Origin of the sequence: Pseudomonas sp. FG-3G (genome assembly GCF_901007645.1) — a bacterium.
GTDB classification, from domain to species: domain Bacteria; phylum Pseudomonadota; class Gammaproteobacteria; order Pseudomonadales; family Pseudomonadaceae; genus Aquipseudomonas; species Aquipseudomonas rhizophila.
In genome coordinates this window covers 165859-222863 of sequence record NZ_CAAKGZ010000024.1, presented here as the reverse complement: position 1 = coordinate 222863, position 57005 = coordinate 165859, and the positions used below count along the sequence as shown (strand labels likewise).

The 57005-nt window shown below is 59.0% G+C and carries 48 protein-coding genes (1 of these 48 running past the window's edge); 26 read left to right on the top strand and 22 right to left on the bottom strand.

Annotation, left to right across the window (positions count from 1 at the left end; genetic code table 11):
- Positions 1-220, bottom strand: the 5' end (the start) of a protein-coding gene (locus PSEUDOMOFG3G_RS17375) for a transglycosylase SLT domain-containing protein (protein WP_076385604.1). The gene continues 1709 nt to the left of window position 1, outside the view; the window shows 220 of its 1929 coding nt (coding positions 1-220); it begins with the start codon at positions 218-220; the stop codon falls past the left edge of the window.
- Between the two features lie 214 nt (positions 221-434).
- Here PSEUDOMOFG3G_RS17375 and PSEUDOMOFG3G_RS17370 point away from each other — a divergent pair, with 214 nt between their 5' ends.
- Complete coding sequence (locus PSEUDOMOFG3G_RS17370; RefSeq protein WP_076385602.1) at positions 435-2354, top strand: ATP-binding cassette domain-containing protein; 1920 nt, start codon at positions 435-437, stop codon at positions 2352-2354.
- Between the two features lie 169 nt (positions 2355-2523).
- On the opposite strand, the gene PSEUDOMOFG3G_RS17365 is transcribed toward PSEUDOMOFG3G_RS17370, so the two are convergent.
- Positions 2524-2964, bottom strand: coding sequence for a universal stress protein (locus PSEUDOMOFG3G_RS17365; protein WP_047227202.1), 441 nt, complete (start codon positions 2962-2964; stop codon positions 2524-2526).
- A gap of 108 nt (positions 2965-3072) precedes the next feature.
- On the opposite strand from PSEUDOMOFG3G_RS17365, the gene PSEUDOMOFG3G_RS17360 reads away from it, so the two are divergent.
- The 7 genes from PSEUDOMOFG3G_RS17360 to PSEUDOMOFG3G_RS17330 all read left to right on the top strand — a co-directional run bounded on the left by PSEUDOMOFG3G_RS17360 (position 3073) and on the right by PSEUDOMOFG3G_RS17330 (position 11539).
- Positions 3073-3510 carry a hypothetical protein gene (locus PSEUDOMOFG3G_RS17360; protein ID WP_076385600.1) on the top strand — a complete coding sequence of 146 codons (438 nt, stop codon included), beginning with the start codon at positions 3073-3075 and terminating at the stop codon, positions 3508-3510.
- A 491-nt stretch (positions 3511-4001) separates the two neighbouring features.
- Positions 4002-6149, top strand: coding sequence for a fatty acid oxidation complex subunit alpha FadB (fadB, locus tag PSEUDOMOFG3G_RS17355; protein WP_047227204.1), 2148 nt, complete (start codon positions 4002-4004; stop codon positions 6147-6149).
- A gap of 30 nt (positions 6150-6179) precedes the next feature.
- On the top strand, positions 6180-7355 hold the full coding sequence (gene fadA, locus PSEUDOMOFG3G_RS17350; RefSeq protein WP_025212747.1) for an acetyl-CoA C-acyltransferase FadA: 1176 nt from the start codon (positions 6180-6182) through the stop codon (positions 7353-7355).
- Between the two features lie 108 nt (positions 7356-7463).
- The gene (locus PSEUDOMOFG3G_RS17345; protein WP_047227205.1) at positions 7464-7700 is read left to right on the top strand and encodes a DUF1653 domain-containing protein; all 237 of its coding nucleotides are present in this window, start codon (positions 7464-7466) and stop codon (positions 7698-7700) included.
- A 115-nt stretch (positions 7701-7815) separates the two neighbouring features.
- Positions 7816-10428: a type I DNA topoisomerase gene (gene topA, locus PSEUDOMOFG3G_RS17340; RefSeq protein WP_047227206.1), complete on the top strand. Its 2613-nt coding sequence runs from the start codon at positions 7816-7818 to the stop codon at positions 10426-10428.
- Positions 10429-10674: 246 nt separating this feature from the next.
- The gene (locus PSEUDOMOFG3G_RS17335) at positions 10675-11199 is read left to right on the top strand and encodes a DUF6586 family protein (RefSeq protein ID WP_107322906.1); all 525 of its coding nucleotides are present in this window, start codon (positions 10675-10677) and stop codon (positions 11197-11199) included.
- Between the two features lie 106 nt (positions 11200-11305).
- Positions 11306-11539 (top strand): hypothetical protein, encoded by a 234-nt coding sequence (locus PSEUDOMOFG3G_RS17330; RefSeq protein ID WP_047227208.1) that lies wholly within the window; start codon positions 11306-11308, stop codon positions 11537-11539.
- Positions 11540-11610: 71 nt separating this feature from the next.
- Here the strand turns inward: PSEUDOMOFG3G_RS17330 and sulA are convergent, their stop codons facing one another.
- Both sulA and lexA read right to left on the bottom strand, forming a co-directional pair.
- Positions 11611-12084, bottom strand: coding sequence for an SOS-induced cell division inhibitor SulA (gene sulA, locus PSEUDOMOFG3G_RS17325; RefSeq protein ID WP_047227209.1), 474 nt, complete (start codon positions 12082-12084; stop codon positions 11611-11613).
- Between the two features lie 10 nt (positions 12085-12094).
- The gene (gene lexA, locus PSEUDOMOFG3G_RS17320) at positions 12095-12703 is read right to left on the bottom strand and encodes a transcriptional repressor LexA (RefSeq protein ID WP_047227210.1); all 609 of its coding nucleotides are present in this window, start codon (positions 12701-12703) and stop codon (positions 12095-12097) included.
- A 240-nt stretch (positions 12704-12943) separates the two neighbouring features.
- Here lexA and PSEUDOMOFG3G_RS17315 point away from each other — a divergent pair, with 240 nt between their 5' ends.
- The 4 genes from PSEUDOMOFG3G_RS17315 to PSEUDOMOFG3G_RS17300 all read left to right on the top strand — a co-directional run bounded on the left by PSEUDOMOFG3G_RS17315 (position 12944) and on the right by PSEUDOMOFG3G_RS17300 (position 18998).
- Entirely contained in the window at positions 12944-13651 is a 708-nt protein-coding gene (locus tag PSEUDOMOFG3G_RS17315; protein ID WP_047227211.1) for a TetR/AcrR family transcriptional regulator, read from the top strand.
- 183 nt (positions 13652-13834) lie between these two features.
- Positions 13835-14833: a beta-N-acetylhexosaminidase gene (gene nagZ / locus PSEUDOMOFG3G_RS17310; protein ID WP_171061395.1), complete on the top strand. Its 999-nt coding sequence runs from the start codon at positions 13835-13837 to the stop codon at positions 14831-14833.
- 11 nt (positions 14834-14844) lie between these two features.
- Entirely contained in the window at positions 14845-15585 is a 741-nt protein-coding gene (locus tag PSEUDOMOFG3G_RS17305; protein WP_047227213.1) for an S-methyl-5'-thioinosine phosphorylase, read from the top strand.
- A gap of 119 nt (positions 15586-15704) precedes the next feature.
- Positions 15705-18998 carry a DEAD/DEAH box helicase gene (locus tag PSEUDOMOFG3G_RS17300; protein WP_139050708.1) on the top strand — a complete coding sequence of 1098 codons (3294 nt, stop codon included), beginning with the start codon at positions 15705-15707 and terminating at the stop codon, positions 18996-18998.
- 484 nt (positions 18999-19482) lie between these two features.
- On the opposite strand, the gene PSEUDOMOFG3G_RS17295 is transcribed toward PSEUDOMOFG3G_RS17300, so the two are convergent.
- From PSEUDOMOFG3G_RS17295 to mfd, 3 genes are read right to left on the bottom strand one after another with little or no spacing between them, the layout of a single operon-like run.
- A complete protein-coding gene (locus PSEUDOMOFG3G_RS17295; RefSeq protein ID WP_139050707.1) occupies positions 19483-22176 on the bottom strand; it encodes a DEAD/DEAH box helicase in 2694 nt (897 codons plus the stop codon).
- An 11-nt stretch (positions 22177-22187) separates the two neighbouring features.
- A complete protein-coding gene (locus PSEUDOMOFG3G_RS17290) occupies positions 22188-22754 on the bottom strand; it encodes a CsiV family protein (RefSeq protein ID WP_139050706.1) in 567 nt (188 codons plus the stop codon).
- Between the two features lie 10 nt (positions 22755-22764).
- Positions 22765-26214, bottom strand: a complete 3450-nt coding sequence (gene mfd / locus PSEUDOMOFG3G_RS17285) for a transcription-repair coupling factor (protein WP_047227216.1) — start codon at positions 26212-26214, stop codon at positions 22765-22767.
- Positions 26215-26382: 168 nt separating this feature from the next.
- Here mfd and PSEUDOMOFG3G_RS17280 point away from each other — a divergent pair, with 168 nt between their 5' ends.
- On the top strand, positions 26383-27846 hold the full coding sequence (locus PSEUDOMOFG3G_RS17280; RefSeq protein ID WP_047227217.1) for a glyceraldehyde-3-phosphate dehydrogenase: 1464 nt from the start codon (positions 26383-26385) through the stop codon (positions 27844-27846).
- 154 nt (positions 27847-28000) lie between these two features.
- Here PSEUDOMOFG3G_RS17280 and PSEUDOMOFG3G_RS17275 read toward each other — a convergent pair whose 3' ends face one another.
- The gene (locus PSEUDOMOFG3G_RS17275; RefSeq protein WP_047227218.1) at positions 28001-29299 is read right to left on the bottom strand and encodes an MFS transporter; all 1299 of its coding nucleotides are present in this window, start codon (positions 29297-29299) and stop codon (positions 28001-28003) included.
- A 225-nt stretch (positions 29300-29524) separates the two neighbouring features.
- On the opposite strand from PSEUDOMOFG3G_RS17275, the gene PSEUDOMOFG3G_RS17270 reads away from it, so the two are divergent.
- Positions 29525-30523 (top strand): FAD:protein FMN transferase, encoded by a 999-nt coding sequence (locus tag PSEUDOMOFG3G_RS17270; RefSeq protein ID WP_257220828.1) that lies wholly within the window; start codon positions 29525-29527, stop codon positions 30521-30523.
- Between the two features lie 210 nt (positions 30524-30733).
- Positions 30734-32128 carry a Si-specific NAD(P)(+) transhydrogenase gene (gene sthA, locus PSEUDOMOFG3G_RS17265; RefSeq protein ID WP_047227219.1) on the top strand — a complete coding sequence of 465 codons (1395 nt, stop codon included), beginning with the start codon at positions 30734-30736 and terminating at the stop codon, positions 32126-32128.
- 42 nt (positions 32129-32170) lie between these two features.
- On the opposite strand, the gene PSEUDOMOFG3G_RS17260 is transcribed toward sthA, so the two are convergent.
- Both PSEUDOMOFG3G_RS17260 and PSEUDOMOFG3G_RS17255 read right to left on the bottom strand, forming a co-directional pair.
- Positions 32171-32893 (bottom strand): glycerophosphodiester phosphodiesterase family protein, encoded by a 723-nt coding sequence (locus PSEUDOMOFG3G_RS17260; RefSeq protein ID WP_047227220.1) that lies wholly within the window; start codon positions 32891-32893, stop codon positions 32171-32173.
- Positions 32890-33486 carry a PilZ domain-containing protein gene (locus tag PSEUDOMOFG3G_RS17255; protein ID WP_139050704.1) on the bottom strand — a complete coding sequence of 199 codons (597 nt, stop codon included), beginning with the start codon at positions 33484-33486 and terminating at the stop codon, positions 32890-32892. The genes PSEUDOMOFG3G_RS17260 and PSEUDOMOFG3G_RS17255 overlap by 4 nt, the downstream gene beginning before the upstream one ends.
- 94 nt (positions 33487-33580) lie before the next feature.
- Between PSEUDOMOFG3G_RS17255 and PSEUDOMOFG3G_RS17250 the strand changes: the two genes are divergently transcribed.
- The 3 genes from PSEUDOMOFG3G_RS17250 to PSEUDOMOFG3G_RS17240 all read left to right on the top strand — a co-directional run bounded on the left by PSEUDOMOFG3G_RS17250 (position 33581) and on the right by PSEUDOMOFG3G_RS17240 (position 36830).
- A complete protein-coding gene (locus tag PSEUDOMOFG3G_RS17250; protein WP_139050703.1) occupies positions 33581-34831 on the top strand; it encodes a lipoprotein-releasing ABC transporter permease subunit in 1251 nt (416 codons plus the stop codon).
- A 7-nt stretch (positions 34832-34838) separates the two neighbouring features.
- Positions 34839-35522, top strand: coding sequence for a lipoprotein-releasing ABC transporter ATP-binding protein LolD (lolD, locus tag PSEUDOMOFG3G_RS17245; protein ID WP_162843734.1), 684 nt, complete (start codon positions 34839-34841; stop codon positions 35520-35522).
- A 63-nt stretch (positions 35523-35585) separates the two neighbouring features.
- A complete protein-coding gene (locus PSEUDOMOFG3G_RS17240; RefSeq protein ID WP_047227223.1) occupies positions 35586-36830 on the top strand; it encodes a lipoprotein-releasing ABC transporter permease subunit in 1245 nt (414 codons plus the stop codon).
- Between the two features lie 184 nt (positions 36831-37014).
- On the opposite strand, the gene PSEUDOMOFG3G_RS17235 is transcribed toward PSEUDOMOFG3G_RS17240, so the two are convergent.
- Entirely contained in the window at positions 37015-38367 is a 1353-nt protein-coding gene (locus PSEUDOMOFG3G_RS17235; RefSeq protein WP_107322902.1) for a heavy metal sensor histidine kinase, read from the bottom strand.
- The gene (locus PSEUDOMOFG3G_RS17230; protein ID WP_047227225.1) at positions 38364-39044 is read right to left on the bottom strand and encodes a heavy metal response regulator transcription factor; all 681 of its coding nucleotides are present in this window, start codon (positions 39042-39044) and stop codon (positions 38364-38366) included. Before PSEUDOMOFG3G_RS17230 ends, PSEUDOMOFG3G_RS17235 begins: the two co-directional genes overlap by 4 nt.
- Before the next feature lie 151 nt (positions 39045-39195).
- On the opposite strand from PSEUDOMOFG3G_RS17230, the gene PSEUDOMOFG3G_RS17225 reads away from it, so the two are divergent.
- Complete coding sequence (locus PSEUDOMOFG3G_RS17225; protein ID WP_107322901.1) at positions 39196-39717, top strand: plastocyanin/azurin family copper-binding protein; 522 nt, start codon at positions 39196-39198, stop codon at positions 39715-39717.
- A 61-nt stretch (positions 39718-39778) separates the two neighbouring features.
- The gene (gene queF, locus PSEUDOMOFG3G_RS17220; RefSeq protein ID WP_139050702.1) at positions 39779-40609 is read left to right on the top strand and encodes an NADPH-dependent 7-cyano-7-deazaguanine reductase QueF; all 831 of its coding nucleotides are present in this window, start codon (positions 39779-39781) and stop codon (positions 40607-40609) included.
- Between the two features lie 168 nt (positions 40610-40777).
- Here the strand turns inward: queF and PSEUDOMOFG3G_RS17215 are convergent, their stop codons facing one another.
- Positions 40778-41041 carry a DUF4404 family protein gene (locus PSEUDOMOFG3G_RS17215; protein ID WP_047227228.1) on the bottom strand — a complete coding sequence of 88 codons (264 nt, stop codon included), beginning with the start codon at positions 41039-41041 and terminating at the stop codon, positions 40778-40780.
- 109 nt (positions 41042-41150) lie between these two features.
- Positions 41151-41771: a hypothetical protein gene (locus PSEUDOMOFG3G_RS17210; protein ID WP_047227229.1), complete on the bottom strand. Its 621-nt coding sequence runs from the start codon at positions 41769-41771 to the stop codon at positions 41151-41153.
- Between the two features lie 199 nt (positions 41772-41970).
- Here PSEUDOMOFG3G_RS17210 and PSEUDOMOFG3G_RS17205 point away from each other — a divergent pair, with 199 nt between their 5' ends.
- From PSEUDOMOFG3G_RS17205 to rssC, 3 genes are all read left to right on the top strand, one after another.
- Positions 41971-42660, top strand: a complete 690-nt coding sequence (locus tag PSEUDOMOFG3G_RS17205) for a VacJ family lipoprotein (RefSeq protein WP_139050701.1) — start codon at positions 41971-41973, stop codon at positions 42658-42660.
- Positions 42661-43005: 345 nt separating this feature from the next.
- On the top strand, positions 43006-44187 hold the full coding sequence (gene rssB, locus PSEUDOMOFG3G_RS17200; protein WP_047227231.1) for a two-component system response regulator RssB: 1182 nt from the start codon (positions 43006-43008) through the stop codon (positions 44185-44187).
- Positions 44187-44669: an anti-sigma factor antagonist RssC gene (gene rssC, locus PSEUDOMOFG3G_RS17195; RefSeq protein ID WP_139050700.1), complete on the top strand. Its 483-nt coding sequence runs from the start codon at positions 44187-44189 to the stop codon at positions 44667-44669. The genes rssB and rssC overlap by 1 nt, the downstream gene beginning before the upstream one ends.
- 190 nt (positions 44670-44859) lie before the next feature.
- Here rssC and tal read toward each other — a convergent pair whose 3' ends face one another.
- Together tal and dusA are read right to left on the bottom strand one after the other, a co-directional pair.
- Positions 44860-45786 carry a transaldolase gene (gene tal / locus PSEUDOMOFG3G_RS17190; protein WP_047227233.1) on the bottom strand — a complete coding sequence of 309 codons (927 nt, stop codon included), beginning with the start codon at positions 45784-45786 and terminating at the stop codon, positions 44860-44862.
- Positions 45787-45964: 178 nt separating this feature from the next.
- Positions 45965-46960, bottom strand: coding sequence for a tRNA dihydrouridine(20/20a) synthase DusA (dusA, locus tag PSEUDOMOFG3G_RS17185; protein WP_139050699.1), 996 nt, complete (start codon positions 46958-46960; stop codon positions 45965-45967).
- A 235-nt stretch (positions 46961-47195) separates the two neighbouring features.
- Between dusA and PSEUDOMOFG3G_RS17180 the strand changes: the two genes are divergently transcribed.
- A complete protein-coding gene (locus PSEUDOMOFG3G_RS17180; RefSeq protein ID WP_139050698.1) occupies positions 47196-47621 on the top strand; it encodes a LexA family transcriptional regulator in 426 nt (141 codons plus the stop codon).
- Entirely contained in the window at positions 47614-48891 is a 1278-nt protein-coding gene (umuC, locus tag PSEUDOMOFG3G_RS17175) for a translesion error-prone DNA polymerase V subunit UmuC (protein ID WP_139050697.1), read from the top strand. The genes PSEUDOMOFG3G_RS17180 and umuC overlap by 8 nt, the downstream gene beginning before the upstream one ends.
- 259 nt (positions 48892-49150) lie before the next feature.
- Here umuC and PSEUDOMOFG3G_RS17170 read toward each other — a convergent pair whose 3' ends face one another.
- The 3 genes from PSEUDOMOFG3G_RS17170 to PSEUDOMOFG3G_RS17160 are packed head-to-tail and all read right to left on the bottom strand — an operon-like array spanning position 49151 to position 51746.
- Entirely contained in the window at positions 49151-49837 is a 687-nt protein-coding gene (locus tag PSEUDOMOFG3G_RS17170) for an RNA ligase family protein (protein WP_139050696.1), read from the bottom strand.
- Positions 49834-50367 (bottom strand): hypothetical protein, encoded by a 534-nt coding sequence (locus tag PSEUDOMOFG3G_RS17165; RefSeq protein ID WP_139050695.1) that lies wholly within the window; start codon positions 50365-50367, stop codon positions 49834-49836. The genes PSEUDOMOFG3G_RS17170 and PSEUDOMOFG3G_RS17165 overlap by 4 nt, the downstream gene beginning before the upstream one ends.
- On the bottom strand, positions 50367-51746 hold the full coding sequence (locus tag PSEUDOMOFG3G_RS17160; protein WP_139050694.1) for a DUF3696 domain-containing protein: 1380 nt from the start codon (positions 51744-51746) through the stop codon (positions 50367-50369). Before PSEUDOMOFG3G_RS17160 ends, PSEUDOMOFG3G_RS17165 begins: the two co-directional genes overlap by 1 nt.
- Before the next feature lie 238 nt (positions 51747-51984).
- Here PSEUDOMOFG3G_RS17160 and PSEUDOMOFG3G_RS17155 point away from each other — a divergent pair, with 238 nt between their 5' ends.
- Entirely contained in the window at positions 51985-53043 is a 1059-nt protein-coding gene (locus tag PSEUDOMOFG3G_RS17155; protein ID WP_139050693.1) for an SH3 domain-containing protein, read from the top strand.
- Between the two features lie 754 nt (positions 53044-53797).
- Here PSEUDOMOFG3G_RS17155 and PSEUDOMOFG3G_RS17150 read toward each other — a convergent pair.
- From PSEUDOMOFG3G_RS17150 to PSEUDOMOFG3G_RS17140, 3 genes are all read right to left on the bottom strand, one after another.
- Positions 53798-54679: a hypothetical protein gene (locus PSEUDOMOFG3G_RS17150; RefSeq protein WP_139050692.1), complete on the bottom strand. Its 882-nt coding sequence runs from the start codon at positions 54677-54679 to the stop codon at positions 53798-53800.
- Positions 54680-54964: 285 nt separating this feature from the next.
- Positions 54965-55306, bottom strand: a complete 342-nt coding sequence (locus tag PSEUDOMOFG3G_RS17145) for a DUF6124 family protein (protein ID WP_139050691.1) — start codon at positions 55304-55306, stop codon at positions 54965-54967.
- Positions 55307-55660: 354 nt separating this feature from the next.
- Positions 55661-56995, bottom strand: coding sequence for a substrate-binding domain-containing protein (locus PSEUDOMOFG3G_RS17140; RefSeq protein WP_139050690.1), 1335 nt, complete (start codon positions 56993-56995; stop codon positions 55661-55663).
- Between the last annotated feature and the right edge of the window lie 10 nt (positions 56996-57005).

Here is a 57005-nt window from a genome sequence, read left to right as displayed (position 1 = left end):
GGCGAGCGGTCAGTTCGTCGTAGGCCAGGTAGGGTTCCAGCGGATAGTCACGCAGGGCCTGGCTGTAGCGAAAATAGGGGCCGGAATCACCTTTGGCCAAGGCACGCTTGGCTTCATCGTAATACTGACGCTGGGTGGAGATATCCACCGCCTGGGCGGTTTGAACGGCAGTGGCACATACAAACAAGCAAGATAAAACACTGAAAAGGCGACTGCGCATGATACGTCCGGGCAGAAAAAAACATGACAAGCCCAAGGTTTGACCCAGGGTAACTGTCTGTAGCTTAGCCTTTTGCCAGCAATGGGCGAAAGCTTTGCGGGGTCATCCGCGCAAGTTCGCAACATTTGTTATGCAGAGTGCTTCGAGGGCGAAATTGGCGGACTTCTGAGGCCTCATCTCAGGTAGAATGCGCGCCCGGTTTTTGGAGAAGCTCATGACCCTGCTCAAATTCAGCGATGTGTCCCTTGCTTTCGGCGCTATGCCGTTGTTGGACAAGGTGTCCTGGCAGATCGCCCGTGGTGAGCGGGTGTGCATCATCGGCCGCAACGGCACTGGCAAGTCCAGCATGATGAAGCTGGTCAAGGGCGATCAGAAGCCCGATGACGGCTCGGTCTGGCGCGCACCAGGCCTGAAAATCGGCGAATTGCCCCAGGAACTGCCGGTGGCCGACGAGCGGACGGTGTTCGACGTGGTCGCCGAAGGCCTGGACGGTGTCGGCGCGCTGCTGGCCGAGTATCACCACCTGAGCCAGAACATCGTCACCGATGCCGACCTGGACAAGTTGATGCATGTGCAGCACGACCTCGAAGCCCGCGATGGCTGGCGCCTGCAGCAGTTGGTGGACAGCACCCTGAGCCGTCTGCAACTGCCGGCCGACAAGACCCTGGCCGAGCTGTCCGGTGGCTGGCGTCGCCGGGTGCTGCTGGCCCAGGCCCTGGTGTCCGAGCCGGACCTGCTGCTGCTCGACGAGCCCACCAACCACCTGGACATCGGCGCCATCGCCTGGCTTGAAGAAGCCCTGAAGGATTTCCAGGGCGCGGTGCTGTTCATCACGCACGACCGTTCTTTCCTGCAAAACCTGGCGACCCGTATCCTCGAACTGGATCGCGGCGGCCTGATCGACTGGAACGGCGACTACGCCAGCTTCCTGGTGCACAAGGAAGCGGCGCTGGCGGCGGAAGAAACCGCAAACGCGCTGTTCGACAAGAAGCTGGCCCAGGAAGAAGTCTGGATTCGCCAGGGTATCAAGGCCCGTCGCACCCGCAACGAAGGCCGTGTACGAGCGCTCAAGGCACTGCGCATGGAACGCAGTGAGCGTCGCGAGCGCACCGGCAAGGCCAATATTCAGCTGGATACCGCTGACAAGTCCGGCAAGCAGGTGATGGTTCTTGAGAACGTGAGTTTTGCGCACCCTGGCGGCCCGTTCCTGATCAAGGACTTTTCCATGGTGCTGCAGCGTGGTGACCGCATTGGCCTGCTGGGCGCCAACGGCACCGGCAAGACCACCTTGCTCAAGCTGATGCTCGGCGGTCTGGTACCGACCAATGGCAAGGTGGAGGAGGGCACGAAGATCGACGTCGCCTACTTCGACCAGTTGCGCCATCAGTTGGATCTTGAAAAAACCGTCATCGACAACGTTGCCGAAGGCCGCGATTTCATCGACATCGATGGCCAGAGCCGCCATGTGTTGAGCTATCTGGGCGACTTCCTGTTCAGCCCTCAACGTGCTCGTACCCCGGTCAAGGCGCTGTCCGGCGGTGAACGTGCCCGTCTGCTGCTGGCCAAACTGTTCAGCAAGCCGGCGAACCTGCTGGTGCTCGACGAACCGACCAACGACCTGGACGTGGAAACCCTCGAGTTGCTGGAAGAGGTGCTGCTGACCTTCAACGGCACTGTGCTGATGGTCAGCCACGACCGGGCATTCCTCGACAACGTGGTGACCAGCACCCTGGTGTTCGAAGGCGAAGGCCTGGTGCGTGAATACGTCGGTGGTTATCAGGACTGGCTGCGCCAGGGCGGCTCGCCGCGCTTGCTGGGCGTGACTGAGAGCAAGTCCGGCAAGGCTGACCTGAATTCGGCGGTGGTCAAGGCCGAGCCTGCTCCGGTTGCTGCGGCACCGGCGGCGGCACCGGCAAAGAAGAAGCTCAGCTACAAGTTGCAGCGTGAGCTGGAAGCATTGCCGGGTGATATCGACGCGAAGGAACAGCAGATCGCAGCGGTGCAAGCCGAAATGGCTGACATTGGCTTCTACCAGCGCCCTGCGGCTGAAACCGCCAAGGTGATCGCGCATCTGGAGCAGCTGCAGGCCGAGCTGGATGCGCTGGTCGAGCGCTGGGCTGAACTGGACGCTTGATCCACTGTTGTAAAGAATCCCGGTGCTCAGAGATGAACGCCGGGATTTCTATTTGAAACGCTATTCCCCTGTGGGAGCGAGCTTGCTCGCGATAGCGGTGTATCAGTCGACTTCAATGTTGACTGTCAGGACGCTATCGCGAGCAAGCTCGCTCCCACAGGTTTAGGTTTTATGTGCGCTTGACCAGATGCACCGCGAGCACATCGCAAGGCGCGCCATGCAGCACGTCGTTGGCTGTAGAGCCCAACAGCAGTGCCAGGCCATGACGGCCATGGCTACCCACGACGATCAGGTCGCAACCCTGTTCCTTGGCCAGGTGATGGATCTCCTGACGCGGCTGGCCGTAGGTCAGGTGGCTGTATTCCTTTTTCAGGGCGGGGTATTTCACGATCAGCCGGTCAAGGCGTTCCTTGGCTTGATCGAATTGTTGTTGTTGCAACTGGGAAAGGTCCATCGGCACATCACCACCGAAGGCCATGGCCATGGGTTCGACGATGTGAACCAGCGACAGTTTGGTGTCTCGACCTTCGCAAAGGGCCAGAGCACGCTTGACGACGGGATCACATTCTTCAGTGAGGTCGACGGCGACCAGGACGTGTTCGTAGTACATGGAAGGCACTCCAGAGAATTGCGATACGGTAAGTATGGCTGGTTTCAAGCGCATCGACGGCGACGTGGGTCAATCGTCATGGCTCATCAGAATTCGGGGAGTACGAATATGACGGTCTGGATAGTGGTGTCAATCCTGTTGGTGGTATTAAGCCCCCTGGCATGGTTGCGCCCGTCCCGTGTTCAGAGCGGTCGCATGGCGTTGCGCATGGAGGCGCGACGCCTTGGCCTGGCCATGCAACTGGCTCCGCAGGAGTGGCCCCACTGGCTCGGGCAGCAGGCGCCAAACCCCTGCGCCCAGTACCATCGGCCCCGACGGGGCAAGCAGCCGGCTATCTGGACCTACTGGCAAACCGCGCCGGGCGTATGGGTCAATCAGTGGCGCGAAGTCTGCCAGGATGAGTCGTTGCTCAATCATTTCGAAAAATTGCCAGCCAACGTCTACAAAATCGAGGCCGATGGGCAAATGATCGCCTTGTATTGGGGCGAGAAGGGCGAAGCCGCTGTGTTGCAGGATATTTGCGCGGTGCTCAAGGCGCTGGCCTGAGGCATAAAAAAGCCCGACAGTCTCATCGGGCGGGGTTGGCCAGGCAGGCCGGTAATCAAAACGCCTATCCGGACGTTCGTTCGTAACGTCCTTTGCTCAAAATCTTCAATCGCGCTCCCGACAGAGTAGTCGGTTGAATCCAGCGCGCTTGGAATTAGGGCGACTTTTCTAATTATTGATCCTATGAATGGCTGTACATGCAGCGCCGTGTTGCGGATCCGGGCGGTACGCAAATGACCGGGAAGTCGCGTTCAAGCCCCTGTTTAGGGCGATTGACAATTGTCGGAAATTCCGTGAAGGTGGCGTACCCAAATCAAACGGGCGTATGAATTGAGCGTTTGTATTTTCCGAACGTTCCTACAGAACCCCGACTATCGCGTTGACGGGTGTGCCTGGCGGATTGGCGTAGCATCGGCGGTAAACGTCAATGCCGAACCAGCAGTCAGCGTTCAACGTGTACTGTTCAGCTTCCATATCGTGGAGATCAGTTGATGATTTACGAAGGTAAAGCCATCACGGTTAAGGCTCTTGAAAGTGGCATCGTCGAACTGAAGTTCGATCTCAAGGGTGAGTCCGTCAACAAGTTCAACCGTCTAACCCTGAATGAACTGCGTCAGGCTGTGGACACTATCAAGGCAGATGCTTCGATCAAGGGTGTGATCGTCAGCAGCGGCAAGGACGTCTTCATCGTCGGCGCCGACATCACCGAATTCGTCGATAACTTCAAGCTGCCCGATGCCGAACTGATCGCTGGCAACCTCGAAGCGAACCGTATTTTCAGCGACTTCGAAGACCTCAACGTACCGACCGTCGCGGCCATCAACGGCATCGCCCTGGGTGGCGGCCTTGAGATGTGCCTGGCAGCGGATTACCGCGTCATGTCCAGCACGGCCAAGATCGGCCTGCCGGAAGTCAAGCTGGGCATCTACCCGGGCTTTGGCGGTACCGTGCGTCTGCCGCGCCTGATCGGTGCCGACAACGCCATCGAGTGGATTGCCGCCGGCAAGGAAAACCGTGCAGAAGACGCACTGAAAGTCGGCGCCGTGGATGCCGTGGTCGAGCCTGGCAAACTCCAGGAAGCGGCCCTTGAAACAATCAAGCGCGCCATCAGTGGCGAGTTCGACTACAAGGCCAAGCGCCAGCCGAAGCTGGAAAAGCTCAAGCTCAATGCCATCGAACAAATGATGGCTTTCGAAACCGCCAAGGGTTTCGTCGCAGGTCAAGCAGGCCCGAACTACCCGGCGCCGGTCGAAGCGATCAAGACCATCCAGAAAGCCGCGAACTTCGGTCGCGACAAGGCCCTGGAAGTCGAAGCCGCCGGCTTCGTCAAACTGGCCAAGACCTCGGCTGCACAAAGCCTCATCGGTCTGTTCCTCAATGACCAGGAACTGAAGAAAAAGGCCAAAGCCTACGACGAAATCGCCCGTGACGTGAAGCAGGCCGCCGTACTCGGCGCCGGTATAATGGGTGGCGGTATCGCCTATCAGTCGGCGTCCAAAGGCACGCCGATCCTGATGAAAGACATCAACGAACACGGTATCGAGCAAGGCCTGGCCGAGGCGGCCAAGCTGCTGGTTGGCCGCGTCGATAAAGGTCGCATGACCGCGGCGAAGATGGCCGAAGTGCTCAACGGCATTCGTCCGACCCTGTCCTACGGCGATTTCGGCCATGTCGACCTGGTGGTCGAAGCCGTTGTCGAGAACCCGAAGGTCAAGCAGGCGGTACTGGCTGAAGTCGAAGACAAGGTCAAAGAGGACACCATCCTCGCTTCGAACACCTCGACCATTTCCATCTCGCTGCTGGCCAAGGCCCTCAAGCGTCCGGAAAACTTCGTCGGCATGCACTTCTTCAACCCGGTGCACATGATGCCGCTGGTGGAAGTGATCCGTGGCGAGAAGTCCAGCGAACTAGCGATCGCCACCACCGTGGCCTACGCCAAGAAAATGGGCAAGAACCCGATCGTCGTCAACGACTGCCCGGGCTTTTTGGTCAACCGCGTACTGTTCCCATACTTCGGCGGTTTCGCCAAGCTGGTCAGCGCCGGTGTGGACTTTGTGCGCATCGACAAGATCATGGAAAAATTCGGCTGGCCAATGGGCCCTGCGTACCTGATGGATGTGGTCGGCATCGACACCGGCCACCATGGTCGTGACGTCATGGCTGAAGGCTTCCCGGACCGCATGAAAGACGACCGCCGGTCGGCCGTCGACGTGCTCTACGAAGCCAAGCGCCTGGGCCAGAAGAACGGCAAGGGCTTCTACGCCTACGAGACTGACAAGCGCGGCAAGCAGAAGAAAGTGGCCGATTCGTCGGTGCTGGAAGTGCTCAAGCCGATCGTCTACGAGCAGCGCGAAGTCACCGACGAGGACATCATCAACTGGATGATGATCCCGCTGTGCCTTGAAACCGTGCGTTGCCTGGAAGACGGCATTGTTGAAACCGCCGCCGAAGCCGACATGGGTCTGGTCTACGGTATCGGTTTCCCTCCATTCCGTGGCGGTGCGCTGCGCTACATCGATTCGATCGGTGTGGCCGAGTTCGTTGCCCTGGCAGACCAGTACGCTGATTTGGGCGCGCTGTACCACCCGACCGCGAAGCTGCGTGAAATGGCCAAGAACGGCCAGAGCTTCTTCGGTTAAGCGCCCAACGACTAGAGCGAGAGAACATTTATGAGCTTGAATCCTAGAGACGTCGTGATTGTCGACTTCGGTCGTACGCCGATGGGCCGCTCCAAGGGCGGCATGCACCGCAACACCCGCGCCGAAGACATGTCGGCGCACCTGATCAGCAAGCTGCTGGAACGTAACGTCAAGGTCGACCCCAACGAAGTCGAAGACGTAATCTGGGGCTGTGTGAACCAGACCCTGGAGCAGGGCTGGAACATCGCCCGCATGGCTTCGCTGATGACCCAGATCCCTCACACCGCGGCCGGACAGACTGTCAGCCGTCTGTGCGGTTCATCCATGAGCGCGCTGCATACCGCTGCTCAGGCGATCATGACCGGCAACGGTGATGTGTTCGTCGTCGGCGGTGTCGAGCACATGGGCCACGTGAGCATGATGCACGGCGTCGATCCGAACCCGCACATGTCGCTGTACGCGGCAAAAGCCTCGGGCATGATGGGCCTGACCGCGGAAATGCTCGGCAAAATGCACGGCATCACCCGCGAACAGCAGGACGCCTTCGGCGTGCGCTCCCACCAGCTCGCCCACAAGGCGACCGTGGAAGGCAAGTTCAAGGACGAAATCATCCCGATGCAGGGCTATGACGAGAACGGTTTCCTGAAATTGTTCGACTACGACGAAACCATTCGTCCGGAAACCACCCTGGAAAGCCTGGCAGCCCTCAAGCCGGCCTTCAATCCAAAGGGCGGCACCGTGACAGCCGGTACTTCTTCGCAGATCACCGACGGTGCTTCGTGCATGATCGTGATGTCGGCCCAGCGTGCCCAGGACCTGGGCATCCAGCCGATGGCGGTGATTCGTTCGATGGCCGTGGCCGGTGTTGACCCGGCAATCATGGGCTATGGTCCAGTACCGGCGACGCAGAAAGCCTTGAAGCGTGCGGGTCTGAGTATTTCCGATATCGACTTCTTCGAGCTCAACGAAGCTTTCGCCGCACAGGCCCTGCCAGTGCTGAAAGATCTGAAAGTGCTCGACAAGATGAACGAGAAGGTTAACCTGCACGGCGGCGCGATCGCCCTGGGTCACCCGTTCGGTTGCTCCGGTGCGCGTATCTCCGGCACGCTGCTCAACGTCATGAAGCAGAACGGCGGCACCTTTGGGGTGTCCACTATGTGCATTGGCCTTGGCCAGGGCATCGCCACTGTCTTCGAACGCGTCTAAGCGTTACGTCGATGGAAGCCGGGGCCAAGTGCCCCGGTTTTTGTTTTTCCGGGTTTAGAAAAAAAGATTTTGTTTTTATTTAAAAAATATTTGAGCGAGGGCCGAAGCATGCCGATACAACCTGGGCTCTACCAACATTACAAAGGTCCGCAGTACCGCGTATTCAGCATCGCGCGGCATTCCGAGACCGAGGAAGAAGTGGTCTTCTATCAAGCCCTGTATGGCGATTACGGCTTTTGGGTACGACCGTTGAGCATGTTCCAGGAGTCTGTCGAAGTTGACGGCGAGCAGGTGCCACGCTTTGCTTTGGTGCAGGCCGAAGAGAGCCTTTTTTCCAAGCCTTGAGGCCGATACCGGGGCAACCCTGCGCTTGACCTCACCTTGCAGCCACTATATATAGCGGTGCCGCGTCAGGCGCCAACCGCCTTTCACTTTTTAGAATTCAGGAATTTTCTGATCCATGGGCAAATCGCTGGTCATTGTGGAATCCCCGGCTAAGGCCAAGACCATCAACAAGTATCTGGGCAACCAATACGTGGTGAAGTCGAGTATCGGCCATATCCGAGACCTGCCCACCAGCGGTTCGGCTAGCGCCAGCAAGGAGCCAGCCGCCAAGCGCGGCAAGGCTGCTGCCGGTGAAGCGCCGGCGCTGTCGCCCAAGGACAAGGCGCGCAAGCAGCTGGTCTCGCGCATGGGGGTTGATCCGGAACACGGCTGGAAAGCCAAGTACGAGATCCTCCCGGGCAAGGAAAAGGTCATCGAAGAACTGCGTCGGCTCGCCAAGGATGCCGACACCATCTATCTGGCGACGGACTTGGACCGCGAAGGGGAAGCCATTGCCTGGCACCTGCGCGAAGCCATCGGTGGGGATGACAGCCGCTACAAGCGCGTGGTGTTCAACGAAATCACCAAGAAGGCCATCCAGGAGGCCTTCTCCCAGCCAGGCGAGCTGGACATCGATCGGGTCAACGCCCAACAGGCGCGGCGCTTCCTTGATCGCGTGGTGGGCTACATGGTCTCGCCTCTGCTGTGGGCCAAGATCGCCCGTGGCCTGTCGGCCGGGCGTGTGCAGTCGGTCGCCGTGAAGCTGGTGGTGGAGCGCGAGCGGGAGATCCGTGCGTTCATCCCTGAAGAATACTGGGAAGTCCACGCCGACCTCGGCACCGCCAAGGGCGCCACCGTGCGCTTCGACGTGGCCCGTGAGAAGGGTGAAGCCTTCAAGCCGCTCAACGAAGCTCAGGCCATGGCTGCGCTGGAGAAGCTCAAGGCTTCCAGCTACAGCATCGTCAAGCGTGAAGACAAGCCGACCAGCAGCAAGCCGTCGGCACCGTTCATCACCTCCACGTTGCAACAGGCAGCGAGCAACCGCCTGGGTTTCGGCGTGAAGAAAACCATGATGATGGCCCAGCGTTTGTACGAAGCGGGCTACATCACGTACATGCGTACCGACTCGACCAACCTCTCGGCCGATGCCGTGACAATGGCGCGCACTTATATAGAAAGCGAGTTCGGCAAGAAATACCTGCCGGAGACGCCGAACGTCTACAGCAGCAAGGAAGGCGCACAAGAGGCTCACGAAGCGATTCGTCCCTCCGATGCCAACACCGAGCCAAGCAAGCTGTCGGGCATGGAGCGCGATGCCGAGCGCCTCTACGAGCTGATCTGGCGCCAGTTCCTGGCCTGCCAGATGCTGCCGGCGCAATACCTGTCGACCACGGTCACCGTCGGTGCTGGCGACTTCGAGCTGCGCGCCAAGGGCCGCATCCTGAAGTTCGACGGCTACACCCGCGTCATGCCGCAAATCACCAAGCCGGGTGACGACGACGTCCTGCCTGACATGGCCCAGGGCGATGTGATGAAGTTGATCAAGCTTGATCCGACCCAGCACTTCACCAAACCGCCGGCCCGGTATTCGGAAGCCAGCCTGGTCAAGGAAATGGAAAAGCGTGGCATCGGTCGTCCTTCGACCTACGCAGCGATCATTTCCACCATCCAGGACCGCGGCTACGTGGCGCTGCACAATCGTCGGTTCTATTCGGAAAAGATGGGCGACATCGTTACCGAACGTTTGTCCGAGAGTTTCTCCAACCTGATGGACTACGGCTTCACCGCCGGCATGGAAGAGAACCTCGACGATGTGGCCCAGGGTGAGCGGGACTGGAAAAACGTCCTCGACGAGTTTTATGGCGACTTCAAGAAAAAACTCGAAGTAGCCGAAAGTGCCGAGAACGGCATGCGGGCCAACCAGCCCGTCATGACCGACATCCCGTGCCTGACGTGTGGTCGTCCGATGCAGATCCGTACCGCCTCGACTGGCGTGTTCCTGGGTTGCTCGGGCTACAGCCTGCCTCCCAAAGAGCGCTGCAAGGCGACGGTCAACCTGGTGCCGGGCGACGAAATCGCCGCGGACGACGAGGGTGAATCGGAATCCCTGGTGCTGCGCGGCAAGCACCGCTGCCCGATCTGCAGCACAGCGATGGATGCCTACCTGTTGGATGAGAAGCGCAAGCTGCACATCTGCGGTAACAATCCCGATTGCGCCGGTTACGAGATCGAAGAGGGCACCTATCGCATCAAGGGCTATGAAGGTCCGAGCCTTGAGTGCGACAAGTGTGGCAGTGAGATGCAGCTCAAGACCGGCCGTTTCGGCAAGTTCTTCGGCTGCACCAATCCGACCTGCAAGAACACCCGCAAACTGCTCAAGAGCGGTGATGCGGCGCCGCCGAAGATGGACCCGGTGAAGATGCCTGAACTCAAGTGCGAGAAGGTCAACGACACCTACATCCTGCGCGACGGCGCGTCCGGCCTGTTCCTGGCGGCGAGCCAGTTCCCGAAAAACCGCGAGACCCGTGCGCCGCTGGTGCTGGAGATCGTGCCGCACAAGGACGAAATCGATCCGAAGTACCATTTCCTCTGCGAAGCTCCGCAGAAGGATCCGGAGGGTCGGCCGGCGGTGATTCGTTACAGCCGCAAGACCAAGGAGCAGTACGTGCAGACCGAAGTCGACGGCAAGCCAACCGGCTGGAAGGCGTACTACGACGGCGGCAAATGGAAGGTTGAAGACAAGCGCTGATCACCAAGGCTTGTCTGAAGAGGGGGGCTTGCTTTAGGGCTCCCTGTGGCGAGGGAGCTTGCTCCCGCTGGACCAGTCCGATATTTCGGGCGCAGCCGTCCCAATAGCCTCAAGTAAACAAAAGGCCGCATGACAACCCGTAGGTTTTCATGCGGCCTCTTTGTTTTTGCCTTGCAGTGGCCTCGGTTGTTCCACGACACTGTCGCCCTTGCGTGAAGCTTTTACTTCGTTGGGGAGAATGCCGCCATGGCCCACGAACTCTACACCCGCACCAATCAGAAAATTTATTTCGCCGGCCTGTCGCTCGAAGCGCTCGCCAGGGCAGAGGATGGGCGTGCGATGAATTCCCCCGCGCTGACCCAGGCTGGGCGCGAATCAGCGCTGTTTCATCTGTACGGCGCGTTGTTGGGGCTTTGCCACGAAATTGCCGGTTTCTACCGTCTGCCGCAGGCAAATGCGCCCCGGGCCGAACTGTTGTTGACACAAGAAGTGTTGGAAACCGTCGCCATTCCGGAACTGGCCGAAATGGTCGAGCTGGCGCACAACCCGCAAACCTGGCTGGCGCAACTGTTGGCGGCACACGCGGCACTGTTTGAGCCGCCCCGCGCTCCTCGCAAGCCTAAGGGCGACGTGACCCAGCCTTTGATCATGGCGGTCAATCTGGACGAAGAAGAGCCCGAGCAAGCGTTGAGCCGGGAGGAGCTGGAAAGCTGGCGTCAGAACCTCAAGAGCCTGGCAATTCGCTTTCGCGAAGGGCTGAACGAGTGCTGAGTTTTCCCCCGATCCGTAATATTCGCCCATAACGCTTGGTCAAGATCCCGAGCGAAGCCTGGCCGATGACTATATAATCCTCGCCTTTCGTGGAGAACAGACTTTTATGCCAACGTCCTTTCTAGAAATTGTCGAACTTCCTGATGGCCGCATCGAGCTGCGCAGGGCCGAGGACGAGGGTTCTCTGGTTACCTTGAACTTCTCTGAGGACGCCAAAGCCTTCCTGCAAGGCCAGCACGTCGAAGTCGCCAAGGCGATGTTGAGTGTGGGCGTGCAGATGGCAGGTCGTCTGGTTGAAGGCGAATTCAACAAGGAAGAGGGGCCGCGGGTTCTTCATTGATCCCGCCTGTCGGCTTTTTGGACGATAGTGTTCCTGGCCGGCTTCTCTGCCCTGGAGAAGCCCTGCGTTTTTTAGCCCAATCGAATATTCAGGCTTTGTGCGTCCCCGGTGCGCGCGGCGCTGATCAACTGTTGCCGTGCGGTTGTGGTCAACGGATTGAGCCAACTGACCACCGTATGGCTGCGGCCCAGGCGCAACGCTTCGCAGGTCAGTTGCTGGGCGCTTTGAGTGCCCCGCGGTTGTAGCAGCAGGATGCGCTCACGGTTCAGGCCCGCATCTCGCAGCCAGGCCTGGGTAACACTGGCCGGTGGTGCGATCAGCGTCAGCCAGCGAGCGTCCTGGTCCTGGCTCAGCTCTCGCAGGATCGGCGCCAGCAGGTTCAGGCAGTTCCCGGCGGCACCACGTAACGACAGTTCGCTGAAGGCCTCGGGCTCGGCGCCCCAAGGTGACTCGATCACCTCTTTGAGGGCGGGAACCAGCGGTTGGGCCATGAACGCCTCGAACAGCGGAAGTTGAGTGTGTTGTGGTGTGTGTGGGAACTGCATAAAGCCTCCTTTAGCGGCGAATAACGCCGACACTCAAGCCTTCGATGACCAGATCCTGATCTTTAAGATTGACTTCGATGGGGGCGAACTCGGGGTTCTCGGCAATCAGCCAGACCTTGCTGCCGTCGCGCTTGAAACGCTTGACGGTCACTTCATCACCGATTCGCGCCACCACGATCTGGCCGTTGCGGGCTTCGCGAGTGGTGTGGACCGCAAGAAGGTCGCCGTCGAAGATGCCGATGTCCTTCATGCTCATGCCGTGCACGCGAAGAAGGTAGTCAGCTCGCGGATGGAAGAACGATGGGTTGATGTTGCAGGATTCCTCGACATGCTGCTCGGCGAGGATCGGAGCACCTGCTGCTACCCGGCCGATGATCGGCAGGGTGGTTTCGTCGGCCTTGGCCTCGAAGCCGGGGATGCGAATGCCACGGGACGCGCCCGGGGTCATTTCGATAGCGCCCTTGCGAGCCAGCGCCTTGAGGTGCTCTTCAGCCGCGTTGGGCGACTTGAAGCCCAGTTCCTGGGCGATTTCCGCGCGGGTCGGCGGGTAGCCGTTGTCTTCGAGGCAGCGTTTGATGAAGGCCAGAATCTCTGCTTGGCGTGGCGTCAGCTTTAGCATATTGATCGCTCTGTCTTTTTATACAGTGACTGGGATTATATACAGTGGGCGCGGCTTGGCAATCCTCCTTTTCGCACAGGCCGCTGGACGGTCGGTCGGGCCGCAAAAACGTCATGGGCTACAGCGGGCCGCAGGTGTGGTTAAATATCTGACCGAGCGTTCGCAAAACGTCCCGGCAGGCTTGACAACCCCAAGGCTGAAACGTATGTTTCAAACAAGTGTTTGTCAGGCGGAGTAGCCATGGCCCAGTCGGAAACCGTAGAACGCATTCTCGATGCTGCCGAGCAATTGTTCGCGGAAAAAGGTTTCGCTGAAACCTCATTGCGTCTGATCACCAGCAAGGCCGGGGTGAACCTGGCGGCGGTGAATTATCACTTCGGTTCGAAGAAAGCGCTGATCCAGGCCGTGTTCTCGCGTTTCCTCGGGCCTTTCTGTGTCAGCCTGGATCGTGAGCTGGAGCGGCGTCAGGCCAAGCCTGACGTCAAGCCAACCCTGGAAGAGCTGCTGGAGATCCTGGTCGAGCAAGCCCTTGTCGTGCAGCCACGCAGCGGTAACGACCTTTCCATTTTCATGCGCTTGCTGGGCCTGGCATTCAGCCAGAGCCAAGGCCACCTGCGGCGTTATCTGGAAGACATGTACGGCAAGGTTTTCCGCCGCTATATGCTTCTGGTCAATGAGGCCGCGCCGCGCATTCCGCCGATCGAGTTGTTCTGGCGCGTGCATTTCATGCTCGGCGCCGCTGCCTTCAGCATGTCCGGCATCAAGGCGCTGCGGGCCATCGCTGAAACCGATTTCGGTGTGAATACCTCGATTGAGCAAGTGATGCGTCTGATGGTGCCATTCCTGGCTGCTGGCATGCGCGCCGAAAGTGGCGTCACCGATGAGGCCATGGCTGCCGCGCAGTTGCGCCCGCGCAGCAAATCAACCCCGGCGCTCGCCAAGGCCTGAGTGCACGGGTGGGCGCGGCTGCCTACATCCGCTAAGCTAGCGGCCCATGCCGACTCTCGTTTCGAACCCGCTTTATATTTCATTGCATAACCGTGACCTGTCGGGCCTGGAGCCCGGCGGCGCGGTCGTGCGTGCGCCGCTGTGCGGGTTCATTGTTATCAAGGAAATATTATGACTGCTGGCCTGCAAGGCTCGTTGATGGTGGACGTCGCCGGTACCTGGTTGACGGCCGAAGATCGCCACCTGTTGCGCCAGCCCGAAGTGGGTGGCCTGATCATTTTTGCTCGCAATATCGAGCATCCACGCCAGGTGCGCGAGCTGAGCGCCTCGATTCGCGCCATCCGCCCCGACCTGCTGCTGGCGGTCGATCAGGAAGGCGGGCGTGTGCAGCGCCTGCGCCAGGGGTTTGTGCGTTTGCCGGCAATGCGGGCGATTGCCGACAACCCGAATGCCGAATACCTGGCCGAGCAGTGCGGCTGGATCATGGCCACTGAAGTGCTGGCGGTCGGCCTCGATTTGAGTTTTGCCCCGGTGCTGGACCTCGATCATCAACGTAGCGCGGTGGTCGGCAGTCGTGCCTTCGAAGGCGACCCCGAGCGCGCAGCGCTGCTGGCAGGTGCCTTCATTCGGGGTATGAACGCCGCCGGTATGGCTGCCACCGGCAAGCATTTCCCCGGCCACGGCTGGGCCGAAGCCGATTCCCATGTGGCCATTCCCAACGATGAGCGCAGCCTTGAACAGATCCGCGCCCACGATCTCGTTCCGTTCGCCAAACTGAGCAAGCAACTGGCGGCCGTCATGCCGGCCCATGTCATTTATCCGCAGGTCGATGCCAATCCGGCCGGTTTTTCCCGGCGCTGGCTGCAGGACATTCTGCGTGGCGAATTGCAGTTCGATGGTGTGATCTTCAGCGATGATCTGTCGATGGCGGGTGCTCATGTGGTGGGTGATGCCGCCAGTCGTATCGAGGCGGCGTTGTCGGCCGGTTGCGACATGGGGCTGGTGTGCAACGACCGCGCCGCCGCCGAACTGGCCTTGAGCGCCGCCCAGCAGTTGAAGGTCAAACCATCGGCGCGCATCGCACGCATGCGCGGGCAGGCCTTCGCCTCCACCGAGTACCGCCAGGACCCACGCTGGCTGACGGCAATCGGCGCGCTGAAAGCCGCCCAACTGATCGATTAAGGACATTTGTCATGACCGTTTACGCAATTATCGGCGGCACTGGCCTGACCCAACTCGAAGGTCTGACCATTCGCCAGTCCCTGGCAGTAGAAACGCCCTATGGTGCGCCATCGGCCGAGGTGCAGATCGGTGACTACGCCGGGCGCGAAGTGCTGTTTCTGGCCCGTCACGGCCATCCTCATCGCTTTCCACCTCACCAAGTGAACTATCGCGCCAATCTCTGGGCCCTGAAGCAGGCCGGCGCCGAGGCGATCCTGGCGGTCAACGCCGTGGGCGGGATTCACGCCGCGATGGGGACCGGGCATTTCTGCGTGCCTCACCAATTGATCGATTACACCAGCGGCCGTCAGCACACCTATTTTGCCGATGACCTGGAGGCGGTTACCCACATTGATTTCAGCTACCCCTACAGCGAGGCGCTGCGCCAGCAACTGATCGCCGCCCTGGCCGCCGAAGGCTGTGGCTACAGCAGCCATGGCGTCTACGCCTGCACCCAGGGCCCGCGCCTGGAAACCGTGGCCGAAATCGCCCGCCTGGAGCGCGACGGTTGCGACATCGTCGGCATGACCGGCATGCCGGAAGCGGCGCTGGCCCGTGAACTGGAGCTTGATTACGCCTGCCTGGCGCTGGTGGTGAATCCGGCGGCGGGCAAGTCCACGGCTGTGATCACCATGGCGGAAATCGAGCAGGCGCTGCATGACGGGATGGGGAAGGTGAAGTCGACGTTGGCGCGGGTATTGATGGCTGGCTAGCGGAATAGTCAGCGAAAACGGGCGCAAAGGTTTCCTGCTGTCAGCAAGGGCTATTCGTACAAAGCTCTCGGAAGGCTCCGATTTTCGGTTTTGTTATCCATCATTAAAGTCCTGCGCCCATGATTAGATCGATTGCAGAGCTTCTTGAGACAGAGTGGGCGGAGTCGTTCGATCAACGTACGCTCGCTCGTGGGTTCGACTACGCCGCGGGAGCGCGCGTCCGGCTAGTGCAAGTAGATGAACGATTGGTTCACGCTGAATGCGAGGGGGCTAAGGCTAATGTCTACCAGCAGGTGATCAAACTCATTCGTTATCAGGGTTACGACGAGGTTCGTTACGAATGCTCGTGCCCGGTTGGCAGCGATTGCAAGCACTGTGTCGCGGTCATGTTCCATCTGGCGTGGAATGAGCAAGCCCTGCAAGGCGGCTGCGGCAGCGAACATCTGAGCCGCGATCTTGAAGCCTGGATTGAGCATATTCCTGCGCAAGGTTCCGATTCGACTGCCACCGGCAATAACTCCGATGTCCGGCTCTTTTACAAACTCAAGAGCACGGAAACCGGGAGATGGGCGCTGGAACTCTTCAAGGGCCGTCAGCTCAACGATGGTTCCCTACGGGATCTGAAAGCGTTTTACCAGCTTGCCGACATGCTGATTCGTTTGCCGAACTACATGTCTGACATTGACCAGCAGATCGGTCGGTTGCTGATCAGCAGTCAACACTTTCATGGGCAGATGAACAGCTATCCGCTGCAAGGACGCAATGGCGCCGATGTACTGGCGCTGGCATTGCAGTCTTCGCGCTTGTACTTCGAGCTGGACCCGCCGCAGCCGCTGAGCGCAGGGGTTCGGAAGCCGGCGCAGTTCTCTTGGGCTGAGCAACCCAACGGCAACTACAGGCCTCAGTGGCAAAGTGCCGATCAACCTCCGGGTAAGATTCTGCCGCTCGAGCCGCTTCATTATCTGGATGTGTCGCGCAGGGAGCTTGGCCGGCTGAGCTATGAAATGGACGACAAACTGGCCTGCCATTTATGCCTCGCGCCAGAGGTGCCCGCTCGCCAGGCCGTGCTTTTCAGCCATCGGCTCAATGCTGTCGACCGCCCCGTCCCTGCACCAAAAAAACTGAGCGAGCGCATCATCGACGATGTTGAGCCGCGGGCGATGTTGAAGTTGGGAAGCGAACTCAACCTTCGGCACTGGAAATCGGTTCCCGAGCATCGTGCGGCGTTGACCTTCATTTACGACGGTCATGTTGCGGACGATAAAGAACCCGCGCAGGTATCGGTCCTGTCTGGGACCGAGACGTTGCGCATCCTGCGTAAGCCGGATGTCGAACAAGCCTTTCGCAACGTTTTGCGCAAGGCAGGCTTCAAAAAGGCCAGTCGCAAGAGCCTTGCACTGGCGGGTAGCGCGGGTGAGATGTTCCAGATGCCGGATGACGCCGCCTGGTTGGCGTTCATGGATAATGGCCTGCCGCAATTGCGGGCCGCCCATTGGCAAGTCGATATCGAAGACGGCTTTCATTTCGATCTGCAACCGGTGGAGCAACTGTACGCCGACATCGAGGAATCTCCTGGCCAGGAGTGGTTCGATTTACAGTTGGGCGTTGTCGTCAATGGCAAGCGGCACAGCCTGCTGCCGATTTTGCTTCACCTGCTTCGCTCGAGCCCCGAAATGATGGACCCGGACAAGCTCGACCAGCGCCGTGATGATCAGTTGATGTTGATCGATCTCAACGGCGGAAAATTCATGGTGGGCCCCGGCGTGAAGGTCGCGTTGCCGTATGGGCGGGTCAAGCCGCTGATGGCGACCCTCGGCGAGTTGTACATGAAGGCACATCGGGGCGACTCGATACGTTTGAATGCCTTCGATGCGGCCAGGCTGAATGCGCTCGAAGGTCTCCCCCTGGCCTGGCAGGGTGGCGAGCGGTTGCGCGCTTTCGCAAAGCGATTGCACGAGTCAACTCATGTGCATGTCCCTGCGCCCGAGGGGCTCAAGGCTATGCTGCGACCCTATCAGCTCGAAGGGCTCAATTGGATGCAGACCCTGCGTGAGCTGGAAGTCGGCGGCATCCTGGGCGATGACATGGGCCTGGGTAAAACCTTGCAGACCCTGGCTCATCTGCTGTGCGAGAAGCAAGCCGGACGTCTGGATGTCCCGGCGCTCGCCGTCATGCCCACCAGCCTGATTCCCAACTGGCTCGACGAAGCGGCCCGCTTTGCACCGCAACTCAATGTCGTAGCGCTTCATGGCGCCGCCCGACAAAAAGACTTCGCCAGCCTGGCACAGTACGACCTGATATTGACGACTTATGCCTTGTTGCCACGGGATCTGGAGGTGTTAAAGCCCCAGGCCTGGAGTGTGCTGATTCTCGATGAAGCGCAGAACATCAAGAACCCCACCAGCAAGGCCGCCCATGCTGCCCGCGAACTCAACGCCCGACAGCGGCTGTGCCTGTCCGGCACGCCTCTGGAAAATCACTTGGGCGAACTCTGGTCGCTGTTTCATTTCCTGTTGCCGGGGTGGTTGGGGGACAGCAAAAGCTTTAACCGGGACTACCGGACCCCAATTGAAAAGCACGGCAACAGTGAGCGTATGCGGCATCTGACGGCCCGGATAAAACCCTTCTTGCTGCGGCGCAAAAAAGAGCAGGTCGCCACCGAGCTGCCACCCAAGACTGAAATCGTGCATTGGGTCGACCTCAGTGACGGGCAGCGGGATGTCTATGAAACCGTGCGCGTGGCCATGGACAAGAAGGTGCGCGACGAAATTGCCCGTAGTGGCGTGGGGCGTAGCCAGATCATCATCCTGGACGCGTTGCTCAAGCTGCGCCAGGTCTGCTGCGACCTGCGGTTGCTCAATACCACGCAGACCCCCAAGGCGCTGCGTTCCGGCAGCGGCAAGTTGGTCAGTTTGATGGAGATGCTTGAAGAGCTGCTCAGCGAAGGGCGCAAGATTCTGTTGTTTTCCCAGTTCACCTCAATGCTGGCCTTGATTGAGGAGGAGCTGCAAAAGCGCAGCCTTGACTATTCGTTGTTGACCGGCAGCACCACGGATCGGCGCACGCCGGTGAGGGATTTTCAAAGTGGCAAGGTGTCGCTGTTCCTGATCAGTCTCAAGGCTGGCGGTACGGGGCTCAATCTGACGGCTGCGGACACGGTGATTCACTTCGATCCGTGGTGGAACCCGGCGGTGGAAAATCAGGCGACCGACAGGGCTTATCGGATCGGTCAGAACAAGCCTGTGTTTGTTTACAAGCTGATCGCCCGGGGCACGGTGGAGGAGAAGATGCAGGCTCTTCAGCAGGATAAGGCCGCGTTGGCCGGCAGTGTGCTGGATGGCGGAATGACGGGTGGGTTGGCACTTGAGCAGAGCGATATCGAAGCGCTATTTGCGCCGTTGCCCAAAGCCTGATTTGCCGGCTCATTCAATACCTATGTCACCGGTTAGTCAGCTATCGCGAGCAAGCTCGCTCCCACAGGAGATTCGGGGTGCAGACCTATGCTGCGCTCACCTCAGGGCAATGTGGGAGCGAGCCTGCTCGCGATGACGGCGGCACAGCCAACCTCTTCAACATCTGAATCACCGCTATCGCGAGCAGGCTCGCTCCCACAGGAGGTTTTGTGGTTCAGACCTATCCAGCGCTCACCTCAGGGCAATGTGGGAGCGAGCCTGCTCGCGATGACGGCGGCACAGCCAACCTCTTCAACAACTGAACCACCGCTATCGCGAGCAAGCTCGCTCCCACAGGAGATTCGGGGTGCAGCCCTGTCCGGCGCTTACCTCAGGACCATGTGGGAGCGAGCCTGCTCGCGATGACGGCGGCACAGCCAAGATCTCCAACAACTGAATCACCGCTATCGCGAGCAAGCTCGGCTCCCACAGGGATTGCTGTGAATCAGCGTTTTTCCAGCTTGTCCGGCAACGGCGCGAATAGCGCCTCGATATCGTCGCTTTGCAGTTTCCAGTCTCCGGCCACGCGCCCGTCCAATACGCCGGCTGCGAGGTCGGATTTTTCCTTCTGCAGTAACTGAATCTTTTCTTCCACCGTGCCTCGGGCAATCATTTTGTAGACGAACACCGGCTTCTCCTGGCCGATGCGATAGGCGCGGTCGGTCGCCTGGTTTTCGGTGGCGGGGTTCCACCATGGATCGTAGTGGATCACCGTGTCCGCCTCGGTGAGGTTCAGGCCTACGCCGCCGGCCTTCAGGCTGATCAGAAAGATCTGACGCTTGCCGCTCTGGAATTCCTTGACCGGCGTACGTCGGTCCCGGGTCTGGCCGGTCAGGATGGCGTAATCGACGCCGCGTTTCTTCAGTTCGTCTTCGATCAGCGCCAGCATTGAGGTGAACTGGGAAAACAGCAGCACCCGGCGACCTTCTTCAAACAGCTCTTCGAGCATCTCCATCAGGCTGTCGAGCTTGCCCGAGGTGCTGCCGCGGGCAGGCAGGGCGGCATCGTTGAGCAGGCGCAGGTCACAACAGACCTGGCGCAGCTTGAGCAGCGCCTCGAGAATGATGATCTGGCTGCGAGCCACGCCTTTGCGGGTGATCTCGTCGCGTACCTTCTTGTCCATGGCCAGGCGCATGGTTTCGTAGACGTCCCGCTGGGCATCGCTGAGCTCGACCCAATGAATGATCTCGGTCTTGGGTGGCAGTTCTGTCGCCACTTGCTCCTTGGTCCGGCGCAGCAGAAAAGGTTTTATCCGACCGTTGAGGTGCTGCAGTCGCACATCGCTGCCGCGCTTTTCAATCGGCACGCGGTAGTCGCGGTTGAAGCTCTTGACGTCCCCGAGCCATCCCGGCAGCAGGAAGTGGAACAACGACCACAATTCACCCAGGTGGTTTTCCAGCGGCGTACCGGACAGGCACAGCCGCTGGCGGGCGTTGAGTTCGCGGGCGGCCTCGGCGGCTTTGCTGTTCGGGTTCTTGATGTACTGGGCTTCATCGAGGATCAGCACATGCAACGGCTGCTCCGCCAGGCGCTCGACATCTTTGGGCAATAGCGCATAGGTGGTGAGGACCAGGTCGTAATCGTTCAGCCGGTCAAAGTGCTTCTTGCGCCCGGCGCCGTACAAGGCCAGCACCTTGAGTTGCGGGGTGAAGTGGGCGGCCTCGTCGAGCCAGTTGGGGATCAGGCTGGTGGGCATGACCACCATGCAAGGGCGGTCGAGGCGCCCGGCGTTTTTTTCGCTGAGGATGTGCGCCAGGGTTTGCAGGGTTTTGCCCAGGCCCATGTCGTCCGCGAGGATGCCGCCGACTTCCAGTTGCCTGAGCGATTGCATCCAGCTTAAACCTTCGAGCTGATAAGGCCGCAGCGTGGCGTTCAGACCGTCTGGCGCCGTGCTGGTGTAGTCCTTGATGTCCCGCAGGCGCTGGGCCAGGCCACGAATGTGTTCGCCGCCTTCCCAGCGCAAGGGCATGTCTTGCAGCGGGTTCAGGCGCAGGGCATCCGCGCTGTTCAAGCGCAGTTTGGTGGTGCCCGGTTCTTGCAGGTAAAACTCGCCCAGGGTGGCCAGCACCGGTTTCAGCCGGCCATAGGGCAGCGCCACTTGCTGCGGGCCGAACTCGGAGTTCGGGCGATTAGGCAAGTTGACCAGAATGAGTTCGTCATCGCGGCGCCTGGCCAGGCGGTCCGGGTTGAACAGCTCGATGTGCGAACGCATCAGGTTCAGCAGAATCGGCAGCAGGCTCAATCGTTCACCGTTGACGATGATCCCCAGTTCCAGATCGAACCAGTCCCGTTCCGGCGTTTCTTCGACCGTGGCGTACCATTCGTCCACCGCCGTCAGGTCGAAACCGAAATCCTCGTCGATCTGCAACTCCCAGCCCTGGCTACGCAGTTTCGGCAGATCGTTGAGGGTGAACGTCAGCCAGGCACTGTCGTTGACCATCTCGTACAGTTCACCGGCGCTTTCGGGCAGGGCCTTGCTTTGGCGGGTTGCGATTTTGAAGCCGAGGATGCGTAGCTGTTCGCGGTAGGACTGCTCGACTTCTGTCTGGCGTTTTATCCGCAGCGTCTGTGTGTCCTGGCGAATCAGCACGTCAGTGTTGCGCTGGCCGCTGACGTATTCGTCCAGGTAGCTGAAAGACAGGGCGGCGCGGTGCTGGATGTAGCGCTGCATCTTGCCATTGCGCGGCTCGAAAGCGCTGAACTCGATGCTCGCCAGCCACAGCCGCGGCATGGGTTGGACGTTGTCCACCAGCACTTGCGGCGGGGCCTTGGGGCTGCGGTTTTCCAGCACGGCCTGGAGTTTCTCCAGCAACTGCGCGTCTTTCTCGGCGGCCGGGTAGGCCAGGGTTTCCTGGACTTGCAGCAGCACCGCCGCGCAGTGTTTGCAGTTGATGCGCACCGGGCAGGTACAGGCGGCTTCAAGCAGAATCAACGTGCCTTTGGCTGATTCTTTCAGGCGAATCGTCTGGCGGTAAACGTTACCCCCAGAGCCTTCACAACTGGCGGTGATGGTGCTGTCGCCAGCCTCGACGATCCTGACGCGGTTTTCCAGCGCGTAACGGCGCCCGCGCTCCAGGCTCTGTTCCTTGAATCGATTGACCCAGGAGGGTGCCAGGGGTTTGCTCAGGGGCGAGGGCATAGGCGCGCCGATCAGTCCGGAATGACGTCAGGCGCCTGCCGTGGCGCAGGCGCAGTCAGCGAGGTGATTTTGATCAGCAGGCCGAGGTGGCCGTTGTCGAGGAAATTCAACTGGCCATTTTTGGTATGGCTCTGCTGTTTGAGGCGTTCGCTGGAAGTGACCAGGCCATTGGTGTCGATCTGGTTTATCCAGAAGTCGGCGTCCACGTCGGTAAACCGCCCCAGTTTCAGTTCCAGGGTTCCTTCGATGGGGAACTGGCCGAACCGTTCTGCGCCATCACTGACGGCGATTCGGCTGCCCTGTTCGCCCAGGTTCTGCTGCCAGGCTTTGTGCATCAGCACCGTGTACTGGCCGCTGGCGTTGAGTTTTTCCACGATGTGACCCAATGCAGGCGTGCGCTGGCTGTTCGCGTCCAGGCGTTGCGCGCCCGCGTCCCAGTCCTCCGGTGCGGCGCGGCTGACAATCGCCGGTTCGGCGTTCTGGCGCATCAGGATCATTTCAACCTGATACAGGTCATCGGCAAACGCCAGGGGAGCGACCAGGGTCATCAACAAGGTCAGTGAGCGAAACAGGCGCATGGGGCGTCCTTCAAGCAGGGGTCGGAGTGAGGCGCTCGAACAGCGCTTCTACGGTATTGAAACGCTCTTCCGGGCGTTCCATGGGCACCATGAATTTGAACATCGTGGCACCTTCGAACTTGTAGCGTTTGGGCTGGCCCTGGATCAGCTTGATCAGTACCAGCGGATCGACCGGCGTCTGGGCTTCGAATTCGATACGACCGCCATTGGGGCCGCCGTCGACTTTCTTGATGCCCAGTTGCTCGGCCTTGAGCTTGAGCCAAGTGGTACGCACCAGATTCTTGGTTGGCTCCGGCAGCAGGCCGAAGCGGTCGATCATCTCCACTTGCAGGTCCTTGAGGCCTTCTTCGTCAGTGGCCGAGGCGATGCGTTTGTAGAGAATCAGCCGTGCGTGGACATCCGGCAGGTAGTCTTCCGGGATCAGCGCCGGCACCCGCAGATTGATTTCCGGCCCGCCGCCCAACGGTTGGTCGAGGTTCGGTTGCTCACCCTTGCGGATCGACTTGACCGCCCGTTCGAGCATTTCCATGTACAGGGTGAAACCCACGGCCTGGATCTGGCCGCTCTGGCCGTCGCCCAGCAACTCGCCTGCACCCCGGATTTCGAGGTCGTTGGTGGCCAGCACGAAACCGGCGCCCAGGTCCTGGGTGTTGGCGATGGCTTCCAGGCGCTTTTCCGCGTCCGGGGTGATCTGCTGGCGCGGCGGCGTCAACAGGTAGGCGTAGGCCTGGTGGTGACTGCGCCCGACCCGACCGCGCAGCTGGTGCAACTGGGCCAGGCCGAATTTGTCGGCGCGCTCGATGATGATGGTGTTGGCGCTCGGCACATCGATGCCGGTCTCGATGATGGTCGAGGCGATCAGCACGTTGAAGCGCTTGTGGTAGAAATCGCTCATCACCTGTTCGAGTTCACGTTCGCGCATCTGCCCGTGGCCGATGCCGATGCGCGCTTCCGGCACCAGCTCGGCCAGATCGGCGGCGCATTTCTCGATGGTCTTGACGTCGTTGTGCAGGTAATAGACCTGGCCGCCACGCAGCAACTCGCGCAGCAGGGCTTCCTTGATCGTGCTTTTGTTCTGCTCCATGACGAAAGTGCGCACCGACAGGCGCCGGGCCGGCGGCGTGGCGATGATCGACAGGTCACGCATGCCCGACACCGCCATGTTCAGCGTGCGCGGGATCGGCGTGGCCGTCAGGGTCAGGATGTCGACCTCGCTGCGCAGGGCCTTGAGCTGTTCTTTCTGGCGCACGCCAAAGCGGTGCTCTTCGTCGATGATCACCAGCCCCAGGTTTTTGATCTTCACATCGTCCTGCAGCAGTTTGTGCGTGCCGATGACGATGTCGATCTTGCCCTCGGCCAGATCGGCCACCGCCGCGTTCACTTCCTTGGTGGACTTGAAGCGGCTCATCACCTCCACGGTCACCGGCCAGTCGGCGAAGCGGTCGCGGAAACTGTTGTAGTGCTGCTGGGCAAGCAGGGTGGTGGGCACCAGGATTGCCACCTGCTTGCCGCCGTGCACGGCAATGAATGCGGCGCGCATCGCCACTTCGGTCTTGCCGAAACCGACATCGCCGCACACCAGCCGGTCCATCGGTTTGGGCGCGAGCATGTCAGCGCGCACGGCCTCGATGGTGGTTTGCTGGTCGACGGTTTCCTCGAAGGGGAACCCGGCGCTGAAGGTTTCGTAGTCGGCTTTCGGGTCGGCGAAGGCGTAGCCCTCGCGGGCGGCGCGACGGGCATAGATGTCCAGCAACTCGGCGGCCACGTCGCGCACCTGTTCGGCGGCCTTGCGCTTGGCTTTCTGCCAGGTTTCCGAACCCAGCCGATGCAGCGGCGCCAGGGCGTCGTCGCTACCGGTGTAGCGGGCGATCAGGTGCAGGTTAGCCACCGGCACGTAGAGCTTGGCACCCTCGGCGTATTCAAGGGTGAGGAACTCGGCGGCCTGATTGTCGATCTCGAGGGTCGCCAGGCCCAGGTAGCGGCCTACGCCGTGGTCGATGTGCACCACTGGCGCGCCCTCGCGCAGCTCGGTGAGGTTCTTGATGACCGCGTCGTTGGCGGCGTCGGCACGTTTCTCGCGACGCCGACGCTGCATGACGCGCTGGCCGAACAATGGGCTTTCGGCCACCAGCGCCAGGGCCGGGTCTTCCAGGACAAGGCCATCGTTCAGCGGCGCGATGGTAATCGCCAGGCGGTCTTTGCCGGCGACGAAGTCTGGCCAGCTATCGACGGTTTTCGGCCTCAGTTTCAGGCGTTCAAGCAGTTCCAGCAGCACTTCACGACGACCGGCGGATTCGGCGGTGAACAGCACGCGGCCGGGGAAACCGTCGAGAAAACCGGCCAGGGCCGCCAATGGCTGCGTGGCCTTGGCTTCGATCGCCAGGTCCGGCAAGGCCTTGGCCGGGAAGCGTTCGCGGCCGACGCCAGTTTCCACGTCCTGCTGGCTTGCCACCACGCGTGGCCAGTTCTTGAGCCGGGCGAAGCAGTCTTCCACCGGCAGGAACAGCTCGGCCGGTGGCAATAAAGGACGGGAAGGATCGACCCGGCGCTCTTCGTAGCGATTGCGCACATCGTTCCAGAAGTTTTCCGCCGCCTGCTCGATGCCGGGCAGGGAAAACACCTGGGTGTCCTGGGGCAGGTAATCGAACAGGGTGGAGGTTTCTTCGAAAAACAGCGGCAGGTAGTACTCGATACCGGCGGGAGTGATCCCGCTGCTCAGGTCCTGGAAGATCGGGCAGCGACGGAAATCCACATCGAAACGTTCGCGAAAGCGCGCCTTGAAGCGGGTCACGGCGTCTTTTTGCAGCGGGAATTCCTTGGCCGGCAGCAGGCGCACCGACTGTACTTTGTCGATGGAGCGTTGGTTTTCCGGGTCGAAGGTGCGCAGGGTTTCGATTTCGTCATCGAACAGGTCGATGCGGTAAGGCAACTTGCTGCCCATCGGGAACAGATCGATCAGCGCGCCGCGTACCGCGAACTCGCCGTGCTCGTACACCGTGTCGACGCAACGATAGCCACTGGCTTCAAGACGGCTGCGCATTTGCTCGACGTCGAGCTTCTGGCCGATGTCCAGCACCAGGCTGCTGCCGAGCAAAAACTGGGTCGGTGCCAGGCGATGTAGGGCCGTGGTGATCGGCACTACCAAAACGCCATGACTGAGCTCCGGCAACCGATAAAGGCTGGCGATTCGCTGGGAAATGATGTCCTGGTGGGGCGAAAACAGATCGTAGGGCAGGGTTTCCCAGTCCGGGAAATGCAGCACGGGCAAATCCGGGGCGAAGAAACTCAGTTCCTGTTCGAGCCGCTCGGCGCTTTGGCTGTCGGCGGTCAGCAGCAGGGTAAAGCGCTTTGCAGCGCTGGCAGCCTCGGCAATGGCCAGGCTCAGGGCGGCACCGGGCAGGTTGCCCCAGTGCTGTTTACCTGCCGCGGCAGGGAGAAGCGGGAGACGCAGAACGGGCACGGAAGGTTGAGCTCCAGCGTTGCGACAAAGTCGGCAATTGTAGCGGGGGAAGGGGGCAGCTGTCAGTCGCAGACTACCCTGGCGAACAGGAAAACCACGGTGCGACAGGCGCGCATTGCTCCGCCGAAGAGTCGGCGGCATAATGTAGCCCCTTTTTTCAGCCCCTACATGTGGAAGGTTCCCGTGACTCAGAAGCCCGACCAGTGTCTTGGTGAATGGATCGATCGTGAAGCACTCGCAGAAGCGATGATCCCTCTCATCGGTCAGCTCTACCGCAATAACAACGTGGTGAGCTCGATCTATGGCCGCAGCCTGATCAACCAGTCTGTCATCGCGATTCTCAAGGCTCACCGCTTTGCTCGCCACCGTTCTTCCGACGACAGCGAACTCTCCGTCCACGAAACATTCCCTCTGCTCAAGGCCATGAGCGAGCTCAAGCTCGGCGCGGCTTCGGTGGACCTGGGCAAGCTGGCGTTCAAATTCCGTAACGAAGGCAACGGCCGTAGCGCCGAGCAGTTCGTTCGCGAAGAGATGGCTGATGTGGTTGGCCAGCAAAACGTTTCGGCACGCAAAGGCACCGACGTCGTGCTCTACGGCTTCGGTCGTATCGGTCGTCTGCTGGCGCGCATCCTGATCGAGAAAACCGGTGGTGGCGATGGTTTGCGCCTGCGTGCCATCGTGGTGCGCAAAGGCGCGGAGAACGACCTGACCAAGCGCGCCAGCCTGCTGCGTCGCGATTCGGTCCATGGTTCGTTCAACGGCACCATTACCATCGACGAAGAAAACAACACCATCACGGCCAACGGTAACCTGATCCAGGTGATCTACGCGAAGAACCCGACCGAGGTGGATTACACCCAGTACGGCATCAAGGACGCACTGCTGGTGGACAACACCGGTGTATGGCGTGACGCCGATGGCCTGGGCCAGCACCTGGCATGCCCGGGTGTCGACCGCGTTGTTCTGACCGCACCTGGCAAGGGCAAGCTCAAGAACATCGTTCACGGCATCAACCACAACGAAATCACCGCTGACGACAAGATCGTCTCCGCCGCTTCGTGCACCACCAACGCCATCGTGCCGGTGCTCAAGGCTGTGAACGACAAGTTCGGCATCATCAACGGTCACGTTGAAACCGTTCACTCGTACACCAACGACCAGAACCTGATCGACAACTTCCACAAAGGCGACCGCCGTGGCCGCAGCGCCGCGCTGAACATGGTGATCACCGAGACCGGTGCCGCCACCGCTGCTGCCAAGGCTTTGCCTGAGCTGGCCGGCAAGCTGACCGGCAACGCGATCCGTGTACCGACGCCGAACGTGTCGATGGCCATCCTCAACCTGAACCTTGAGAAAGCCGCCACCCGTGAAGAGATGAACGAGTACCTGCGCTACATGGCGCTGCACTCCGACCTGCACAAGCAGATCGATTTCGTCAATTCCCAGGAAGTGGTGTCCACCGACTTCGTTGGCTCGCGCCATGCCGGTGTGGTCGACGCTGAAGCGACCATCGTTCAGGACAACCGCGTTGTGCTGTACGTCTGGTACGACAACGAGTTCGGTTATAGCTGCCAGGTCGTTCGCGTGATGGAAGACATGGCCGGTGTAAACCCGCCAGCATTCCCGCGCTAAGCCTTAGCTGCACATGAAAACGCCCCGACTTGTCGGGGCGTTTTTTTTTTCTGGCTTTTCTGTCGCCTGGGCTGGCCTCATCGCGAGCAGGCTCGCTCCCACATTGGAGCGCGTAAATCCCTGTGGGAGCGAGCTTGCTCGCGATAGCGATGTGTCAGGCGCCGCCGACGACTGAAGCTTGTGCAGTCCGCAGTTCATGCCGATTACCCTTGAACAACACCAAGGTAGCAATCAACCCCAGCACTGCCGCGCCACTGAGCCAGATCCCTGGCGCGGCCTTGTTGCCTAGCACATGAATCAGATAAGTACAGGCCGCTGGCGTAAACCCGCCGAAGGTCGCTGTTGCCAGGCTGTAGGCCAGGGAGAAACCGGTGGTGCGCACTTCCAGCGGCATGATTTCCGTCAAGGCGACTACCATGGCACCGTTGTACGATCCATACAGGAACGACAACCACAACTCCACGATCAGCAAATGGCTGAAGCTGGGGTTCGCCACCAGCCAGGACAGCGCCGGATATGCCGTGAGGATCGCCAGAATAGTCGCTCCCAGCAGCAAGGGCTTGCGTCCGATCTTGTCGGAAAATGCGCCCATCACCGGCAGCCAGAAGAAGTTCGACAGCCCGATGCATACCGTCACCAGCAACGCATCCAGGTCCGACAGGTTCAGTTCGGCTTTACCGAAGGTCGGCGTGTACGCCGTGATCAGGTAAAACGACACCGTGGTCATCACCACCAGCGCCATGCCCGCCAGGACGATGCCGAAGTTCTGACCGATGGAACGGATGATTTGCGACAGGGTAGGGCGATGTTTTCTCGCCTGGAATTCAGGTGTTTCTTCCAAGGAGCGACGGATCACGAATATCACCGGCACGATCATGCAACCCACCAGAAACGGCACGCGCCAGCCCCATTCGCCCATCTCCTGGGGACTCAGCCAGTGATTGAGGCCAACGCCCAGCAGGCCGGCAAACACGACGGCGGCCTGTTGACTGGCGGATTGCCAACTGACAAAGAAGCCCTTGCGCCCCGGCGTGGAAATTTCCGCCAGATACACCGATACGCCGCCCAGCTCAACCCCGGCGGAAAAGCCCTGCAGCAATCGCCCCAGCAGCACCAGCAGCGGTGCCGCCACGCCGAGGGTGGTGTAACCCGGCACACAAGCGATCAGCACGGTGCCGGCGGCCATCATCGCCAAGGTGATGATCAAGCCTTTGCGGCGGCCGTGCCGGTCGATGTAGGCCCCGAGAAAAATCGCCCCCAGCGGGCGCATCAAGAACCCGGCGCCAAATGTGGCCAGGGACAGCATCAGCGAGGCGAAAGCACTGTCGGTCGGGAAGAACGTCTTGGCAATGGCCGTGGCGTAGAAGCCATAGACCATGAAGTCGAACATCTCAAGGAAGTTGCCGCTGACAACGCGAAAGATCGCCTTGCCGTTGCTGGTGTTGGAAGGCATGGGTAGGTACTCACTCTGACAATCTTGTATGAAAGCGCTGCACCCAATGTGGGAGCGAGCCCGCTCGCGATAGCGGTGTGTCAGTCACATCAATGTCGTTTGATCCGACGCTATCGCGAGCAGGCTCGCTCCCACAGTTTTTTGCATCTGGACTGAAGGGCGCTGAAGCCCATAATGGCCGGCGCGGTTTCGAGGGGGGATGAAGATTTGTTAACTGGACGGTGGATGGGGCTTGTGGTGCTGGTCGGCGTGTTGTCCGGTTGCGGCAACGGCAACACCCTGGAGCGCTTCGGCGGCCCGACCATGGGCAGCCACTATTCGATTCAGTACGTCAGGCATTCCGCCGCACCTGGACCGAAAGCGGTGCGGGCCGAGGTGGAAAGCATCCTCGCCGAAGTGGATCGACTGTTCTCGACCTATCGCAGCGATTCGGACATCGAACGTTTCAATGCGTTGCCGGCCAATAGCTGCCAGATCATGCCTGGCCCTGTCCTGGAGTTGATCCGCGTGGGTGAGCAGTTGTCCTCCCAAAGCGACGGCTCTTTCGATCTGACGGTGGAGCCGCTGCTCAACCTGTGGGGCTTCGGTCCCCAGTCCCGAGCAGAGAAAGTACCGACCGCAGAAGCCCTGGCCCAGGTGCGCCAACGCGTCGGGCATGCTCATCTGCGCATCGACGGCGACCGCTTGTGCAAAGACGCCGCGGTGGAAGTCGACTTCAACAGTATCGCAGCCGGTTATGCCGTCGACCGCATCGCCAGCCGGTTCAAGGCCTTGGGCATCGACAGCTATCTGGCCGAGGTCACCGGCGAACTCAAGGCCGCCGGACGCAAACCCGATGGTGCCGCCTGGCGTATCGCCCTGGAAGAACCCCGGGACGACCGGCGGGTGGCTGAGCGCGTTATCGAGGTCAACGGCTACGGGGTTTCCACCTCGGGCGACTACCGTAAATATTTCGAACAGGGCGGCAGACGTTATTCCCACACCTTTGATGCGCGTACCGGTACGCCGGTCCTACACAACCTGGCGTCAGTCACGGTGATTCATCCTTCGGCGTTGATGGCCGATGGACTATCGACGCTGTTGCTGATTCTCGGTCCTGAACGGGGTTGGGACTATGCCGAAAAATACGGTGTCGGGGTATTTTTCGTATTGCGGGACAATGACCGTTTTATTGTTCGCACCAATGATGAGTTTGAACGGATCAGTCGCGGAAAAACCCAATGATGACAGCGTTGTGAAAGCATACCTGTGGCGAAATAGCGCAGGCAAAACTAGCCTACGACGCGACCAAGGGGTAATGTGCGCGGCGTTGACGCTTCTATAGACTGTGGCCGGGCTCATGAACCGGCCCCAAATTGTTCCTTCATGTCGCTGGCCGGCATGATTTAGCCGTGGAGCCAAATGTGGCGCCGCGGCCTGTTCTGAGGAGTACGCATGGCTGTCTACAACTACGACGTGGTGGTATTGGGTTCCGGCCCGGCGGGAGAGGGCGCGGCAATGAACGCCGCCAAGGCAGGGCGCAAGGTCGCGATGGTCGACAGCCGTCGGCAGGTCGGTGGCAACTGCACCCACTTGGGCACCATCCCGTCCAAGGCCTTGCGTCACTCGGTCCGGCAGATCATGCAGTTCAACACCAACCCGATGTTCCGCGCCATCGGCGAGCCGCGCTGGTTCTCCTTCCCGGACGTGCTCAAGAGCGCCGAGAAGGTGATCTCCAAGCAAGTCGCCTCGCGCACCGGTTACTACGCCCGCAACCGGGTCGACGTGTTCTTCGGCACCGGCAGCTTTGCCGACGAGCAGACCGTTGAAGTGGTTTGCGGCAATGGCGTGGTCGAAAAGCTGGTGGCCAAGCACATCATCATCGCCACCGGCTCGCGCCCGTATCGTCCGGCCGATATCGATTTCAACCACGCACGTATCTACGATAGCGACACGATCCTGAGCCTGGGCCACACCCCGCGTAAGCTGATTGTCTACGGCGCGGGGGTGATCGGTTGCGAATACGCATCGATCTTCAGCGGCCTCGGTGTGCTGGTGGAGCTGGTGGATAACCGTGGCCAGTTGCTGAGCTTCCTGGACTCGGAAATCTCCCAGGCCCTGAGCTATCACTTCAGCAACAACAACATCACCGTGCGTCACAACGAGGACTACGACCGCGTCGAAGGCGTGGACAACGGCGTGATCCTGCACCTCAAGTCCGGCAAGAAGATCAAGGCCGACGCCTTGCTCTGGTGCAACGGCCGTACCGGCAACACCGACACCCTGGGCCTGGAAAACATCGGCGTGAAGGTCAACAGCCGTGGCCAGATTGAAGTTGACGAGAACTACCGCACTTGTGTGACGAACATCTACGGCGCCGGTGACGTGATCGGTTGGCCGAGCCTGGCCAGCGCCGCCCATGACCAGGGCCGTTCAGCGGCCGGCAGCATTGTCGACAACGGGAGCTGGCGCTTCGTCAACGACGTACCGACCGGCATCTACACCATTCCGGAGATCAGCTCGATCGGCAAGAACGAGCAGGAGCTGACCCAGGCCAAGGTGCCCTATGAAGTGGGCAAGGCCTTCTTCAAGAGCATGGCGCGGGCGCAGATCGCCGGAGAGCCGCAGGGCATGCTGAAGATCCTGTTCCACCGCGAGACGCTGGAAGTGCTGGGCGTGCACTGTTTCGGTTACCAGGCGTCGGAGATCGTTCACATCGGCCAGGCGATCATGAACCAGCCGGGCGAGCTGAACACGCTGAAATACTTCGTCAACACGACCTTCAACTACCCGACCATGGCCGAAGCCTATCGGGTAGCGGCCTATGACGGGCTCAACCGGCTTTTTTGAGCGGCTCCGGCCGGTGGCCTGAGCCGGCCGGGGAGACCGATTTCAGCAATTCTCGAGGGTGGCAGTGGCCAAACCGGGAAAGTCTGTAATCAGGCTGTCAACGCCGAAGTCGGCGAGCCTGCGCATCAGCGCGGGTTCGTTGACGGTCCACACCGATACATGCAACCCCTGACGCTGGGCCTTGATCAGGCGTTCCGGCGTACACAGCGTCCAGTTGAGCGCCAGAATCTCGCAGCCGTAACTCTGGGCGACCTTCAGTGGGTCGAGCCAGGCGTATTCGGCCACCAGCCCGCGGGAGATGTCCGGGGTCAGGTCCAGGGCAGCCTTGAGCACTTCCCGGGAGCTGGAGGTGATGGTGATTTTGTCCAGCAACCCGAAACGCTGGGCCATTTCGCGGATCCCCAGCACGGTGGCGGCGGCGCGGGTGCGTGAGGCACTCTTGACCTCCAGTTGCCAATGCTCGAAATCACATTTTTCGAACAGCTCCTCCAGGCGCGGGATCGGGCACGGCTTGATCCAGCCCGGGCCACCCTTGCGCGCATCGTAGGTCACCAGCTCGGCGGCCGAATGCTCCACCACCTTGCCCCGGCGATCGGTGGTGCGCTTGAGGGTCGGGTCGTGGATCACCATCAACTCGCCGTCCATTGAAAGGTGCAGGTCCAGCTCGCATCGGCGCACGCCGTGCTTGAGGCACTCCTGAAAACCGGTCAGGGTATTTTCTGGCGCTTCGCCCTTGGCGCCACGGTGGCCATAAATGAGGGTCACGGTTCTTCCTTATTGATGCCGGATTCGTTCAGTTCCCGCGCCAGGCGTCGCTCTTGCGCCTGTTTCTGCAGGATGTAGCGGGCCAGCAACTGGCGCTGGGCGTCGGTGGGGCGTTCGAACTCGGTGCCCACGTCATAGCCGTCGCCCTTGGGGTCGCAATGAGTGACCCGGGCCCGGAGCAACAGCCCCAGGGCCTGGGGCATCAGCACCATCTTGATCGACAGGTGCGCGCCGACGGCAATGGGGGTGGGGTATTGGAAGTCGATGCCGCCCTCGGAGATGATCACCGGCTGCGGTTCGCCGATTTCGCCGAGCGCCGTCAGGGCAATGACCTGGCTGAGCAGGTCGATGCGTTTGTGCATGACTTTCAGGTACGCGGCGATGCTACGCTCGCGCTCGCTGATCTGGCGCAGCAGGTGTTGCGATTCGAATTCGCTCAGGTGCAATTCGCTGAGCAGATTGAACAGTGGAGAAGCATCCTGCAACACTTCCTGGCCAGCAGCTTCAGGAATGGAGAGGGGCCGAATTTCCAGTGCGATCGTGTCCTCGATACGGTAGTATTCGCGGCGATCTTCTTCATCTAATGTCGACATGGCGAACCCATGGTAGCGGCGGTGGTCTGAGTGTAAAGCTGGTTTGTGACCCCCGCCACAAGGACGTTCCTTTTCCCTCCGAACAAGCCCCGACATGTTCAGACCTCTCTTCGTATTTATCGGCACGCGTTATACCCGTGCAAAACGTCGCAATCATTTCGTATCGTTCATTTCCCTGACTTCAATCATCGGGCTGGCCCTTGGCGTGGTCGTGATGATCGTCGTGCTGTCGGTGATGAACGGGTTCGACCATGAAATGCGCACTCGCGTGCTGGGCATGGTGCCCCACGCCACCCTCGAAACCGGCGAAGCCATCAGCGACTGGCCGAGCCTGGCCGCCAAGGTCAAGCAGAACCCGCAGGTGCTGGCGGTTGCGCCGTTCACCCAGATGCAGGGGCTGCTGACCCACAATGGCAAGGTTTCCAAGGTCTTGCTCAATGGCATTGACCCTGGGCTTGAGCGGCAGGTGTCGATCATCGACAACTTCATGAAGCAGGGCAAACTCGACGACCTGGCGCCGGGCAGCTTTGGCATCGTCATCGGTGACAAGGCCGCTGCCAAGCTCGGCGCCGTCATCGGCGACAAGCTGACCTTCGTGGCACCGGAAGTCACCGTGACCCCGGGCGGCATGTTCCCGCGTATGAAGCGCTTTACCGTGGTCGGCATTTTCCATGTCGGCGCCGGCGAGCTGGACGGTTACCTGGGCGTCACCAACCTTCAGGACCTGGCGCGCCTGCATCGCTGGAAACCGGATCAGGTCCAGGGCCTGCGGTTGAAGTTCGACGATCTGTTCCAGGCACCGCGCGTCGCGTGGACCATCGCCCAGCAGCTCGGCGAAGACCGCTACTACGCTCGCGACTGGACCCGCACCCACGGCAACCTGTACCAGGCGATCCGCATGGAAAAAGCCATGATCGGCCTGCTATTGCTGCTGATCGTCGCCGTTGCCGCGTTCAACATCATCTCCACTCTGGTGATGGTGGTGAATGACAAGAAAGGCGACATCGCCATCCTGCGCACCCTTGGCGCCACACCGGGGCAGATCATGCGGATCTTCATGGTCCAGGGCACGGTCATTGGCGTGATCGGTACGGTGGTCGGCGCCTTGGTCGGGATGTTTGCCGCGCTGAACGTCAGCGCCGCGATTGCCGCTCTCGAAGGCCTGATCGGGCACAAGTTTCTCAACGCCGACGTGTACTTCATCGACTACCTGCCGTCGCAGTTGCAGACAGACGATGTGTTGATGGTCTGCGGCGCCGCGTTGGTCCTGAGTTTCCTCGCCACCCTGTATCCAGCCTGGCGTGCCGCGCGCACCCAGCCTGCGGAGGCGTTACGTTATGAGTGAGTCGGGTATGAGTGAAAAAGCAATCTTGAGCTGCCGTAACCTGGGCAAATCCTACGAGGAGGGGCCGGAATCGGTGGTGGTGTTGTCGGGCTTGCAGCTGGAGCTGCATCCGGGCGAGCGTGTGGCGATTGTCGGTACGTCCGGGTCGGGCAAAAGTACCTTGCTCAATCTGTTGGGCGGCCTCGATACACCGACTGCCGGCAGTGTCTGGCTGGCCGGCGAGGAACTCTCGGCGCTGAACGAGAAGGCCCGTGGCCTGCTGCGCAACCGTTCCCTGGGCTTCGTTTACCAGTTCCACCATTTGCTGCCCGAGTTCACCGCGCTGGAGAACGTCTGCATGCCGCTACTGATCGGTCGCACCGCGATCCCTGAAGCCCGCCAGCGGGCCACGGCGTTGCTAGAGCGGGTCGGGTTGGGCCATCGTCTGGAGCACAAGCCGGCGGAGTTGTCCGGTGGCGAGCGCCAGCGCGTGGCGATTGCCCGGGCCCTGGTCAACAAGCCGGGGCTGGTGATGCTCGACGAGCCGACCGGCAACCTCGACTCCCACACCGCCCAAGGCATTCAGGACCTGATGCTGGAACTCAGTACCTCGATGCGTACCGCGTTCCTGGTGGTGACCCACGACATGAACCTGGCCCGGCAGATGGACCGCGTCCTGCACCTGCAGGAAGGTTGCCTGACGCCCATTTGACCGACCGAAACCCGGCGCTTGCTGCAAGCGCCGGGTCTTTTATTTTCATACGGTGCCCCGCGAATGTTCAGACCGTTATCGATCTTCATCGGCACGCGCTATACCCGCGCCAAGCGCCGCAATCGCTTTGTTTCGTTCATTTCCATGACCTCGATGATCGGCCTCGCCCTGGGGGTGCTGGCGATGATCGTGGTGCTGTCGGTGATGAATGGCTTCCAGCGCGAAATGAGCTCGCGCATCCTGGGCATGGTGCCCCACGCCACCATCGTCGGCGTCAAGCCGATCGACGACTGGCAGCCGGTGGCTGCCGCGGCGCTGAAAAATCCTGAGGTGATCGCTGCCGTGCCGTTCACTGAAATGGAAGGCATGCTCAGCCATAAAGGCGCGATGCAACCGATCCAGATCAGCGGCATCGACCCGGCCCAGGAGGGCAAGGTGTCCATTGTCGCCCAGCATATTGTCCAGGGGCGTCTCGATGCCTTGAAGCCGGGCGAGTTTGGCGTGGTGATCGGCGAAATCACTGCTCGGCGCTTCCGTTTGAACGTCGGGGACAAACTGACCCTGATCGTGCCGGAAATCAGCACCGCGCCGGGCGGCATCACCCCGCGGATGCAGCGCTTGAATGTGGTCGGCGTGTTCAAGGTAGGCGCCGAACTGGATGGCTCCATGGCGCTGATCCACGTGGCCGACGCCGCGCAAATGCAGCATTGGCAGCCCAACCAGGTGCAAAGCGTGCGCCTGGCGGTCAAGGACCTGTACGCAGCACCGCGAGTTTCCGGCGACATCGCCACGGGCCTCGGTGCGGACTACAAGGCCGACGACTGGACCCACACTCAGGGTAGCCTGTTCAGTGCCATGAAAATGGAAAAAACCATGATCGGCCTGCTGTTGTTGATGATCGTCGCGGTGGCGGCCTTCAACATCATCGCGACCCTGATCATGGTGGTGAACGATAAGGGCGCGGATATCGCGATCCTGCGCACCATTGGCGCCACGCCGCGGCAGATCATGGCGATTTTCATGGTCCAGGGCACGGTGATTGGCGTGGTCGGCACGCTGATTGGCGGCGTGCTGGGGGTGATTGCGGCACTGAACGTCAGTGATTTAGTGGGTTGGGTGGAAAGGGTCACTGGCCAGCATATTTTCAGTTCCGACGTGTATTTCGTCAGCAACCTGCCTTCGGAGCTTCAACGCGGTGATGTAGTGCTGATCTGCTCGGCCGGGTTCATCCTGAGCTTCCTCGCCACGGTTTACCCGGCCTGGCGTGCGGCGAAGGTCGAGCCGGCGCAGGCGTTGCGCTATTCCTGAATCAGCGCAAAACCTTGTGCCAAGGGCGACACTCTCTGTGGCGAGGGGATTTATCCCCGCTGGGCTGCGAAGCAGCCCCAATACAGTCAACTCAACCTGCCTGCTACACCCAGGTGCCAGGGTTTAGGGCCGCTTCGCGACCCAGCGGGGATAAATCCCCTCGCCACCAGGGTTTGCGTTGGGCTTAATCTTCCTTCGGCAACTCAATCAAAAACCGCGTCCAGCCATCGGCCGATTCGCAGCGGATCTGCCCGCCATGGGCGCGGACGATGGAGCGGGTGATGGCCAGCCCCAGCCCGGCGTGTTCACTGCTGCCTTCCTGGCGGGCCGGGTCGGCGCGATAGAAACGGTCGAACAGACGCGGCAGCAAGTGCGCTGAAATCCCGTCACCGCTGTTCTCCACGTTTACATGCATCTGCCCAACGCCCTCGACAATATGTACTCGTACTTCGCCACCGTCAGGCGTGAAGCGCAAAGCATTGTCCAGCAAATTGGACAGGGCCCGGCGCAGCATGCTGCGGTCTCCGTCGATGCGGCCGTTGCCTTCACGGCTCAAGCGGACGTGGGCGTCTTCGGCCAGCGGGGCGAAAAACTCCAGCAGCAGATCCACTTCCTGAGCCAGTTCCAGCGGTTCGCGGCTGGGTGCCAGCAAGCCGTGGTCAGCCTTGGCCAGGTACAGCATGTCGTTGACCAACTGCGCCATCCATTGCAGCTCTTCAAGATTGCTGTGCAATGCTTCGCGATAATCCTCCAGCGAGCGTTCGCGGGTGAGGGTGACCTGAGTGTGGGTCAACAGGTTCGATAAAGGGGTGCGCAGTTCATGGGCGATGTCGGCAGAGAACGCCGAGAGCCGTTGAAACGCATCATCGAGACGTCGGAGCATGTCATTGATGCTGTGGGCCAGTTCCGCCAGTTCGGCGGGCATGTGTTCTTCCGGCAGTCGGGCATTGAGAGAGCGGGCCGAGACGCTGCCGGCGATGGCCCCCATACGCCGCAACGGTCGCAAGCCGCGCCGGGCGGCCCAGGCCCCGAGCAGGGCGGTAGCCAGGGCTGAGAGGCCGACCGTCAGCCAGATCAGGCGCTGCATGCGTTGCAGGAAGTGCTGGTGGTGGGTGATGTCCAGCAGCAGCGTCAGTTGCGGCGAGTCGGTGCGGTCGGGGTACAGCGGCGCATTCAATACCCGGTAGTCAGTGTCGGCATCGCTGAGGGTGGACAGGCCGGGACGCTCCGGCAACTGAGCCGGAATCCGCAGCGAACTGTCGTACCAGCGCACGCCATCGCTATCCTTGATGCGCAAGGCCAGGTCGGCCTGGCGACTGAGTTCATCTGCCAGACGGCTTTGGGTTTGCTCGGCATCCAGCCCCTGCAGGGCGCGACGCAGGCCGATCAGTTTGCCTTCGAGCAGTTGCTGATCCAGCTCGATGAAGTGCGCCTCGCTGCCACGGCTGAACAGCACGCCGGCAAACAGGGAGACCACGGCGGTGCAGGCGGCGAACAGCAGCGCCAGCCGGCTGCTCAGCGACCAACGCCCTCTCACAGGTTGCGCTCTTCAAGGACATACCCCATGCCCCGCACGGTGTGGATCAGCTTGCTGGGGAAATCGTCGTCGATCTTGATTCGCAGGCGCCGTATCGCGACTTCGATGACGTTGGTGTCGCTGTCGAAATTCATATCCCAGACCTGGGAAGCAATCAGGGATTTGGGCAGGACCTCGCCCTGGCGACGCAGGAGCATTTCCAGCAACGCGAACTCCTTGGCCGTGAGGTCGATGCGCTGGCCGCTGCGTTCGACGCGGCGGCGGATCAGGTCCAGGCGCAGGTCCGCCAGTCGCAGGCTGGTTTCCTGGGGCGTCGAGCTACCGCGGCGCAACAGGCTGCGCACTCGCGCCAGCAGTTCGGAAAAGGCAAAGGGTTTGACCAGGTAATCGTCGGCGCCCAACTCCAGGCCATGCACGCGATCCTGGACCGCATCCCGCGCGGTGAGAAACAGCACCGGCGTATCCAGGCCGGCGCCGCGCACGGCCTGCAAAATCTGCCAGCCATCGCGGCCGGGCAGCATCACATCGAGGATCAGCAAGGCATATTCACCGCTCAAGGCCAATTGCTGGCCGGTAATGCCATCGGCCACCAGGTCGGCGTTGAACCCGGCTTCGGTCAGGCCTTGGCGCAGGTATTGGCCGGTTTTGGTTTGGTCTTCGACGATCAGCAGTTTCATGGGCAGCTCAAGGCGTTGTTGGAACGAGGGCGTTATACCGCGTCGGACGTGGCCGTGGCTCTACCTGACAAAGTTGTAATCGAGCCGTAAGCCGATTGGCAGGTGTGCAGAGATAGAGTTCTCACACGCTGAATCTGACAGGAGTATGGACATGTTAATGGCAAACCGCTTGATCCTGACCGCCTTTGCACTGGTGCTCAGTACGCCCACGTGGGCTTCACCGGGTCATTTTGATTTCGGCCAGCCTGCCTCGGCGGCCAAGGCCAGTCGCAGTATCGATGTGGTGATGGGGGACATGACCTTCGACCCCGGTGCACTTGATATCAAGGCTGGGGAGACCGTTCGGTTCGTGCTGATCAATAAAGGTCAGTTGCTGCATGAGTTCAACCTGGGCAATGCCGCGATGCACGCCCAGCATCAGCAGGAAATGCTCAAGATGCAACAGAGCGGACAACTGACCCCGACCGCAATGAAGCAAGGGATGGCCCATGGCTCCATGGGGCACGGGCAGGCCGGCATGCGCCATGAAGACCCCAACAGTGTGCTGGTGGAGCCGGGCAAAACCGCCGAGCTGACCTGGACCTTCAACAAGGCCATGCGGCTGGAGTTCGCCTGTAATGTGCCCGGCCACTACCAGGCCGGGATGAAAGGCAAGCTGACAGTCAGTCAGTAAGCACTCAAAGGCTGGGGCAAAGGCTGATAGAATTGGCTGATTCTTCAGTCAGGTTTCCGTCATGCATCCCGCAGCCGAACATTCGCCGCTGGGCAAATCCAGCGAATACATCGCCACGTACACGCCGTCACTGCTGTTTCCGATCCCGCGCACCGCGAAATGGGCGGAACTGGGCCTGACGGCCGAGACCCTGCCGTACAAGGGCGTGGATTTCTGGAACTGTTTCGAGCTGTCATGGCTGCTGCCGTCTGGCAAACCGGTGGTGGCCATTGGTGAATTCGCAATCGCGGCGGATTCACCAAACATCATCGAATCCAAATCCTTCAAGCTGTACCTCAACTCGCTGAACCAGACGCCATTCGCTGATACCGCGAGCCTGGAAGCGACCTTGCGTCAGGACCTGTCGGCGGCCGCCGGTAAACCGGTGGGCGTGCGCATCCGCAGCCTCAAGGACGTGGAAAGTGAAGGGGTCGTGGCATTACCCGGCGTGTGCATCGATGACTTGGACATCACCGTCGACTCCTACGAGCATCCGCGCCCGGAGCTGCTGCGCTGCGATGATTCGCGCATCGTGGAGCAAAGCCTGCACAGCCATCTGCTCAAATCCAATTGCCCGGTGACGAGCCAGCCGGACTGGGGCAGCGTGGCGGTGCAATATCGCGGTGCGGCGCTGGACCCTGCCAGCCTGTTGGCCTACATCGTCAGCTTCCGCCAGCATTCGGATTTCCACGAACAGTGCGTGGAGCGGATCTTTCTCGACCTGCAACGCTTGCTCAAACCGGAAAAATTGACGGTGTATGCGCGCTATGTGCGGCGGGGTGGGCTGGACATCAATCCGTATCGCAGTACCGAAGAGGTACAGCTGCCGAACCATCGCCTGGTCCGGCAATAAATAATCCTGTGGGAGCGAGCCTGCTCGCGATGAGTCAGGCACATTCAGCATTGATGTTGGCTGAGCCACCTATCGCGAGCGGGCTCGCTCCCACAGGGGATTGCATTTCATATCGTGAAAAATGAAAAGCCCCGCTATCAATAGCGGGGCTTTTTTGCATCTGGGGGTTCAGATTCCCATGTTGCCCAAGGCTTGTACGATATTGCGCAACGTCCCGGCAATAGTGGGGTGATCCAGTTCGAAGCGCTCGACAGCCAGGTTCACACCATCGACCAGGTCGGCATTCTGAAGCGAATTATCCAGTTCGATCTCGGCTTCGAGCTGAATCATCAGTTGATGCAGATTCTCGCGCTCCGGTTCGGAAAGCGGCGGGTTCTGTTCCAATTGCTCGCGCAGTTCATCAAGTTGTTTCTGCAATTCGCGGGCAGGCATTGGCGTACTCCCTTTATTGATAGGCACAGCCATGGACCGCGACGATGCGTCAAAAGTCCGTGGCTTGCCTTAAGAGTAATCCACCCTCGTGCACCCTGCATGATCTCGGTCAGGGCTTTTCACCTTTGAGCCGACGCAGGCTGATATCCGCCAGGCAGGTGTCGAGTTCACCCAGGTGATCGATCACCGAATGCACGCCCAGGCCGAACAACTGCACGGTGGCCTTGGCGCGCTTGGTCTCTCGTTCCTGTTGGCTCAGGAGCTGCCATTCGTTCGGCGCCAGGCCACACAGCGAGCCGCAGGACGCCAGGCCGATGGTCCACAAGCCGGCATTGAGCCCCGACTGCAACAAGCGCGGCTCGCCGCTGACCAGCACGCAACCGTCCAATTGCTGGACGTTCAACGCCATCAAGGCCTGCCAGCAGGCATGCGGGGCCGGCCACGGATAATTTGTTGCTGGAAGTTGCGGTGATTTGATCCACGCTGGTAACGAAGCTGCCAGGCTATGACTGATGGCAGGTGGCAGTTCGTCGAGCCAGGCGCAGGGAATCTCCTGAAGCTGCAAAAGGCGCAGGCTTTCGAGGGCGCCGGGGGTTGGTTGCGAATGCTCGGTGGGCACTGCGCCTGCCTGTCGCGCCCTTGCCCCGAAATCCACCAGACAACCGCTCAAGCCAAACAGTACGGCGGTCAGGCTGGGGGCGGGCAGGGGCAGGGTTTCGGCGCGGGGCATGGGAACGTCCTTGAAATATCCCGCAGCCTAACGTGCCTCAATGACAGTCCAATGACAGTGAAATGAAGGCGCCGGGTGCGGAAAAATCCTACGAGCAGCTTCTCTTTCAGTGCTGTCTATCCAAGCGTTCCGCTTTATACTAGCGCCCTTACCGCCTGGGCTCGGCGCCCTTGCCTGAATAATCCAAGGAGTTTTCCCTATGCGCTGGAGCCATTGTCTAGCTCAGCTGTGTTTGTCTGCCTGCGTCCTGCTAGTCCCCTTCGCCGCCCAGGCCGCAACGGAAGACGATCCTTGGGAAAGCATCAACCGCCCGATCTTTACCTTCAACGACACCGTTGATACCTACGCACTCAAGCCGCTGGCCCAGGGTTATCAGTACGTGACGCCGCAGTTTCTCGAAGACGGCATCCACAACATGTTCCGCAACATCGGCGACGTGGGCAATCTGGCCAACAATGTCCTGCAGGCCAAACCGGCCGCAGCCGGGGTCGACACGGCCCGGTTGATCTTCAACACCACCTTCGGCCTGTTGGGGTTCTTCGACGTGGGCACCCATATGGGCCTGCAACGCAGCGATGAAGATTTCGGCCAGACCCTGGGTTATTGGGGAGTCGGCAGTGGCCCGTACGTAGTGCTGCCGTTGTTGGGGCCAAGCACCTTGCGTGACGCGCCGGCCAAGCTTGTCGATGACTACACGGCCCCTTATCGTTACATCGACAACGTCTCGGTGCGTAACTCGATCTTCGGTCTGAACATCGTCGATACCCGCGCCAGCTTGTTGTCCGCCGAAAAACTGGTGAGTGGCGACAAGTATGTGTTTATCCGCAACGCCTTCCTGCAGAACCGTGAATTCAAGGTCAAGGATGGCCAGGTCGAAGATGATTTTTAATTTCGCCCGGTAACCCCAGGAAGGCGGCCTCAGGGCCGCCTTCTTTGTTTTGAGGCACTGTTTAAGCAGGGATCGAACCTTCCATTGAGTTACGCTTCGCTCGGTTCTTATAACTCTCTGTACTTTGACAAACCAAGACGGCAAGCGGCTATCTGCATGAGCTTGAAACGCCCCGCGGATGGGAGTACCGTCTGCGCCTTAGAAGGGCACCTCTGATGTAACTGTGTGTAGGACAAGGGCCTACATCCGGTACGACAGAGAGGCTAGAAAGCGAATCCAGTAGTGAGCGCCAGGCCCAGTTGCCCAGCCCGCTACGCCAACCTAATTCTGGCGCCGTTTGCCCACATGCCAAAAACCAGTGCCACGCTGCTGATAATCGATGATGACGAAGTGGTGCGAGCCAGCCTCGCAGCCTACTTGGAAGACAGTGGTTTCAGCGTCCTGCAGGCCAGCAACGGTCAACAGGGTCTTCAGGTATTCGAGCAAGACAAGCCCGACCTGGTCATCTGCGACCTGCGCATGCCGCAGATGGGCGGACTCGAACTCATTCGCCAAGTCACCGAGCTTTCCTCGCAGACCCCGGTCATCGTGGTTTCGGGCGCGGGCGTGATGAACGACGCGGTTGAGGCGTTGCGCCTGGGCGCGGCCGATTACCTGATCAAGCCCCTTGAAGACCTGGCCGTGCTCGAGCACTCGGTGCGCCGGGCCCTGGACCGTTCGCGCCTGTTGGTGGAGAACCAGCGTTATCGCGAGAAGCTGGAAACCGCCAACCGCGAGCTGGAAGCCAGCCTGAACCTGTTGCAGGAAGACCAGAACGCCGGCCGCCAGGTGCAGATGAACATGTTGCCGGTCAGTCCCTGGACCGTTGACGATTTCCGTTTTGCCCACCAGATCATCCCGTCTTTGTATCTGTCGGGGGATTTCGTCGACTATTTCCGGGTCGATGAACGTCGAGTGGCGTTCTATCTGGCGGACGTTTCCGGCCATGGCGCTTCGTCAGCGTTCGTCACGGTACTGTTGAAGTTCATGACCACGCGTCTGTTGTTCGAATCCAAGCGCAACGGCACGTTGCCTGAGTTCAAGCCATCAGAAGTCCTTGGTCATATCAACCGGGGCCTGATCAGTTGTAAGCTGGGCAAACACGTGACAATGGTCGGTGGGGTCATCGACGAGGAGACGGGTTTGTTGACCTATAGCATCGGCGGTCATCTGCCGTTGCCTGTGTTGTATACGCCTGACAGTGTTCGTTACCTGGAAGGGCGTGGTTTGCCGGTGGGCCTGTTCAATGAGGCCACCTACGAAGACCACGTACTGGAACTGCCACCGACCTTCAGTTTGACGCTGATGTCTGATGGCATTCTGGACCTTTTGTCAGAACCTACACTCAAAGAGAAAGAAGCGGCCTTGCCTGAACGGGTAAGCGCAGCGGGCGGCAGCCTGGAAGGCTTGCGTCAAGTGTTTGGATTAGCCACGCTAGGGGAGATGCCGGATGATATCGCCCTGTTAGTGTTGAGCAGGAATCTTTGATGAGTACCGGTAGAATCCAGTTCGCCGAGCAGGACGGCACCTTTGTCCTGAAGTTTGTCGGTGAAGTGCGCCTGACCCTCTGTTCGGCGCTGGATGCGACTATTGAGCGGATCTTCACCGCGTTGAACTTCAACGCCATCGTGATCGACCTGACCGAAACCCGCAGCATCGACAGCACCACCCTGGGCCTGCTGGCCAAGCTGTCGATCCTGTCGCGGCAAAAGGTCGGCCTGCTGCCGACCGTGGTCACCACCCACAACGACATCACCCGGTTGCTGCAATCCATGGGCTTTGACCAGGTATTCAATATCGTCGGCGATCCCGTGCCATGCCCGGAGTGCCTGGACGATCTGCCCGATCAGGATCAATCGGAAGAGGAAGTGCGGATCAAGGTGCTTGAGGCCCATAAGATCCTCATGGGGCTGAACGACTCCAATCGTGACGCGTTCCATGACCTGGTGAGTGCGCTGGAGCGGCCTTGATTCACAGGTTTTGCGTAGACTGAGCGGGCCTCATCGCGAGCAAGCTCGCTCCCACAATGTTTATCTGCCCAGCGCCCCCTGTGGGAGCGAGCCTGCTCGCGATGGCTCCCGGCCAGCCGCCACCTTCCCAAGCCTATAAAAAAGGGCGAACCCACCCAGGTTCGCCCTTCTTTATGCCTCCGATATCACCTCAAAGCTTGGCTTGCAGCAACGCCTCAAGCTTCTCCTGGTCCCGCGCGAACTGACGAATGCCTTCAGCCAGTTTCTCAGTCGCCATGGCGTCCTCGTTGGACAACCAGCGGAACTGCGCTTCATTGAGGCTCAAGCGCGCCTCGCCGGCTTGTCCAGGTGCCAGCTTGCGTTCCAGCTTGCCCTCGTCGGCGGCCAGTTTCTCCAGCAGATCCGGGCTGACCGTCAAACGGTCGCAGCCGGCCAGTTGCTCGATCTGGTTGAGGTTGCGGAAGCTTGCGCCCATGACCACGGTTTTGTAGTCATTGGCCTTGTAGTAGTTGTAGATACGCGTCACCGACTGCACGCCCGGATCATCGGCACCGGTGTAGTCGTTGCCGTTGGCCTTCTTGTACCAGTCGTAGATGCGGCCGACAAAAGGCGAAATCAGGAACACGCCGGCATCGGCGCAAGCCGCAGCCTGGGCGAAGGAGAACAGCAGCGTCAGGTTGCACTGGATGCCTTCACGCTCCAGCTGCTCGGCGGCGCGAATACCTTCCCAGGTGGACGCGATCTTGATCAGCACGCGATCGCGGCCAACGCCGGCCTTTTCGTACAGGTCGATCAGGCGATGCGCACGTTTCAGCATGGCCTCGGTGTCGAACGACAGACGCGCATCCACTTCAGTGGAAATACGCCCCGGAATCACCTTGAGAATCTCTTGCCCGACCGCCACGCCAAAACGGTCGCTGGCCAGGCCTACATCGCCCTTGCAATCGGCCACACAGGCGTTCAGCAGCTCGGCGTAGCCTTGAATGGCCGAGGCCTTGAGCAGCAGGGAAGGGTTGGTGGTGGCATCCACGGGTTTAACGCGGGCGATGGCTTCGAAGTCGCCGGTATCGGCCACTACGGTAGTGAATTGTTTGAGTTGTTCCAGCTTGGAAGTCATGAGCGTGCTCTGTCCTATGGGTCTGTTGACATTACCCGAGGGCCGGCAGCCACTCAAGGGCGTGAAGGGGGATCGATGGCCCCAGCGGCAACAACCTGAAAACGGATGTTTGAAAGGCCGGGGCGGGTATCGGTAGATACGATGCCAAAACAGGACTCAGGTTCAAAGCAAGTGACAGTTAGCGTCCTTCCAGCATGCCCGCCGCCTGATCCAGCAGCGCCAGCGGGTCTTTGGTTTTGTGGATGTCCACCGACAACAACTGCCGAAAACGGCGCGCCCCAGGAAACCCGGTACCCAACCCCAGTACATGGCGAGTGATGTGATGCATCGCCCCGCCGGCGTCCAGGTGCTTGGCGATATAAGGCCGCAACTGCGCCAACGCCTCGGCCCGACTGATGACAGGCGCGCTGCTGCCAAACAGTTGTTGATCCACCTCGGCCAGCAGATACGGGTTGTGATACGCCTCGCGCCCCAGCATCACACCGTCGAATGTCTGCAAATGCTCGTGGCAGGCTTCCAGCGTCTTGATCCCGCCGTTGAGCACAATCTCCAGCTCCGGGAAATCCTTCTTCAACTGTGCCGCCACGTCATACCGCAGCGGCGGGATCTCACGGTTCTCCTTGGGCGACAGCCCCTCCAGAATCGCAATCCGCGCATGCACGGTAAAACTCGTACAACCGGCGTCACGCACCGTCCCGACGAACTCACACAACTGCTCGTAACTGTCCCGCCCGTTGATCCCGATCCGATGCTTGACCGTCACCGGAATCGACACAGCATCACGCATCGCCTTCACACAATCGGCCACCAGCTCAGGATGCCCCATCAGGCATGCACCAATCATGTTGTTCTGCACGCGATCGCTTGGGCAGCCGACGTTGAGATTGACCTCATCGTAACCATTCTCCTGAGCCATCCGCGCGCACGCGGCCAAGTCGGCCGGGACACTGCCGCCGAGTTGAAGCGCCAGGGGATGCTCGGCTTCATGGTGACGCAGGAAACGCTCATGATCGCCGTTGAGCAACGCGCCAGTGGTGACCATCTCGGTGTAGAGCAGGGCGTGTTTGGAGAGGATGCGTAGGAAGAACCGGCAGTGGGGGTCAGTCCAGTCCATCATGGGGGCCACGCTGAAGCGGCGGGAAAGGGCTTGCGGTGATGCTGTGTGTAAGGGCATGAGGATCTGAAGTGACAAATGCGATGGGAGCGCAGTTTAACAGGAATGGGATGGCGAGGATGGAGAGAGCCAATCGGTTGGGCCAGAGTTAAATCGATGACCCCGTCATCCCCGTACTGCAAGAATCTCCCGCGGATGGGCTGACCCGCCTGTCAGATTTTTCCTATACAAATTGACCAAGAAACTTGTACAAAGTTAACTGTATGTTCGTACAGTATTTTGGAAGTCGTGCGTCATGAGCTTTTCAGTTCTAGGCCCTATCGCTACGGGTGGCTTGAAGCTGCCTTTGTGTTCGTTTCGAGTACCCGCCGGGTTTCCTTCCCCGGCAGCGGACCACATCGAAGCGCACATCTCATTGGATGAGGTTCTGAACATTCGCGCCCCGCATGTCTACCTGGTCTCAATCGCTGGGGAGAGCATGCAGGGCGCTGGTATTTTTGAAGGCGATCTCGCCGTCGTGGACCGCGCTTTGGAGCCTGCGCACGGTCACATCGTCGTAGCACTGCTGAACAACGAGCCCGTATGCAAGCGGCTTTGCGTTCGCGGCAGGGAGGTGATTCTCCTTTCGGAGAACCCAAAGTATCCACCGAGGTACGTGCTTGAGGGCGACGAGCTGGTGATCTGGGGCGTCATTACATGCAGCGTGCGCAGCCATGTCTAAACCCCAGCCAGTTTTCGCCCTGATCGACTGCAACAGCTTCTATGCCAGTTGCGAGCGCGTGTTTCGACCCGACCTGGCCCGCGTGCCCATCGTGGTGCTGAGCAACAACGACGGCTGTGTGATCGCCCGCAGCTACGACGCCAAGCCCTATGTGAAGATGGGCGAGCCGTATTTCCAGATCAAGCACAAGCTGCAGAAACACGGCATCGTCCCATTCTCGTCGAATTACGCGCTCTATGGGGATATGAGCGAGCGCGTGATGACGCTCATTGAATCGATGGTTCCGGCCGTCGAGGTCTATAGCATCGACGAAGCCTTCGCGGATCTCACCGGCATCGACGGCCGGGATGCCCTCGGTCGCAAGATCCGCAGCCACGTGCTGCGCTGCACCGGTATCCCAGTCGGGGTAGGGATCGCTCACACGAAGACCCTGGCGAAGCTGGCGAATCACACCGCCAAGCGGCTGCAAGTACAAACGGGCGGCGTGGTCGATATCTGCGACCCGTTCAAGCGCGACTGGGTGTTGCGCAACACCGACGTGTCCGAAGTCTGGGGAGTCGGTCGCAAGATGAAACTTCACCTGGACGCCATGGGCATCAAGACCGCGATGGACCTGGCGAAGGCCGACCCGTGGACGCTACGCAAGAAATTCAGTGTGGTGATCGAGAAGACTGCCCGCGAGCTGGGCGGCACGCCGTGCCTGGACCTGGACGAGCCGGACCCGCCGAAGCAGGAGATCTGCTGTAGCCGGATGTTTGGTAAGCGGCTCACGGAATTGGCTCCCATCAAGGAGGCGGTAGCCACGTACATGATGCGTGCTTCGGAAAAGCTCAGAGCGCAAAAGTCGCTGTGCAAGAAGATCCGCGTCAGCATCCGCACCGGCATGTTCAACCCGGAGGAGGCGAAGTACGCCAACGGTGTACTGATCGATATGCCGTACCCGACTGATGATGTGCGGCTATTGACCAAGGCGGCGGTGGACGCGCTCGACCGGGTCTTCCGGCCGGGGTTCAATTACAGCAAGGCTGAGGTGCTGTTGATGAATCTTTGTCAGCAAGGGGAGTACACCGACGACCTGTTTGCCACCTCCCAACCAGCCGATGCCACGAAGTTGATGACGGTGCTGGACCAGATCAATGGGCGATGGGGCCGGGGGACGCTACGAGCAGCCAGCGTGCCCGCCAACCCAGACTGGGACATGCGTCGGGAGATGATGAGCAAAAGTTACACTACTCGCTTGGACCAACTATGGAGTGTTTCATGTGAGTAGAGTTGTAGAGATTGTCTATTCTGTTGCGCTGAGGTGCCACTGATTTAGAGGGCCCATCCCAGGAAGCGACGTGTCTATTTTATTTGTGATTTTTGCGACGAGACTATCCGCAGTCCTAAGTGCGATTGCTTAGAGCTTGTTGCTAACGGTTAATTGAAAGGCAGTTATGAAAAGCAGTGCGCTGTATGACTGTCCGTTCAGAAGATGTTAAAGGTATAACTCGCTTTTCAGCAATGAAAGATATATATACTAATAGGGTTTAGTTCGTTGGTTGAACATGGTTCCACTCAATCGGTCGTTTGCGCCAATGGTCTTCAATTGATTGTGTGAAATCAGGGCGCACTAGTTTTGCTTTGGCTTCGCACCAATTTTTAGAGTCTCGTCGTACAATTATTCCCTCGAGTTTTCCGGGGCGGTATCTGCTGTCTTGGTTCATGACTATTTCTATCAGTTGTTTAATTGTTACATGTCCGTTGAATATGCGGGGCACAATATTTAGTTCGAGTGCTGATGCAAGTTTATCGCGCTTAGAACAGCTCCAGAATTTTTTATTTTCATTATCGAAAACATCGAATACCAAGAACCAGTCAGGAAGCTTTGTATAATTTAAGGAGTGTCTGGCTGCGCACCATTCTCCAAAAACTATCTGGCCGGGTTTTAATGTGGCTAGTAACCCTTCCCTGTGCTGCGGCAGCCAAGAGTTCAGGCGTGAAAATTCACCTGAATAAGGTGGATGAAGATATTGGCCACGATTCTGGACCTGGAGGTTTCCATTAGCGTCTAGAGATATTCCTAGATTTGCACCGTCAAGTTTTTCTTCAATTATCACATTGGTATCAATAAGGAAGTCTACTTCGTGCGGACTTAAGATCTTGTCCCCTCGCGGGGATCCATGCGCGATCCATGCTAAATGAGGAGTGTGTGGAAAACGAAAAAAATAGTTCATGATTTAGGCAGTTCAGGCTGTTTTTTCTTAGGAAATTTGTTTTTATAGAAGCGGCACACATCGTCGACGCATAAAAATTTCACCTGTATTCCTTTACGTTCTAAGCTCTCCCACCAGTCTAACCACTTACAATCGGCGGCTTGCAAAATGACAGGCTTTTCAGGATGGGCATTAGCAACTGCCGCAAATTTTCGGTCAGGTGGATCAAAAATAGCCTGCAAGTTATCGCAGGGGAACTCGAGAAAGGAGTTCTCTTCAATTTCAGTAATATCTACCTGATGAACATATTTTGTGTTGCGTTGGTTTTGTAGTAGCCATTTTAGGAACACGTCGCCAACTCCCTTGGGTTGATTGGGGCGTGTTTTGTTTTGGTACTCGCGAAGTATTCTTCCCTTGTTGTCAATTACAGTAATGGATTTTTGTTGGTCTCTCAGGCGAGTAATGCATTCGGTTCGGCAGGCCTCTGATACATCTGAGTGACTTCCATTTGCGACTAGGAGAACATTAGTGTCAATGACCGTTGCGGACATTATTTAGCTCCTGCTTTCGTATTCTCCATCGCAGCGAGTGTTCGCGCTACTATGTCGCCCATCTCGTCGCCAAAAAAATTTTCAGGCCAATTAAGTATTTCGCCCGACTCATCTAGTTTCAGTTCCTCAAGTTCGGCTCCGCCTTTTTTATTTTTTGCAAAATATACGGCAATATCTTCTTTTGGAATTGCTCGTTCAGCAACGCGACGTTGTAGACGGTTTAGGAAGTGCTCTGAGTGCGTTTCTATTATTAACTGGGTGCCGCGAGGTTGTCCATTTTCATATGATTGAACCGCACTAATCAAAGCGTCTGCCAAGTTAGATTGCGCCATTGGGTGTAGGTGGATTTCCGGCTGTTCCATCCAAAGTGTAGAGCCCGGGGGGCAGTAGAATGCTTGAACAAGCGCAGGTAAAACTTGAGAAACTCCGAAACCAACGTCGGTTAATTTAACTTCTGGCGAGTCGGCGTAGGTACGTACTAACACCTCGTACTCTTTTCGCCCTTTTGCTACCGGTTTTACGCGAAACTCTTTGATAATTCCCAAGTCAACTAGCCAGCCTGCCACGAATGTATCAAAGCGTTGGCGATGCTTCCGATAGCCTCGGTTAAGTTCTCGATTCTGTTCAGTTGCAGCTAGTAACGCTGCGATGCTTGACTCACCTTGGGCGCCAACATCAGGAGGAGTATCTCCAGACCATTGATAGACTCTTTTAGCTGGGCTTCGAAGTGGTCCTAGGTAGTACAGTGCATCCAAAACTCTTTCGGTTTCCAGGGCAAAGTCAGCCAGAAAATCAGCATTTTGATACCGTAACAATGTACGGTCAGCAAATCGATAAAATTTCTCTGGAGGCTCGGCAGGCCACTTTCTCCCACTTGCATGCATTAACCGCAGAGGAGAGCATTCCAGACTTCCCCGGGAGCCTGCTCCGGTATGAACCACATCGAGTGTCTTTTCGTTCCCTTGTAGCAACACATAACGAATTTCTTTTGTTCGTGGCTGACCAGAACGATCCGACAATAAAGATGCTGATAAAGAAAGCTCATTTCCACTGTAGACCTCTCCATGAACCGAGGCGTTTTTAACGGTAATTGGACGAGGTAGCTTCCACCGTAATGTGAACTCAAGCTCTTTCGACAAATCATGGCCATGTAAACAGTCTGCAAACGTGCCTAAATCGATGAGGGAGTGGTCATCACCTAGCTGAAAAGCACGTTTGCGATCAGCCATTTGGACGGTTTGTTTGAGTGCTAAGAGTAAGTGGCCTAGGCTGGATTTCCCCGAGCTATTGGTCCCAAAGATTACGGTCAGGGGGGCGAGGCGGATTTTGCCTGTATCGCTCCATGCTTTGAAATTTTGCACTCGTAGCTCGGTCAGCACTGGAAGCTCCTTTCTTGGTGGTGGCCATTACGAAAACGCCGTTTTCGTAGTATGGCTATCCCGTAGGATCTGGACAATGCTGATGATATCGATTTGCTTAAAGCATCGTGGCTATCAGCCTGTGAAAATCCGTTCTCTTCTTGCTCCTTCAGGTAGGGTTCAATCCATGATTTAGCTGCGAGAAAAATGGCAATCTAGGCTCTCATATGCCGATTTACGTCGAGTAGAGGATTCTAGAGTGAAGAAGTCAGAGCACGAGCATATGTTTTTTTCTGGTCCGGCTGAGGTTTGGGGCTCCAGCGATCAGTTGAAGCGGCTTGCTGAGCAGGTTAAGGCTTGGAGTGGCGGCGATCAACTGAGGAAACTTGCGGAGCAGTCGAAGATCTTGGGTGCGAGCGATCAGTTAAGGCAGCTTACTGAGCAGGCCAAAGCTTGGAGTGGTGATGATCAGATGAGGCTGCTTGCTGAGCAAGCCAAGGCTTGGAGTGGCAGCGATCAATTGAGGCAGCTCGCGGAGCAGGCAAAGACCTTGGGCGTCAGTAATCAGTCAAGGCGGATTGCCGAACAGGCCAAGGCTTGGAGTGGCAGCGATCAATTGAGGCAGCTTGCTAAATACGCAGATATCTTGGGCGCCAGCGATCAGTTGAGGCAGATTGCTGACCAAGCTAGAGTGTGGAGCGGCAGTGATCAGCTGAGACGGCTCGCTGAACAGACCAAGGCATGGGGTGACAGCTATCAGCTAAGGCAGCTTGGTGAGCAAGCTCTAACTTTAGGGCTGACGTTCGACGGCGTTGTCGGCGAGCTTGTTGCGCGAGCCGAGAAGAGTAAGGATCTAGCTTCGTCACGGTTTACTGAGAGCTCTTACGTCGATGGCGAGGTTTTCGCGCCCATTAAGAGACAGCCTCTTTCGTCAGTTCCCACCTGGTTATTGTATTTGTGGTTATTAGCTGTATTGCCGATGCTGACGGCACTTGCAAGCTGGGAGGATATTCGGGCAAGTATAGTGGATATCAATGCTCGTATCCCCCAAACCATCACCTTTGTAGGAATACGAAATTTCATACGCGCTGAGCTTGCTGGTAAGCCAGGGGATGTTCGTTTGGTAATGCGTTCCGATGTGCGGCTGAGGTCGGCTCCAGGTCTTAAGTCAGAAGTCCTTATGGAGCTTCCTAAATATGCACCGGTTGTTGTGTTAGAAAAAAATAATCGCACTTGGCTTTTCGTTTCATATGAGCACGAAGGTTTTTTTATAGAGGGATATGTTTCAAGTAAGCTATTGAGGAAAGTAAGGAAATAAGTCAATCTTAACGATAAGCGCGACTAAGTCCCTTCGCGAGTAATCATTCATTATCCGCTTCTGACCCGAAAATCGATATTGAGCGAGAGAAAAGGGGCTCCAGCTAAGAAAGGGGCCGTCTCGTAACAGCTGATGCGGGGGGGGCTGGGCGGCATGGGTTCTTTTACCAATTTCTGTACCAGTCGTTGCATTTTGGTGAGAAAAATCAGGCAACCCTAAGTACAAAGTCCCCGATTTCATTACTTCTGACCACCAAGCAGAACCCACCCCACATAGCGGTGTGATTCTCGCCCAGCGGCGCACCGATTAAGAAAGCTAAATCGAGTTTGCTAAATATTTGCTACAGGAGAGGTTAAGCAAGCGCTTAAAAGCAAGCGGAGCGGTAGGTTCAGCGATTAATCCATCCAATCCATCATGGGGGCCACGCTGAAGCGGCGGGAGAGGGCTTGGGAGAATGCTGTGTGTGAGGGCATGAGAATCTGAGGTGAAAAATGCGACGGGAGCGCAGTTTAACAGCAGTGGGATGGCGAGGATCGGGTGCGCCAATCGGTTGGGCCAGAGTTAAATAAATCTGTCCCATTGGTTGTCGCTGATCAATTTTCGCTTCTACGACTGCCAGTTCCGCGTCAACCGCCACTCCGGCAACGTGCCGCAGGTGCGTTTCACGCTGGAGGTAGCGCGGCTGACATCGGTTCCTATCGACGCAACAGCATCTTCGCTCGGTCGATTGCACCCGCGTGGTGGATTGATTTTCTTAAAATTGGGTGAGGTCCAGACAACCCTGTTTATGCATAAGGGCGAGGGTGATGAATATTAAGGTGCAATAGTTGTCCGCGTTGTCGATTTCGTGTGGTTTGAGGTTGGCAGTGGAATAGAGGTTGATGTCTTCTGCTTCCTCGGTGGGCGTATTGTAGGAGTCGTCATTCGATCCAATCAGTAAATGCGTCAGCTCATGCAGTAGGGTGTATAGATAAGACTCGTTCTGGAATCCTGCAATCTTAGGTGTATGCCGTGCGTTCAACTCAAGGCAGGGATGATTGATCAGTATGCACAATTCAACTCCCATGAGATCCAGGAAGGCCAGGCCGTAGGTTTCTTCAGACTCTGTTGCGTCAGGGGATGTAATGGGCTGGTAAACATGACGGAAAGTGTTCAGGTCTGTGTAGATGATTTCTGATTGGAGCATTGGTTGCTGGATCAGTGACAATATCAAGCGGAGCTTTTCTCGCAGATGCTCCCGGTCATTGAACAGTTCATCTATATGCGTGCTGATGTGCTGGGAGATGCAGGCTGGTGAGGGTGTTTTGTCGTCAAGGGTGGCGAGAATCAACTCTATCGCCGGGGGCACGGCAGTGTTGATAAAACTGTTGCTCAAGCTAAGAAGTCGAGTGTCAAGGGGCAGATCTATAAGGGGTGTATCTTTAACGGCCTCGTATTGTTGAATAAAAGCCTGCATGTTGTTTTCATTGAATTTTAATGCGCTGAGAATGTGTTCGTCAGCCATTTCCAAGGCGGAATGATACCCAAGCTGCTGAAAGCGATTTTTTGCGTAAGTCAGTTTTTCCGTAGGGCAGGCAATAATGAAGTTCTTCATTTTTTGCATGGCGGCTGCGGTGGTGATAGTGGTGAACTTCATGGCGAACTGCTCGTACTTGGTTTTGTGTGAGGCGCCGGACTATGGATTTTGGAATAAAAGTTGGCAAGAAGTGATGTGTAAACAAGTGCGATAAGTGTTGTCGTGGAGCGGGGGTTGCCTGAAGAATTTTTGTTGCACTTAGTAGTTTGCTTTTGTTGGAAATGAATTCGCGATGCAATTGGAGCGGGCTTGCTCACGAATGCGATCTGTCTGCCAATCAAGTGCTGACTGGCAGACCGCTTTCGCGAGCAAGCCCGCTCCCACAGTGGGAGCGTGTGGTAGCGGCTAGCGTGGGTCGACGTTATCCAGCGCTCGGTTCGCCAGCAAGCCGCCCAGTTCGATCAGTTGCTGAATGCCCAGGGCGACGTGGCGCCGGGAACCTTCCAGATCGAAGGCCAGGTCGCTGACCATGGCATTGGCCGAGGCCAGGGTTTCGCTGAGGTTGGCGAGCAGGGCTTCGGTGTCGATACCGTTGACGACGGTGAAGACTTGGCTTGGAGCAGGCTCGGGCTTGGTGGGTTTGGGCTTGAGGTAGAAGTCGAGGGCACGGTCGGCGGCTTTGCCGAATTCTTTGGTGTTAAGCGTGGTTGGATCGGTGTCTGGCGGATTAGGTGTTGGTTTGAACATAGATGAAACTCCAGGTAAGAAATTGGAGCCATCCCTTTCGCTACCAAACGAAGGGAGGTGGCCATACGAAGGTTGGTAGACCGGTTACCTGGCAACCCGGCGCGTCCGAGGACGCCCTGCGCATGACCACCATAAAACAGAGGGCATAGAAATCCCCTGCGTCAGGTTGCACGTGCACCAGGAAAACCGGGCTACCAAACCCGATCGCTGATTCGTCAGCGACCGGAAAACGATAAAGCCCGACCCCAAGGCGCACAAGCCGGCGGATTCTGGCGTAGTTGTAGGCAACGGCGCAAGGCGAGGTGGTCAGGTCCTACGCCGTGGCTGGCGGGATAAACATTTGGCTTTTCGGTGTCAGTAAACCCAAACCTCCACCCGCCGATTCCTGACCCGGCCTTCATCCTCGCTGTTGGCCGCCACCGGCATCAGGGCGCCGAAGCCGCGTACTTCGCGCAGCGCCACACCGTGTTTGACCAATTCGCGCCGTACCGCCATGGCCCGCAACCGGGACAGAAGGTCGGCGCGTGCCGGGTCGTCCTTGGCGTCGCCAAACCCAACCAGCGTCACTCGGCGGTCGAGCTTGTCGTGCTGCTTTATATAGGCGAGCACACGCCCCAGGTCCTGCTGGGCCTTGTTGTCGAGGCTGGCGCTGCCTTCTTCGAAGCGGAAGTTGACCGACAGCCGTTGCGCGTGGCGGCTCAGGGCCTGATAGCCCTCAGGCATCAGCGCATTGGGGGTGACGGCCATGGCCTGGACGGTTTGCGCGATGAACCCGTTGGCCGCGACGATGGCCTGGCCCTTTTCGCTTTGGGTGAACTCAACCAGTGCCTCGGCCCACGGGTTGGTTTCTTGCGGAGGCAAGTAAAAGAACAGCCTGCGCGACAATGGGTAGTCTTCCGTGGCGATCAGGTGGGTCAGCGGCATCATGGGCTGGGAGTCGCCGTCGACAATCGCCAGCGCCTTGGCCTGGCGCACGTAGGGCAAACCGATGAAACCGATGCCTTGCGGATCCTGGCTGACAGCGTCGGACAGCTGTTCGCTGGATTCGAAGCGCCGGGCAGAAGGGGCCAGGCGTTTTCCCTGTCGGTTGAGCACCAGTTCCTTGAAGGTGTCGTAGGTGCCGGACTGCTCATCCCGGGCGTAGAGATGAATCGGGCCGCCGGCGCCGCCCACCGATTCCCAGGTGTTTACCTCGCCGCTGAATATCTTCGCCAGTTGCCGGGTGTCGAGCTGGCGCAGCGGGTTTTGTGGATGAAGAATGATCGCCAGGCCATCGATGGCGATGACCTGTTCGGCGCTGGGGTTTTTCAGGTCCCCCAGATGTGCCAGTTCCTGCAACTCGCTGTCCTTGATCGGTCGCGAAGAGGCCGCCAGTTCGGCGCTGGCGTGCTTGAGAGCGGAAAAACCGGTGCTGGAGCCATGGGCGGCAATGTCGATTTCTACCCGTCGACCATCGGCGGCCTGGCCGACGATACGCTGCTCGTTCTCACGGTTGGTGATTTCGGTGCGGACCTTGAGCAGCCCCTGATCCACCATCAGCGCCTTGGCCAGCGCCGGCCCCAGCGTAGCGCCGATGGTGTTCGAGCCTTGCAGGCGCAGCGCGGGGCCGTGTTCGGGAATCGGCAGGCCGCTGGCCCATGCCGTGAGCGGCAGCCAGAGGCCCATGAAAAAAACAACGCGCAGCCGCATGCCGACACCT

Coding starts and splice junctions, on each gene's coding strand:
- PSEUDOMOFG3G_RS17370 (WP_076385602.1), top strand. CDS start 435: ATGACCCTGCTCAAATTCAGCGATGTGTCCCTTGCTTTCGGCGCTATG.
- PSEUDOMOFG3G_RS17365 (WP_047227202.1), bottom strand. CDS start 2,964: ATGTACTACGAACACGTCCTGGTCGCCGTCGACCTCACTGAAGAATGT.
- PSEUDOMOFG3G_RS17360 (WP_076385600.1), top strand. CDS start 3,073: ATGACGGTCTGGATAGTGGTGTCAATCCTGTTGGTGGTATTAAGCCCC.
- fadB (WP_047227204.1), top strand. CDS start 4,002: ATGATTTACGAAGGTAAAGCCATCACGGTTAAGGCTCTTGAAAGTGGC.
- fadA (WP_025212747.1), top strand. CDS start 6,180: ATGAGCTTGAATCCTAGAGACGTCGTGATTGTCGACTTCGGTCGTACG.
- PSEUDOMOFG3G_RS17345 (WP_047227205.1), top strand. CDS start 7,464: ATGCCGATACAACCTGGGCTCTACCAACATTACAAAGGTCCGCAGTAC.
- topA (WP_047227206.1), top strand. CDS start 7,816: ATGGGCAAATCGCTGGTCATTGTGGAATCCCCGGCTAAGGCCAAGACC.
- PSEUDOMOFG3G_RS17335 (WP_107322906.1), top strand. CDS start 10,675: ATGGCCCACGAACTCTACACCCGCACCAATCAGAAAATTTATTTCGCC.
- PSEUDOMOFG3G_RS17330 (WP_047227208.1), top strand. CDS start 11,306: ATGCCAACGTCCTTTCTAGAAATTGTCGAACTTCCTGATGGCCGCATC.
- sulA (WP_047227209.1), bottom strand. CDS start 12,084: ATGCAGTTCCCACACACACCACAACACACTCAACTTCCGCTGTTCGAG.
- lexA (WP_047227210.1), bottom strand. CDS start 12,703: ATGCTAAAGCTGACGCCACGCCAAGCAGAGATTCTGGCCTTCATCAAA.
- PSEUDOMOFG3G_RS17315 (WP_047227211.1), top strand. CDS start 12,944: ATGGCCCAGTCGGAAACCGTAGAACGCATTCTCGATGCTGCCGAGCAA.
- PSEUDOMOFG3G_RS17305 (WP_047227213.1), top strand. CDS start 14,845: ATGACCGTTTACGCAATTATCGGCGGCACTGGCCTGACCCAACTCGAA.
- PSEUDOMOFG3G_RS17300 (WP_139050708.1), top strand. CDS start 15,705: ATGATTAGATCGATTGCAGAGCTTCTTGAGACAGAGTGGGCGGAGTCG.
- PSEUDOMOFG3G_RS17295 (WP_139050707.1), bottom strand. CDS start 22,176: ATGCCCTCGCCCCTGAGCAAACCCCTGGCACCCTCCTGGGTCAATCGA.
- PSEUDOMOFG3G_RS17290 (WP_139050706.1), bottom strand. CDS start 22,754: ATGCGCCTGTTTCGCTCACTGACCTTGTTGATGACCCTGGTCGCTCCC.
- PSEUDOMOFG3G_RS17280 (WP_047227217.1), top strand. CDS start 26,383: ATGTGGAAGGTTCCCGTGACTCAGAAGCCCGACCAGTGTCTTGGTGAA.
- PSEUDOMOFG3G_RS17275 (WP_047227218.1), bottom strand. CDS start 29,299: ATGCCTTCCAACACCAGCAACGGCAAGGCGATCTTTCGCGTTGTCAGC.
- PSEUDOMOFG3G_RS17270 (WP_257220828.1), top strand. CDS start 29,525: ATGGGGCTTGTGGTGCTGGTCGGCGTGTTGTCCGGTTGCGGCAACGGC.
- sthA (WP_047227219.1), top strand. CDS start 30,734: ATGGCTGTCTACAACTACGACGTGGTGGTATTGGGTTCCGGCCCGGCG.
- PSEUDOMOFG3G_RS17255 (WP_139050704.1), bottom strand. CDS start 33,486: ATGTCGACATTAGATGAAGAAGATCGCCGCGAATACTACCGTATCGAG.
- PSEUDOMOFG3G_RS17250 (WP_139050703.1), top strand. CDS start 33,581: ATGTTCAGACCTCTCTTCGTATTTATCGGCACGCGTTATACCCGTGCA.
- lolD (WP_162843734.1), top strand. CDS start 34,839: ATGAGTGAAAAAGCAATCTTGAGCTGCCGTAACCTGGGCAAATCCTAC.
- PSEUDOMOFG3G_RS17240 (WP_047227223.1), top strand. CDS start 35,586: ATGTTCAGACCGTTATCGATCTTCATCGGCACGCGCTATACCCGCGCC.
- PSEUDOMOFG3G_RS17230 (WP_047227225.1), bottom strand. CDS start 39,044: ATGAAACTGCTGATCGTCGAAGACCAAACCAAAACCGGCCAATACCTG.
- PSEUDOMOFG3G_RS17225 (WP_107322901.1), top strand. CDS start 39,196: ATGTTAATGGCAAACCGCTTGATCCTGACCGCCTTTGCACTGGTGCTC.
- queF (WP_139050702.1), top strand. CDS start 39,779: ATGCATCCCGCAGCCGAACATTCGCCGCTGGGCAAATCCAGCGAATAC.
- PSEUDOMOFG3G_RS17215 (WP_047227228.1), bottom strand. CDS start 41,041: ATGCCTGCCCGCGAATTGCAGAAACAACTTGATGAACTGCGCGAGCAA.
- PSEUDOMOFG3G_RS17210 (WP_047227229.1), bottom strand. CDS start 41,771: ATGCCCCGCGCCGAAACCCTGCCCCTGCCCGCCCCCAGCCTGACCGCC.
- PSEUDOMOFG3G_RS17205 (WP_139050701.1), top strand. CDS start 41,971: ATGCGCTGGAGCCATTGTCTAGCTCAGCTGTGTTTGTCTGCCTGCGTC.
- rssB (WP_047227231.1), top strand. CDS start 43,006: ATGCCAAAAACCAGTGCCACGCTGCTGATAATCGATGATGACGAAGTG.
- rssC (WP_139050700.1), top strand. CDS start 44,187: ATGAGTACCGGTAGAATCCAGTTCGCCGAGCAGGACGGCACCTTTGTC.
- tal (WP_047227233.1), bottom strand. CDS start 45,786: ATGACTTCCAAGCTGGAACAACTCAAACAATTCACTACCGTAGTGGCC.
- dusA (WP_139050699.1), bottom strand. CDS start 46,960: ATGCCCTTACACACAGCATCACCGCAAGCCCTTTCCCGCCGCTTCAGC.
- PSEUDOMOFG3G_RS17180 (WP_139050698.1), top strand. CDS start 47,196: ATGAGCTTTTCAGTTCTAGGCCCTATCGCTACGGGTGGCTTGAAGCTG.
- umuC (WP_139050697.1), top strand. CDS start 47,614: ATGTCTAAACCCCAGCCAGTTTTCGCCCTGATCGACTGCAACAGCTTC.
- PSEUDOMOFG3G_RS17170 (WP_139050696.1), bottom strand. CDS start 49,837: ATGAACTATTTTTTTCGTTTTCCACACACTCCTCATTTAGCATGGATC.
- PSEUDOMOFG3G_RS17165 (WP_139050695.1), bottom strand. CDS start 50,367: ATGTCCGCAACGGTCATTGACACTAATGTTCTCCTAGTCGCAAATGGA.
- PSEUDOMOFG3G_RS17150 (WP_139050692.1), bottom strand. CDS start 54,679: ATGAAGTTCACCACTATCACCACCGCAGCCGCCATGCAAAAAATGAAG.
- PSEUDOMOFG3G_RS17145 (WP_139050691.1), bottom strand. CDS start 55,306: ATGTTCAAACCAACACCTAATCCGCCAGACACCGATCCAACCACGCTT.
- PSEUDOMOFG3G_RS17140 (WP_139050690.1), bottom strand. CDS start 56,995: ATGCGGCTGCGCGTTGTTTTTTTCATGGGCCTCTGGCTGCCGCTCACG.